The organism is Streptomyces sp. NPDC101490 (assembly GCF_044767145.1).
GTDB lineage: Bacteria > Actinomycetota > Actinomycetes > Streptomycetales > Streptomycetaceae > Streptomyces.
This window is the reverse complement of record NZ_JBIWNI010000020.1, coordinates 1-56,401: the sequence shown is the minus strand read 5'-3', so window position 1 is coordinate 56,401 and position 56,401 is coordinate 1. Positions and strand designations below refer to the sequence as shown.

The window sequence follows — 56,401 nt, the reverse complement described above, 5'->3', positions numbered from 1 at the left end:
CGTCGAGATCGGGCAGACCGAGGTCCAGGATCACGACGTCGAAACGGAAATGGGCGACCTCGCGCAACGCCTCCAGAGCCGTGCCGACGCTCCGCACCGTGTGGGAGGCCTCGGACAGCCGACGGATGAGGGCGGAGCGCACGAACTGGTCGTCCTCGACCACGAGCACACTTGCCATGGGCCGCACCGTACGCCATTCGAGAGGATCATCTGACAATCTCCACCCTCTGGCCCGGCCCCATGGGCGGTGGTGCACTATGGCCCGGTGCGTAGAGGACTCGTTCACGCCCTGGCCTGGGCGCTCGCCACCGGTGCGGCGGTCACCCTGTCCTGGTGGGGGGTGCACACGGTGCTGTCCGGCACGGTGTACGACCGGCCGCGCGCACTGCCCCTGCCCGCAGGCCCCGTCGAGGAACCCCCGGTGTCCGAGGCCCCGCTGTCCTCCTCGACGGAGCGGCCCGGCACCACCCCGCCGTCCACGCCCGCTCCCTCCCGGCGCACCCCGGACGGCGGCCCCACGACCGCGCCCGCCGCCGCCGGGACGGCCCCCGAGCGGACCACCGCACCCGTGGCCCCGCCCACCGCCACCACGGCGGCGGCGGACTCCGGCTCGAACGTGAAGAGCTACACCGTGGACGGCGGCCGGGTCGCCTTCGACCTCGGGGAGAGCTCGGCCGAACTCGTCTCCGCGACCCCCGCGTCCGGCTGGCAGATGCAGGTGTGGAAGGACGCCACCTGGATCCGCGTCACCTTCACCTCCGGCAGCCGTGAACTGTCCGTCTTCTGCCTCTGGCACGACACCGCGCCCCGGGTGCAGATCGAGGAACGGGCCGTCTGAGCCGTCGCCGGGACGCCGCCGTCAGAGAAAGGCGGACGGCGGCGGTACGGGCGAGGGCTTGGCGACCGCGTCGGTGACGGGCACCGCTCCTCCGGCGAAGTCGGCGAGCGCCCGGCCGTGTTCGACCCGGCCGGGGTGCGGGTCGGTGGCGACCCGGCGGGTCAGCTCGGCCACCGGGAGTTCCCGGTCCGAGGCCAGCAGCACCGCGTTGCCGAACCGGCGTCCGCGCAGCACGGTCGGATCGGCGGTGAGCGCGAGTTCGGGGAAGACGGCGGCGGCGGTGGCGATCTGGCCGCGCAGATGGCTCAGGGGCGGCCCGTCGGCCAGGTTGGCCGCGTAGCAGCCGTCCGGCCGCAGCACCCGCCGCACCTCGGTGAGGAACTCGGTGCTGGTCAGATGGGCCGGGGTGCGGGCCCCGCCGAACACATCGGCGACCACGAGGTCGGCCCAGCCGTCCTGGATCTTGCCGAGCCCGGCGCGGGCGTCGGTGGAGCGGACCCGGACGCGGGCCCCGGCGTCGAGCGGGAGCTCCCGCCGGACGAACTGCACGAGACGCGCGTCGAGCTCCACGATCTGCTGGGTGGAGCGGGGCCGGGTCGCGGCGACGTACCGGGCGAGGGTGAAGGCGCCGCCGCCGAGGTGGACGACCTGGAGCGGCCGGTTCGGCGCGGCGACGAGGTCGATGACGTGGCCGAGCCGCCGCTGGTACTCGAAGGTGAGGCGGGACGGGTCGTCGAGGTCCACGTGGGACTGCGGGGCGCCGTCGATCAGCAGCGTCCAGGCACGGGGCCGGTCCCGGTCGGGCACGAGTTCGGCGACTCCGCCGTCGACGGTCTCGACGACGGGGGCGGCGGCGGCCGCCCGGTCGCGCTGCTTGTTGTTCCTGGCCACGGACCCATTATCGACTGCCACCCGGAGCCGGGGCCCGGCGGCCGGACGGAGACGGGGGGCGGACGGAGACGGGGGGGGGACGGAGACGGGGGGCGGCGTCACAGGCGGCGGCCGAGGGCCGACGGACGGCGGACGGAAAGCGAGAGCGGACGACGGACACCCGGCAGACGGAAGCGGTGGTCAGTCAGCGGCGATCAGCCGGCAGCGGCGATCGGCCGACGGCCACGGGGTGGCGGCAGCCGTCAGTGGCAGCCGTCGGCCGCCTCGATGAGCCGGGCCGCCTCGCCGAGGGCCGCGCGGAGCACCTCGGGGTCGGTGACCTGGTCGGCCTCCCCGGGGGGCAGCAGCCAGCCCGCGGGGCGGGGCGCGTCCCCGGCCGGTTCGGGCAGTTCCGGCAGCTCCGGGAGGCGCAGCCCGCGCCCCGAGGTCCTCGTACAGGCGCTGCCGGGCAGGTCCCAGGCGGCGGCGGTGCCGGGCGGGACCAGGAAGCCCAGGGTGGCGCAGGTCCCGTCGTGGACGACGGGGCCGACGGCGGGGGTGGCGCCGCGCCGGAGGATGTCCACGGCCTCCAGCCCCTGCCGGGCCGGGACGGTCACCAGGTCCCAGGGCTCGGCGGCGGACGTCGCCCCGATGACCTCCGGGGCGGGCGCGTGCCACGTGGCCGACTGCGAACCGATCTCCGTCATGGGACCCCTCCTCGCTCCTGAGGAGACACGTGCCGTCTCTCCTCTACCGGTTCAACGCCCGCGCGCGTCAACGGCTACGGCGGTTTCCCGCCGCAAAGGATGGCAGTTCATGGCAGATGGAAGGTGAGATATCCGATTTGTAGCCAAACTCGGCATGAGGGCTCGGTGGCAGCGGGTACGTTCTTGCCGCCGGACCACCCGGCAGCACCAGGAGAGGGCTCGGCCATGACGATGTCACGGGCAGTTCCCAATCTCGCCTTCCGGCGCCTCCGCGGTCGGCACTCACCGGCGGAGTTCGCGGCGGCGGTCCGCCGCGCGGCGCGGGAGATCGGCGAACAGGTCGCCTGCGACGCGCGCTACATCGGGCGTGTCGAGGCGGGCGAGATCCGCTGTCCCAACTACGCGTACGAGCGGGTCTTCCTGCACATGTTCCCGGGTCTCGGCCTCGCCGACCTGGGTTTCTCCGCGCGGGAGACGGTGCGCGGCAGGCGGCAGGCCGACCCCGAGGGGGACGAGCCCGCCGCCGCCATCACGACCCGGAACGATGAGGAGAGCGACGTGCTGCGTCGCGCATTCATGACGAGCGGCTCCGCCACGCTGGCGACCGTGTCGCTGGGACTGGGCGGCCCCGCCGTCGCGATCCCCGCCCCCCGTGGGCCCCACCGCGTCGGCGAGACGGAGGTACGGGCCGTCGAGGACGCCGTACGGGAGATCCGGCTGCTGGACGACCGGTACGGCGCCGACGGGCTCTACAGGGCCGCCGCCCAGCCGCTGCGCGCCGCGTACGCGCTGCTCGACGCGGGGACCGCCGCCCGCCGCTCCACCGAGGACCGGCTGCACGCGGGTACGGGGGAACTCTCGCTGTCCGTCGGCTGGCTGGCGCACGACTCCGGCCGTCACGAGGACGCCCGCTCGCACTACGCCGAGGCCCTCTCCACCGCGCGCGTGGCGGGGAACGCGGCCCTGGAGGCGCACGCCTTCTGCAACACCTCGTTCCTGGCCCGGGACGGCGGCCGGTTCCGGGAGGCGCTGCGCGCGGCACAGGCCGGACTGCGGGCGGCCCGGTCGGTGGACTCGGCCCGGCTGCCCGCGCTGCTCTCGCTGCGGGAGGCGGGTGCCTGGGCGGGGCTCGGTGACCGTTCGGCGTGCGAGCGGGCCCTCGGCCGGGCGCACGGCTTCTTCGACCGGGGCCCCTCGGACGGCGACCCCGAGTGGATGTCGTTCTTCGGGGAGCCGGAGCGGGAGGCGCTGGAGTCCCAGTGCTGGTCGGCGCTCGGCGAATGGGGGCGGGCCGCCCGGCACGCCCACCGGGCCGTGGTCCTGCAGAACCCGCACTTCGCCCGGAACCTGGCGCTCTACCGGGCCCACCTGGCGAAGGACCTGGCGTACGCGGGGCGCCTGGAGGAGGCGGCGACGGAGGCGCGCCGGGTGACGGAGGCCCTCGCCGGGGTCGCGTCCGCCCGCATCCGGATGATGCTCGCGGAGACCCGCCGGGTCCTCACCGCGCGCCGCCGCACCCGGCGCTGAGAGCCGGGCGCCCGAGAGCAGGGCGGGGGCACGGGCGGGGGCCCGCACGCTGGGATCCGCACGCTGACGGACCGGCGCCGGGGCTGACGGGGCCGGTCGGCGCCAGGTCCGCGACGGCGGCCCCCGCCGACCGGGCCCGTGCCGACCGGCCCGGCCCCGCTACCGCTCCAGGTGCCCGGTGTCGTTCCAGCGCTCGATCGCCGGGGCGCCGTACGCCCAGCCGAGGACCGACAGGCTCGTCGGGTCGAGCCGGACGCGGGCCGCGAAGGAGACGTCCTCGCCGAGCCAGCGGGCGCCGATCGACCGCAGGATGTGCCCGTGCGCGAAGACGAGGACGTCCCGGTCGGCGGACCGGGCCCAGTGCACGACCTCGTCCGCGCGGTCCGAGAGCTGCGCCAGGGACTCGCCGTCCGGGACGCCGTCGCGCCAGATGAACCAGCCGGGCCGGATGTCCTGGATCTGCGGCGGGGTGAGCCCCTCGTACGCCCCGTAGTCCCACTCCATCAGGGCGTCCCAGGGCTCGGCGCGGTCGCCGAAGCCCGCGAGCTCACAGGTCTCGCTCGCGCGGACCAGCGGGCTGGTGCGGATCTCCACCCCGGGCAGCCCCTCCCAGGGGTCCCGGTGCAGGCGCTCGCCGAGCAGCTTCGCGCCGCGCCGCCCCTCGTCGAGCAGCGGGATGTCTGTCCTGCCGGTGTGCCGGCCGAGGAGCGACCACTCGGTCTGGCCGTGCCGGGCGAGCAGGATGCGCGGTGCCATGGGAAGGACTCTCCAGGTTTCACGGTGCGGACGTGCCTCTCCCATCATCGCCCAGACGGATTCGGGGTGACGTCCCGGCAACCGCGGGGCGCCGTCCCGCGTCCCCCTCCCGGGGCCGGACACGTCGGGGGGAAGCGTTCGCATGGACAAGCCGCGCTGGTGGGCCGAGTCGGCCCTGATCGGGCTCGTGTACGCGGCCTACTCCGGCGGGCGGCTGCTCGCGCGCGGCGACGAGGCCACGGCCGTCGGCCACGGTCTGGCGATCCTGCGGTTCGAGGAACGCCTCGGGGCCGACGCCGAACACCCGCTGAACCGGCTCTTCACCGACGTGCCCGCGCTCGGGATACCGGCGGACTTCGCGTACGCCTCCCTGCACTACCTGGTGACCCCGGCGATCCTGGTGTGGCTGTTCCGGCGCCGCCCGGCGCACTACCGGGCCGCCCGCACCTGGCTGATGACCGCCACCCTCCTCGGTCTCGTCGGCTTCACCCTGCTGCCCACCTGCCCGCCCCGGCTGCTCGACCCGGTGTACGGCTTCACCGACACCATGGCCCGGTACAGCGCGTACGGCTGGTGGGGCGGCGAGGCCAGCGCGCCGCGCGGCCTCGGCGGTCTGACGAACCAGTTCGCGGCGATGCCGAGCCTGCACGTCGGCTGGGCGCTGTGGTGCGGGGCGATGCTGTGGCGGTACGGGCGCGGCCCCGCCGCTAAGGCCGCCGGGCTGGCGTATCCGCTGGTCACGACGGTGGTGGTACTGGGCACCGCCAACCACTACCTGCTCGACGCGGTCGCCGGGGCGGCCGTCATGGGCCTGGGGCTGCTGCTCACCCCGTACGTGCTGCGGGGAGCCGGGCGGCTGCGCGGGACCGTGGAAGCGCCCCCCGTTGTCAGTGCCGGATGCGAGACTTCCGCGGGTGAGCGCATCCCTGGACAGCGGTCCGCCCGGACCCCCGCAGACACCTCGGCCCGGAACCGCCCCGACCCGAGCCAGGCCAAGAGCCCGGGAGATGCTCGCTGAGCTGCGCGGACCGGCCACCGCCCCCCGTCCGCTGGACGCACGGGCCCTCGCCGCGCTGGCCGCCAACCCCGGCTGCCGGCGGCGGGCCCTGCTCGACGGCGCGGGCGTCGACAAGTCCGCGCTCGCCGCGAAGCTCGGCTCCCCCGCGCCCTTCGGGCAGTCGCAGTTCGCGATCGTGCGGGGCAACTCGTTCGAGGCGAAGGTCAAGGCGGACGGCGGCCGGGAGCTGCTGCGGCTGATCGGGGTCGAGGAGCCCGGCGTGGTGGCGGTGCCCGAGCTGACGGCGGCGGGGCCCGAGGGACGGGTGGCACGCACGGCGCTCGCGCTGCGGGAGGCGACCGGCGCGGACCGCTGGACGCTGCTCGACCATCCGCTGCTCGCCCTGGAGGTGGCGGGCTCGCCGGTCTATCTGGAGCCGGACGCCGTCGTGGTCCGGCCCGGCGGCGGCTGGACGGTCGTGGAGATCAAGTCGTTCCCGATGGTCGACGGCGCGGCCGACGCCTCGAAGGTGGGCGCGGCGGCCCGGCAGGCGGCGGTGTACGTACTGGCCCTGGAGCGGGTCGCGGAGCGGACGCCGGGCGCGCGGGTCTCCCCCTCGGTGCTCCTGGTCTGCCCGAAGGACTTCTCGAACGTGCCGACGGCCTCGCTCGTCGACGTGCGGAAGCAGCGGGCCGTCACCCGGCGGCAGCTGGACCGGCTGACCCGGATCGACGAGATCGCGGAGGCCCTGCCGGAGGGCGTCAGCTTCGACGTGGCGGAGCGCTCGGCGGCGGAGCTGGCCGCCTCCGTGGAGGCGGTCCCCCACCAGTACGCGCCGGAGTGTCTGGCCGCCTGCGAGCTGGCCTTCCACTGCCGGTCGCGGGCCCGGGAGTCGGGCGCGGTGGAGACCCTGGGCCGTGCGGTCCGGGGCGAACTGGGCGGTCTGACGACGGTCGGCGCGGTCCTCGCGGCGGCGCGCGGCGAGGACGGGGCGCCCTGCCCCGGGACGGACGGTCCGCCGGACCCCGCGGTGGTGGCGCTGCGCCGGGCGCGGGCGCTGCGCGAGGAGGCACTGGCCACGGCCCGGGACACCGCCGGGACGGCCGCCGCGCAGACGGAAGGGGTCCTCTGATGTCGCTGATCTCGACGCTGGCCCGGATGGAGGCCGTCGAGGCGGGCCGGGCCCAGCCGCTGGCGACCGTCCGGCACCGGCGGCTGTCCGCGCGCCCGCTGGTGCTCGTACCGCTGACGACGGCCGGTGAGGCGGGTGCCCCGCTGGGCGCCCTGGTCGGCACCGACTCCGAGGAGCCCCGGCTCCTGGTGGTGCCGCAGCCCCGGGACCGGGACCTGCGGTTCGCGTTCCTCGCCGATCTGGCGGAGGTGGTCCTGCCGTACGTCGACTCGTTCACCGGCGCCGTGGAGGCCGTGGAGCGCAACGAGACGGACCCCGCGACCGGCAGGAGGGTGAAGGTCGAGGCGGAGCTGTGCGTGGACGCGCCGCAGCTGATCGTGCCGAGCCGGGCCGGTGTGGAGTACGTACGGCTGCTCGGGCGGTCGACGCGGTTCCGGCGGACGGCCGAGCAGGACCCGGAGACCCCGTTCCCCGCGCCGCCCCGGGTGCCGCTGCTCGGGCGCTGGCTGACGCACTTCGGCGAGCGGGCCCTGGTGCCCGGCTCCTCGCTGCTGCTCGCCGCGACCGACCTGCTCAACCGGCACTGGGCGACCGGCCAGTCCGCCCTGGAGGACCAGCACCTGGGGGCGCTGCTCGCCTGGATCGACCCGTACGACGGGGAGCCGGGTGCGGAGGCGGCGCTGCGGGCCGAGGTGGGCCGGGACTCCCAGGGGCAGTTGCTCTGCCCGCCCGCCGGGCCCGCCACCGATCCGGCGTTCGACAACCGGCTCCTCGCGCCCGCGATCGAACGGTACGACCGGGCCCGGCAGGCGATCGGCGCGGCCGAGGACGGCGGCGCCGCCGACACCGGCCTCGGGGAGCTGCACGCGGCCGAGCGGGAGGTGCGGCGGCTCGTCGTCTCCCGGCTGAAGCCGACCTGGGAGGCGGTCTGGCGGGCGATCGGCCTGCTCGGGGAGCTGCCCGAGGGTGCGAGGGTGCCGGACCGGTGGACCCGGGACCGCTGGTCGTTCACCGCCCACCGGGACCGGGTCGCTGCCGGTGAGCCGCCGCAGCCGCGCCGGGACGACGCCGTCACGGCGGCCCGGAAGCTCGCGGCCCGGGAGCAGGCGCAGGGGCAGCTGGAGGCGCAGGAGGCCCTGGACGATCCGCTGGTGCTGGCCGGGCGGCGGCTCGCGGGCGAGGCGTTCACGGCGGAGGTGACGGAGGTGACGATGGTGTGGACGGAGTCGAAGCGGCCCGCGCCGCGCCCGCTGCTCACGGTCCGCACGGAGGACCGGCCGCACCTGGACGAGCGGCTGCGGGTGTACCGCTCGCTCGACGGGAAGCCGCAGACGGCCGAGTTCGTGCGGTACGAGGAGGACGGGTCGCTGCTGCTGCGGCTGCTCGACCGGATGGGCCGGGGCAAGGACCCCGCCGAGGGCTCGGTGCCGGAGAAGGGCGAGCGGATCGCCTGGACGCTGTTCGAGCACGAGCAGCGGGTCGGGCCGCAGCTCCCGGAGGCGGAGGACACCCCCTGGACGCACGGCGGCCCGCCGGGGACGGACGCCGTGGAACTGCCGGACGCCGTGACCGAGGAGGACGTGCTGTGACCCCCGAGACCCTGGACCCGCCGGTCCTCGATCCGTCGGCCCTCGATCCGTCGGTGGCGGCGGGCCGGGCGACGGACGGCATCCTGGCGGACACCCTGCACGGCTCCGCGCGCGGTGTCGTGGTGGACTCCCCGCCCGGTGCGGGCAAGTCGACCCTGGTGGTGCGGGCCGCGCTCGAACTGGCCGCCGCCGGACGGCCCCTGATGGTGGTCGCGCAGACGAACGCGCAGGTGGACGATCTGGTGCTGCGGCTCGCCGAGAAGGAGCCCGGCCTGGAGGTGGGCCGGCTGCACTCCAGCGACAGCGACCCGTACGACCAGGCGCTGGACGCCCTGGAGAACGTACGGAAGTCGGCGAAGGCGGGGGACCTGGCCGGGCTGCCGGTGGTGCTGTCCACGGCCGCCAAGTGGGGGCACGTGAAGAACGCCGGGCCGTGGTCGCACGCGATCGTGGACGAGGCGTACCAGATGCGTTCGGACGCGCTGCTCGCCGTGGCGGGGCTGTTCGAGCGGGCGCTGTTCGTGGGCGACCCGGGGCAGTTGGACCCGTTCTCGGTGGTGGGCGCGGAGCAGTGGGCGGGTCTGTCGTACGACCCGTCGGCGAGCGCGGTCGCCACCCTGCTGGCGCACAATCCCGAACTGCCGCAGCACCGGCTGCCGGTGTCGTGGCGGCTGCCCGCGTCGGCGGCGCCGCTGGTCTCGGACGCCTTCTACCCGTACACGCCGTTCCGCAGCGGCACCGGGCCGGGGGACCGGAGGCTGTCGTTCGGGGTGGCGTCGGACGGTTCGGGGCCCGACCGGGTCCTGGACGAGGCGGCGGAGTCGGGCTGGGGCCTGCTCGAACTGCCCGCCGGGCACACCCCGCGCACCGATCCCGAGGCGGTCGGCGCGGTCGCGCTCGTGGTGCGGCGGTTCCTGGACCGGGAGGGCTCGGCGGTCTCGGAGCGTTCGGAGACCCCCGTTCCCCTGACCCCGGACCGGATCGCGGTCGGCACCGCGCACCGGGACCAGGCGGCGGCGGTCCGGGCGGCGCTCGCGGACCTCGGCGTGACGGGGGTGACGGTGGACACCGCGAACCGGCTCCAGGGCCGGGAGTACGACGTGACGGTCGTCCTGCACCCGCTGTCGGGCCGTCCGGACGCCACGGCCTTCCATCTGGAGACGGGGCGGCTGTGCGTGCTCGCCTCCCGGCACCGGCACGCCTGTGTGGTGGTCTGCCGCGCGGGCGTGGCCGACCTCCTGGACGCGCATCCGTCGACGGACCCGGTGCGGCTGGGGGCGGCGGTGTCGTTCCCGGACGGCTGGGAGGCGAACCACACGGTCCTCTCGCACCTGGAGGAGCACCGGGTGCGCTGGACGCCGTGAGCGGTGACGGCCGGGGGCGCGCGCGGGGAAGGGTTCGCGCTCTTGCGGGGCGCGGGACAATGGAAGGCGGCCCGGGAGTCCGGGCCGTGTCTGTGCAGAGGAGGAGCAGGACGATGGCGGAATCCGCGGAACGGGACGTGCGGCGGCGGCTCAGGCCCGCCCCGCTGGTGTTCGAGCCTGCCGAGGCAACCGCCGACCCGGAGCACTTCTTCGACCTGGAGTCGTTGGAGGACCCCCGGGAGCTGCTGGCCCGCGCGACGGAGCTCACGCTGGCGTTCCGCGCCGCGGCGGACCGGGCCACGGAGTTCCAGGCGATGGCGGCGGCCCAGTTGGCGGATCCGCGCCGCTTCGACCGGCTGACGGTGGCGGACGTCGCCGACCGTGCGCAGTGGACCGAGGACTACACGCGGAAGATGATCGAGTTCGGCCAGGACCTGATCCGCTCGAACGACCGGCCCCCCGAGGACTGAGAACCGGGTCCCGGGCCCACGGCGGTCGCGGTCGGCGGCCGGAGCACGGCCCGCGGGCGGGCGGTCCGGCGGCGCACCGGGCCGGTGGTGGCTTGCGGCCGACAGGGGTCCGGCGGACAGGGGCCCGGCGGACAGGGCCCGGCCGGTGGTGGTCCGGCCCTGTGGCGGCCCTCGACCGGCGGGGGTGTCCCGGGCGGCCGGGGCAGCGGGGGTCGGGGGTCCGGGACAGCCGACGGTGGCCGGGAGTCGCCCCCGGCGGTGGCCGAGGTCCGGCCGACGATGGTCAGACGGGCGGCTGGAGGTGGTCGGGCGGTCGCGGTCGGCCGGTCGGCCGGAGGTGGCCGGGAATCGCCTCCCGCGCATATGCCGTGGGGGCACGGTACCCCTCCGGTGCCGGCCCTGTCCGGGATTCGAGAACACTGAGCGACCGGCCCGTGACGACGGGTAGATCTGGAGCCATGACGACCTGGCTGCGCGACGAGACCCCGTACGACGTCTTCCGGTTCCTCCGGGAGAGCGACGAGGGACGGCACCAGACGGCCCGGGTGACCGCAGACGGGGCCGCCTGGCTCACCACGGCCACCGGTGACCGCGAGGCCGCGCTGACCCGCTGGGAGTCCCGGCCGGACGCCCCGGCCGCGCTGCCCTGCGGCACGGTCTTCGACGTCGTCGGCGTCGACCAGGTCTTCGGCCGCCGGATGCTGGACCGGATGTGGGCGGAGGGCCCCGGGTCGGGACCGGTCGCCGTGCACCGGGGCCGGATGATGCTCTTCGCCGCGCCGGGCACGGCCCAGCGCCTGCCCGCCCTCCTCGACTGGGAGGAGGGCGTCCCCCGGCCGCTCTGCCACGGAGTCGGAGACGCGGTGACCGTGCCGCCGCTCGTGCCGTCCGGGGCGCCGGGCCCGCGCTGGCTGGTCGCGCCCGACACCCTCAGCCCCTGGCTGCCGGGGCCCGAGGTGATGCTCTGGGCATGTGTGCGGGCCGCCAGGTCCCTCTCCGCCGCCGACGTGCGGGTATCGATTTTTCCTCCCGCCCGGACGGATGCTAATGTCTACGACGTCAGCAGGCGCCGCTAGCTCAGTTGGTTAGAGCAGCTGACTCTTAATCAGCGGGTCCGGGGTTCGAGTCCCTGGCGGCGCACCGACAGAAGAAGCCCCTCGCGGAAGCGGGGGGCTTCTTCGTGCTCCGGGAGCGGCCTTCCCGGAGGGCTTCCGGAAGCCGCCCCGGAGCGCCTCGGGGCGGCTCCGGACCGCACCCGGAGGGTTCCCCGGAGCGGCCCTGAGCCGCCCCCGGCCTCGGAGGCCCGTTCAGCGACCCGTTCAGCGCACGGACGGCGGGGTGACCCGTACCGTCCAGGAACCCGTCGGCGTCCGGTCCACGGCCTCGACGCGCACCCCCGTCCCCGGCACGGTGAGGGTCTCGCCCTCGCCGAGGGGCGCGTCGGCGAGCGGCGGGTAGACGGACCGGTCCCAGCAGGCGCCGGTGCGCGGGTGCGCGTCGACCACCTGGACCGGCCCGTCGCCGGAGGCGGCGCCGCCCTGGACCCGGTAGACGAGGACGCCCTCGGCGCAGGTGCCGGTGTCGTTGCCCGCGCGACTCCGCGCCTCGACGGCGAGGACGCTGTCGGGCCCGGTGCGGACCACGGCGAGCCGGGTGCCGAGGGTGCCGCCCGCCGGGGCCGGGGCGTCGGTCGGCTCCAGGGTGACCGTGCGGGGATCGGTGCCCTGGACACAGGCCACCTGGTCGCGGGAGAGCCAGCCGAGCTTCCACTTGTGCCAGCCGAACAGGTCGGGGGCGAGCCCGAACTGGCTGCCCATGACGTCCCAGTCACCCACATGGGTGTCCCAGTCGCCCCTGCCGTCCTCGGGACGGTGGTAGAGGTCGGGCAGGTCGAAGACGTGCCCGGTCTCGTGGGCGAGGACGTTGCGGTCGGGCGGATGCCGCTCGAAGACGGTCACGACCCGCCTGATCTCGGTGCCGTCCGCCTCCAGCGGGTGCTCCAGGTTGACGACCTTCGTCGCGTCGGAGTCCACACCGGGCGCGTCCGGATCGGCGACCAGGTAGACGACGCCGTAGCGGGAGAAGTCGACGCTCGCGTCGGCGGCGGCGACCGCGTCGCGCAGATAGGCGGCGCGCTGCCCCGCGTCCCAGTCCCGCCGTATGTCGTACGCGGTCGACGGCTTCGGCATCCGGGTCCAGCCGCGCTGGGGGTGCGGGCGCAGGGTGAACCGCCCGTAGGACGCCCGGGTGAAGAAGTCGGTGGTGGCCGGGAAGTGGTCGGCGGCCAGGGCGGCGGGTTCGGTGAGCGGCTCGGCGTCCGGGAAGGACAGGAAGATCATGACCGCGTCGAGGGTGCGGTCGGGGCGCGGGTACGACCTGTTCCAGGTGTCGAGGCCGAGCGAGTGATGGGCGGCCGTACGGGGCAGGACGCAGGGTCCGGCCGACGGGGCTCCGACGGCGGGGCCCGCGACGAGCCCGGTGGCGGCGAGGGCGGCGAGCGAGGTGAAGGCCGCGGCCCCGGAGCGCAGCCGTGCGCGCTCCACTCCCCCGGGTGGCAGCTGAGCCCTCACGTGGACCTCCGGATCGGGAATGCGGGACACCTCACCCACCTTGTGATGGTTTGCGGTTTTTCGCATGTTTCCACTGCCCCGGTCGGGTGAGCGGGCCTCTCCGGGTCGACGCGACACGAGCGCGCTGGAGCTCACGTAAAGTCACATTCGGTCACGACGGAACCGGTCCGTGTCACACCCGCGCAGAATCGGTCGGTCAGGGTCGTACAGCGATCGGTTCCACCCCTCCGGAAGGCCGCCGAGAACGCCCCGGAGCTGGAACGCTCCCCCACCCTGGCCCTATGATCGGCTCACTCGTCCCCGGCCGGCCGCCCCGACCACATGTGACCGGCCCGACCGCACTACGGGAGCCAGCGGTGAGCGGAACCCCCGAAGGACCGGTGCACGCGGAACCGCCGGAGACGCACGCGGCGGACGGCTCCCTCACGGAGCGTCACCCCGAGGAACACGACGGGTCCCTCCCCCCGGAGGCGGACGACCACCCCCGCACCGGCTCCGCCGAGGACCGCCGCGCCGCCGAACTCCGCGACCACGGCGCCGCCTTCCGCGCCGCCCAGCTCGCCATGGCCGTCGTCGACCGGGACGGCGTCGTCGTCACCGCCAACGAATCCTTCGGAACCCTCCTCGGCAGCGACCCCCGGGCGCTGCGCGAACAGGCGGCGGCCGACCTCGTGGACCTCGCCTCCGACGGGCGCACCTGGCACGCGTACCACGAGGTGCTGCGCGGGCGGCGCTCCCGCTTCCGCTGCACCCGCCGCCTCAAGCACGCCGACGGGCGCTCGCTGTGGGCCGAGGTCACCGTCGCCCCGGTGCCGGGGAGCGGACGGGTCCTGCTGTCGATCGCGGACGTCAGCGAGCGGCGCGAGCTCCAGGCGCGGCTGCGCCACCTCCAGATGCACGACCCGGTGACCCGGCTGCCCAACCGGGCGCTGTTCTTCGAGCGGCTCTCGGCGGCGCTGGAGGACCCGGCCGGGGACTCGGCCGAGAGGGACCCCGCCGGGACCGACGGGGCTCCGGGGCCGGTCCGTTCGTCGTACGAGTCGTACGAGTCGTATGGATCGTACGGGTATGGCAGAACAGGGCGGATCGGTCTCTGCTACCTCGACCTCGACGGGTTCAAGGCGGTCAACGACACCCTCGGCCACCGTGTCGGCGACCGGCTGCTCGCCGCCGTCGCCGCCCGGCTGACGGAGTGCGCGGACAGCGACGGCTACACCCGCAGCAGCGGACACCTCGTGGCGCGGCTCGGCGGCGACGAGTTCGCGATCCTGGTCGAGGACTCCACCGGCACGGAGCAACTGGCCGATCTGGCGCGCTCGGTCCTCGACGCGCTCCAGCGCCCCTTCGACCTGGGCGGGCAGCGGCTCTCGGTCTCCGCCTCGATCGGGGTGGTCGAGCGCTCCGGGCACGACACCACGGCGACCGCCCTCATGCAGGCGGCGGACACCACGCTGTACTGGGCGAAGGCCGACGGCAAGGGCCGCTGGAACCTCTTCGACCCGGAGCGCAACGCGCACCGGATGACCCGGCAGGCGCTCTCCTCCACCCTGCGGCCCGCCGTGGAGCGCGGGGAGTTCACCCTGGAGTACCAGCCGCTGGTGGACCTGGCCGGCGGGGCGCTGCGCGGGGTGGAGGCGCTGGTGCGCTGGGACCACCCGCGGTTCGGACGTCTGGCGCCGAATCGGTTCGTCGGCATCGCCGAGGAGGACGGCTCGATCGTGGAGCTGGGCCGGTGGGTACTGGCCACCGCCTGCGGTCAGGCCCGGCAGTGGCAGCGGGACCATCCGCGCGAGCGCCCGATCTTCGTGAGCGTCAACGTGGCGGTCCGGCAGGTGTGGGACTCCGACCTGGTCGGGGACGTGGCGGGCATCCTCGCCGAGACCGGGCTCGCCCCGCACCTGCTCCAGCTGGAGCTGACCGAGTCGGCCGTGATGGGCTCGGCGGGGCGTCCGCTCCAGGCGCTCCAGGCGCTGAGCGACATGGGCGTGCGGATCGCGATCGACGACTTCGGCACCGGCTACTCGAACCTCGCGTATCTGAGCAGGCTGCCGGTCTCGGTGCTGAAGCTGGACGGGTCGTTCGTGCGCGGCTTCCAGGACGAGGAGCACGCCAACCCGGCGGACGAGCTGATCGTGGAGGCGCTGGTGCAACTGGCGCACCGGCTGGGCCTGACGGTGACGGCGGAGTGCGTGGAGACCGCGGGCCAGGCGAGCAGGCTGCGGCGGATCGGCTGCGACACCGGGCAGGGCTGGCTGTACTCGCGGGCGGTGGCCCCGGAACGGATCGCCGAACTGATCGACGCGGAGACGCTGAAGGTCTGAGGGTCTGAGGGTCTGAGGGGCGGAGGGCGGCCGGGGCGGAGGTCGGGGGTCCGGGGCCCGGGGTCCCGATCAGGGCCCGGGGTCCCGATCAGAGTCCAGGTCCGGATCAGGGCCCGGCATCCCGATCGGGCGTCCCGATGGGTGCCGGTCCGGCGGCGGGCATGGAACTGCCCCCGGCCGGAGGGACATTCCGGGCGGGGGCAGCGGTTCATGAGGGGTTCGGCGGTTCAGGCGTCCGCCGGGTCAGGCACTCAGCAGGCGCCGAGGTCCTGCCAGACGCCCCACTCGCCGGTGGTGCCGGGGGCCTCGTTCTGGGTCCACCACTTGGCCTTCCACTTGCGGCCGTTGTGGGAGACCTGGGCGTTGGCGTTGGTGACCGATCCGGCGACGTAGGCCGGGAGCGAGCCGCAGCCCGTGGGCGGGGTCGTCGGAGGCGTGGTCGGCGGAGTCGTCGGCGGGGTGGTGGGCGGGATGTTGGTGCCGCCGAGCGCGGTGTTGATCTGCTTCAGCAGGGTGGCGTTGTCGTCCAGACCGAGGAGCGAGTACATCATCGCGCCGCCGAGGCCGCGCTGCTTGGCGTAGTCCACGCGTGCCTGGATGGACTTCTGGTCGAGACCGGTGAAGAACTCGCCGTTCTTGTAGAAGTACGAGGCCTTGGCCTGGTCGTCCCAGAAGGTCGTCGCCGCGTTGTCGACGATGCCGCCGAGCTCCTTGTAGTGCGCGATGCCGGCCGCCTGGCTGAGCGGGCGGGCGGCGGAGCCACCGGTGGCGGGCTGTCCGAGGCCGTTGGCGGTCCCGGCGGGGACGCCCTTCCAGCCGCGGTAGTAGAACTCGTAGCCCAGGGTCAGCTTGTTGGCGGGGAAGCCGCCCGCGATGCCGTAGGCGGGCTTGCCGTCGATCCAGGAATCGATCGCGGCGTCGACCGAGTACTTCTCGGTGCCCGGGGCGATCGGGTCCGTCGGGTCGTTCGTGCCGGAGTACAGCGGGGACTGGTGGTACGTCGGCCCGTCGCCGTCCCAGGCGCCGTGCATGTCGTACGTCATGATGTTCGCGTAGTCGAGGTACGCGCCGATCTTGTCCGTCTCGATGTACTTGATCTTGTCCTGGCCGGCCGGGAGGGCCGCGGTCAGGAGGTACTTCTTGCCGCCGTTGGCCGTGCCGTACGCGTCGAGCTGCTTGCGGAACTCGGCGAGGAGCAGCGTGAAGTTCTGCTTGTCCTCGGGGGCGTAGTGGTTGCCCAGGTGGCCGCCGTTGGAACCGGGGTACTCCCAGTCGACGTCGATGCCGTCGAAGATCCCGGCCGCGGAGCCGACGCCGCCGAAGCCCGCGTCGACGGGCAGGTTGCCCTTGATGTACTGGTCGATGCAGGAGGTGACGAGCTTCTTGCGGCTCGCGTCCGTCTTGGCCGCGTCGCTGAAGTACTTGGAGTAGGTCCAGCCACCGAGGGAGATGTTGATCTTCAGGTGGGGGTATTTCGCCTTCAGTTCCTTGAACTGGTTGAAGACGCCCACGATCGGCTGGTCCCACTTGTCGGCGACGCCGTCGACGCTGTCCGCCGCGCTGAAGGACTTCTGGTAGTCGGCGTACGAGTCGCCCGCACCGTCACCCGCGTTGGGGTTGTTGTCGTCACCCGCGGCCTTGTTGGCCATGAAACAGGTGAGGTTGGTGGGGTGGATGTTGCCGAACGAGTAGTTGATGACGTCCAGCTGGCCCGCGATGCCCCGGGTGTCGAGGTGCTTGGGGTAGAACGCGTTGCCGTAGACGCTCCACTGGTCGTAGTACGCGATGCGCACACCGCTCGCGGCGGCGGCGGAGGTCGACGTGCCGGCCGCCTGGGCGGAACCGAGGCCGACGGTGGCCGCGAGGGCGCCTGCGGCGAGGGCCGTGCTGAGCAGCGCGGCGATCAATGGCTTACGGGGGTGCACGTGCGGCCTCCGATGTGGGGGGAGTACTGGGTGGTGCCGTACTGGAGTTGGAGAAGTGATAACCGGCCCGTGAACACCGCGTCAATGGTCTGAACCAGATTGAGGACTAGACCAATTCGCGGAAGAAAGGCCTTGTCAGGGGCGCGCAGCACAAAACAGAACCGCCCGCCACCATCGGTGACGAGCGGTTTAAGGTCTGCTTAGGGCGGTCGGGCGGATGGTTGGGGAATGAACCAACCCGCTTGTGGAGCCCGGTTTTTTCTCCCCGAAAGAGGCCGGACTCCGGACCTCCGCCTCTACTCCCCTTCGAGTTCGGGCAGTTCGAAGGCGTCCGCGATCAGCTCGTAGCTCCGCAGCCGGGCGTCCCCGCCGTGCGCGTTCGCCGTGATGATCAGCTCGTCGGCGCCGGTCCGCTTGCGCAGGTCCTCCAGGCCCGTGCGGACCTCGTCCGGGGTGCCGTACACGACGTTCGCCAGCCAGTCGTCCACGAACTCCCGCTCGGCGGAGCTGTATCCGTACGTCTCCGCCTCCTCCGGCGTCGGCACCAGACCCGGCCGTCCGGTGCGCAGCCGCAGCATCGCGAGCGCCCCGGCCAGCACCTGGCGGCGCGCCTGCGGCGCCTCGTCGGCGGCCAGCGCGGAGACGCCGATCATCGCGTACGGGGCGTCGAGGACCGCCGACGGGCGGAACGAGTCCCGGTAGAGGTCGAGCGCCGGGACCGTGTTCCGGGCGGAGAAGTGGTGGGCGAAGGAGAAGGGCAGGCCGAGCAGTCCGGCGAGCCGGGCGCTGAAGCCGGAGGAGCCGAGCAGCCAGACCGGCGGGCGTCCCTTCGGGCCCTGCACCGGGCCGGGCACGGCGTGGATCCGGGCGTACCGGTGCCCGTCGGGGAAGTCGTCGTCGAGGAACCGGGTCAGCTCGGCGAGCTGCTCCGGGAAGTCGTCCGCCCCTTCGTTCAGGGTGGCGGTCCTGCGCAGAGCGGCGGCCGTGGCGCCGTCCGTGCCGGGGGCGCGGCCGAGACCGAGGTCGATCCGGCCGGGCGCGAGCGCCTCCAGGGTGCCGAACTGCTCGGCCACCACGAGCGGGGCGTGGTTGGGGAGCATGACGCCGCCGGAGCCGAGGCGGATGCGCCGGGTGTGGGCGGCGAGGTGGGCGAGGATCACCGCGGGGGAGGAGGAGGCGACCCCGGGCATGGAGTGGTGCTCGGCCACCCAGTGCCGGTGGAAGCCGCGCCGCTCGGCGAGCCTGCTGAGCTCGACGCTGGTGGCGAGTGCCTGGGTCGCGGTCCGGCCGGCCCCGACCGTGACCAGGTCGAGCACGGACAGCGGCACGGGCGCGGAGCCCCGCGCCTCTCCTCGGATGGCGTCGGTCACCTTCGGGATCCTCCTCGGCGTCCGTGCGGAACGCGCACGGACTCGTGGTTCGGCTTGGACTCGACAAGAACAGGAGGGCGGCTCCGTTTATTCCGTCGCTTCTCGGCCACCGGAGGGGCCTCCCCGCCTTCCGCTTCCGCCGGGAAATCTCCCGTTCGCCACCGGCCGAACGTATGCCCGAGGACTCGGGGGCACCGCCCTGACCTGAGGATCTGCGCTCATTTCATGACAGGGGCATATGCCAGGGTGGTGCGGCCCAGCGTACGGCCGGGATGCTCCGCACCCTTCTCGCCAACAGCCGTCCCGTGGAGGGCGCTTGGCGGCTATCGTGGTACGAAAGCTTGCGGTCACAACCTGGTAGGGGGAAACCGTGGCTCTGAAGCCCGAGCCCACCGCGCCGTTCCACTCGGTGCAATACGCGCTGCGCGTCCTCGAGACGATCTCGCGGCACGGCGGCGGAGTGACGGACGTCCAGATCGCCCGTGAGACCGGGCTGCCCGTCGCCCACCTCTCCTCGATGCTCCTCATGCTCCGCCGCGAGGGGTACGTCGAGCAGGTCGCCGACGGCGCGTACGTGATCGGGGACTCGCTCGTCCTCCTGGGCTCCGGCATGACCCGCCGCGAAGCACTGGAGGCCAAGCTCCAGGAGACCCTGACCGAGCTGCGCGACTCCGTCGGAGCGGCCGTCTACATCAGCCGGTACATCGACGGCGAGGTGAAGATCACCCAGTTCGCCGACGGGCCGCGCACCCCCAAGGTCAACGAATGGGTCGACTTCCGCTCGGCGGCGCACGCCAGCGCGGTCGGCAAGTGCCTGCTCACCCAGCTCGACCAGAACGGACGGCGGGACCACCTCTCCCGCCACAAGATCGCCCGGCTGACCTCCCGGACCATCACCAACGAGCGGGTCCTCTTCTCCAAGCTCGACAGCCAGCCCGCCACCGTCCCGGTGCTCGACCTCCAGGAGTACGCGGTGGGCACGGTCTGCGCGGCCGTCCCGCTGACGGCGGGCTCCGCCGTGGGCTGCCTGGCGCTCTCCCTCCCGATCGAGCACGCCCACCGGCTGCGCTCGGCCGCCGACACCCTGAACCGCAGGGCCGCCCCGGTCGTCCTCTCGCTGGCGATCTGACCGCCCGCCCCGGGGTGGTCCCGAGCACTCGCCCCGAGGTGGTCGGGAGCACCCGCCGGGACCAGGTAGTATTTTCTTTGTCAGTAGGCGCCGCTAGCTCAGTTGGTTAGAGCAGCTGACTCTTAATCAGCGGGTCCGGGGTTCGAGTCCCTGGCGGCGCACAGACGGAGAAAGGCCCCTCGCGAGAGCGAGGGGCCTTTCTCGTCGTTGCCCGTACGGGCTGGGGCCGTACGGGCCCTCAGGCCCGCAGATAGGTGAGGACCGCGAGGACCCGGCGGTGGGTGTCATCGGCCGGGGGCAGGTCCAGCTTCGCCAGGATGTTGCCGATGTGCTTGCCGACGGCCGCCTCCGTCACCACCAGGTGGCGGGCGATCGACCCGTTCGACCTGCCCTCGGCGACGAGCCCGAGGACCTCCCGCTCGCGCGGGGTCAGCGCCGCCAGCGGATCGCGGTGCCGCCGCAGCAGCTGCCGTACGACCTCCGGATCGACGACCGTCCCGCCGTCCGCGACCCGGGCCAGGGCGTCCAGGAACTCCTCCACCTGCCCCACCCGGTCCTTCAGCAGATAGCCGACGCCGGTGCCGTCCCCCGCGTCGAGGAGATCGGCGGCGTAGCTGCGCTGCACGTACTGGCTGAGGACGAGGACCGGCAGGGCGGGCCGCTCGGCGCGGAGCGCGACCGCCGCCCGCAGCCCCTCGTCCTGGAAGCCCGGCGGCATCCGCACGTCCGTCACCACGACGTCCGGATCGTGCGCGGCGACCGCCGCCCGCAGCGCGTCCGCGTCCCCGACGGCGGCGACGACCTCGTGCCCGAACCGGGCCAGCAGCCCGATCAGGCCCTCCCGGAGGAGGACGCCGTCCTCGGCGAGGACGACACGGAGCCTGCGGACCGTACGGGACAAGGGATCTCCACTCTCAGAAGGGTCGGCCCGCCCTGCGGGCTCGTGATCGTCAGTGTGCCGTCCAGGACGGCGATCCGGTCCGCGAGACCGGTCAGCCCGCTGCCCCCGGCCGGGTCGGCGCCGCCGCACCCGTCGTCCTCGACGTCGAGCCGCAGCGTCCCCGCCGCCAGCCGGGCGGTGAGCCGCGCCCGGGAGGCACCGCTGTGCCGGGCGAGGTTCGCGAGCGCCTCGCAGCCCGCGAAGTACCCGGCGCTCTCCACCGCCTCCGGCAGCCGGGGCAGATCGACGTCCAGGTCGACGGGGACGGCGGACCGGTCGGCCGCGTCGGCGAGCGCCTCGCCCAGACCGTAGTCGGCGAGGACCTGCGGGCGGATCCCGTGGATCAGTTCCCGCAGCTCCGTCAGGACCAGGCCCGCCTCCGCGTGCGCCTTCGCCAGCTGCTCGGCGAGCGGGCCCGGCGGCGCGTCGAGACGGGCCAGGCCCAGGGTCATCGCGAGGGCGACGAGCCGCTGCTGGGCGCCGTCGTGCAGATCGCGCTCGATCCGGCGCCGCTCCGCCTCAAAGGCGTCGACCAGCCGCGCCCGGGAGGCGATGACCTCCCCGATCCGGTCGTCTCCCGCCGCCCCGCGCGGGGCGAGCAGCGCACGGGCGAGCGCCGCGCGGGCCCCGGCGAACGCCGCCAGCGGACGGGCCAGGGCGACCAGGACCAGGACGCCGAGCAGCGCCGCCGCGAACGCCTCGGGGTAGGAGGTCACCAGGTACGCCTTGACGACCTTGGTCTCGTGGCCGTCCGCCGCCAGCTGGACCGGGGCACTGAGCAGCACCAGCGGCAGGCCCGCCGCGACGGCGACGGCCAGCAGGTCCAGCGGCCACAGGACGGTGGCGAGCAGCAGCGCGTACGCCAGCTCCCGCCAGGTCGCCCGCTCCCCCGCCCGGAGCCGGAGCCAGGCGAGCGGTCCGGGGACGGTGGCGGGACGGTGCGGGTCGGGGGCGGGGTCCGGGTCGACGAGCCGGAGGCGGCGGCGCTCGATCCCGCCGAGGGCGAGCCCGGAGAGCAGCAGCGGCGGCAGCCCCACCAGGACCAGCGAGAACACCCCGAGGAGCAGGAACACCCCGCAGACGACGGCCCCCAGGAGACCCCCGGACAGCAGGTACCCGAGGGCGCGCCAGGGCCGGGGGCCGCGCGGGAACCGGGGCCGGGTGAGCGCCTGCCAGGGCGTACGGGCTTCCATGCGCGCCACGGTAGGCGCGGGGCCGTGCGGAGGGCGATGGGGGTGGGGGGTGCGGAGGGGGTGGGGCTGGGACTACCCACTCGGGGCGCGGACCCTCGGGGCGCGGACCCTCGGGGCGCGGACCCTCGGGGCGCGGGCCCTCGGGGCGCGGGCCCTCGGGGGGATGGCCGGGGCCCTCAGGGTGTCGGGGAGCGGCCGTGGCGGGTGTACTCCCGCTGGAGTTCGGCTGTCGCCTCCGGGGTGAGGGGTTCGTACGGCGCGCCGGGGGACGGGCGCCACCAGACCGGGTCCTGGCAGAGGAAGGCGGCCCGGCGCAGGCCCACCCGGTGGACCTTGTTGGTGGCGGTCAGCGGCAGCTCCGGCATCACCCGCACGAACCTCGGCGGCATCTTGGTGCCCAGGTCCGGCTGGGCCGCGAGGAAGGCCCCGAACGCCTCCGGGTCGAAGACCGCTCCCTCGCGCAGGGCCAGCGCCGCCATCACCTGGTCCCCCGCGACCGGGTCCGGCACCGCGTACACCGCGACCCCCGCCGCCCGGTCCCAGCGGGCCAGGATCCGCTCGATCATCGCCGCCGCCAGGTTCTCGCTGTCGACCCGCAGCCGGTCGTCCGTACGGCCCGCGAAGTAGAGGTGGCCGTCCGCGTCCCGGTAGAAGAGGTCCCCCGTCCAGTACCAGCCGCCGCGCAGCCGGGCCGCCTCCGCCGCCGGGTTGCGCCAGTAGCCCTCGAAGGGCGACCGGCCCCGGTTGACCAGTTCGCCGACCGCCTCGGCCGCGTTGAGGAGCCCGCCGTCGGCCGTGAACCGGGCGGGCGGGCACTCGGCGCCGGTCTCCGCGTCCACCACCGCCAGGTCGTCGCCTGGCGCGGCCCGTCCGACCGCGCCCGCCGGGGTGTCCGGGGTCCGCTGGATCGCGGCGCCGCCCTCGGAGGAGCCGTACCCCTCGACGAGCGGCACCCCGAAGCGCTCCCGGAAACGGGCCGCGTCCACCGCGCCCGCCTCGGTGCCGAAGCCGAGGCGGAGCGGGTGCGCGCGGTCGTCCGGGCCCGGCGGGGTGGCGAGCAGGTACTGCACGGCCCGCCCCACATAGGTGAAGTAGGTGGCGCCGAAGCGGCGGACGTCCGGCAGGAAGCGGGAGGCGGAGAACCGGGCCCGGAGCGCCACGCCCGCCCCGGCGGCGAGCGCGGGCGCCCAGTCCGCGATCACCGCGTTGCCGTGGAACATCGGCATGCAGACGTAGTGGACGTCGTCCCGCCGCACCCCGAAGTGGGCGACGAGCGAGGCTCCCGCGGCGGCGAGACGGCCCTGGCTGCAGAGCGCAGCCTTGGGCGCGCCCGTGGAACCCGAGGTGAAGGAGAGCAGGAAGCGGCTGTCGGGGCGGACCGGACCGAGCCGGGCGTCCCCCGGCCGGGCGGACCCGTAGGGGACGAGGAGTTCCCGGTAGGCGTCGGTGTCGGTGACCAGGACCCGGAGTCCGGGGAGCGGCAGCCCGTCGAGGAGCGGCAGGTGGGCGAGCTGGGTGACCAGGACCCGGCAGTCGGTGTGACGGATGTCTCGGGCGAGTTCGGCGCCGCGCCGGGTCGGGTTGATCCCTGCGACGGCGGCCCCCGCGAGGGCCGCCGCGCTGAGCCAGAGCGGGTACTCCGGTGTGTTGTCGAGCAGCAGGCCGAGGTGCGGCTCGCACCCCGGCCTGGGTGGCATCAGGTCCACGAGCAGGGCGGCCCGCGCGGCGGCGCCCGAGGCGACCTGGTGGTGGGTGAGGGTGTGGTGCTCGTCCCTCAGCCCGATCCGGTGGTCGTCCCACTGGCGCCGTACGAGTTCCGCGACGGTGTCCGCACCCCTCATGCGGCGGACTGTAACTGACGAAGCGTCAGAATTGAACGCCCGTGACCGGACGCCGGGCGTCCGTCAGAACTTGACGTCCGAGCAGGCGTAGAAGGCGTTGCCGGTGTCGGCGATCGTCCACACGGCCAGGATCAGGTGGCGGCCCGTCTTGCCCGCCGGGATCGTCCCGGAGTGCGAGAGGGTCGACGGCGGCTGCTGGTTGTTGTAGGGGACGGTCAGGAACGGCTGGGGGTCGAGGGCGGCCCGGGTCAGCTTCTGGTTCGGGTTCCAGCCGTTCTTGGTGATGTAGTACTTGAAGTCGGTGGTGGCGTGCCGGGCCGTGAACTGCCAGCGGAAGCTGTAGCTCTGGCCGGCCGTGAGCTGGGTCGCGGGCCACGCGCCGTTCCGGGGGTCGTCGAGCTGGGCGAACTGCGAGAGTCCGCCCGAACAGATCTTGCTGTCGGCGGGACCGCCGGACGGGAAGCCCTTCGAGCCCTCGACCGACTGCGGCTCCCACTGGATGTTGCCGCAGTTGGTCACGGTGCCGTTGGCGCAGAGCTTCTGGCGGCTGATCGGCGCGTCGGTGTAGCCGTGACTTCCGGCGCTGCCCGTGGAGAGGAAGGTGACGCCGGCGACGCCGAGCGCCACCACCGCCGCCCCTACTGAGTTTTTGCGCATGCTGTCGCTCCTGGAGAACGTGGGGGAGTTCCGTCGGGCCGTGCTGCACGGGTGCGGGACGCGGCACGGCCGGGGAGCCGTGCCGCGCTACCTCTTTTTGTGGTCTGGACCAACTACCAAGGTATGGACGGAAGTTGAGCCTGTCCATCCCTTCACGCGCCCTCCACGGGACCTGTCCGTCCGGTGTAGAACGCCACCGTCAGGTCCTTGACCAGTGCTTTGCGTTCGTAGTCGTCCAGTTCCACCAGACCACGACTGGTCAGCCGGTGGACCACGTCGTCCACCGCGTCCACCACCGACGTCAGCACGCTGTCCCGGTGCTTCGCGTCGATCGCCGCGATCCGCCGCCGCCGCATCGCCGCCGCCACCTCCGGCGCGTACTCGATCCGCGTCGGCTGCGCCGAGAACACGTCCACCCCGACCGGGGCGCACTCCGCCGACAGCATCCGCGTCAGCGCCTCGCCGACCGCCTCCGCGTCCCGCAGCGTCGGCGCGTCCTCGTGGAACGCGTCCGCCGGAAGCTGTGAGAGCACCCGGGCCATCGCCGCCTCCACCTGCTCGCGCAGGTACTCCTCGTGCCCGTCGATCCCGAGCGCCGCCCGGACCGTGTCCCGCACCCGCCACACCACGAGCACGGTCACGTCCAGCGCCGTGCCCTTCGCGTCCACCGCCGGCAGCGGCTCGCTCCGCCAGTGCCGGAGCCGTACGTCCACCCGGCGGCGCAGCAGCAGCGGGCTCACCCACACCAGTCCGGTACGGCGGACCGTGCCCCGGTAGTCGCCGAACAGGGTCAGGACCCACGCGTAGCCGACCCGGCCCCTGCCCAGCCCGCCGAACGCGAACAGGGTGAGGACGACGCCGAGCGCCAGGAGCGCCCACTGTCCGAGCGGGACGCCGTGGTACGGGCGCACCGGCAGCCGCAGCATCCGCGCGGCCTCCTCCGGGACCGCCCCGGCCCACCACACGATCGCCGCGCACCCGGTGAGGGCGAGCGCGCCGCCCAGCACCCCGGCCCAGCCCGGCAGCACCGGCCCCGGCCGCTCCACGAGCGCCGGATCGGCGGTGGGCGCGGGGCGGGCGGGCGCCGCCGGGGCGGTGTCCCGCGCCCGGTCCCGTTCCGCCAGGGCCCGCGCCTGGGCGCGCCGTTCACCGACCCGGTCGCCGGGCCGCGCCCCGGGCGACGGCTCGACCTTCGACGGCGCCGGGATCGCGGGCCCCCGGCCCTTCCGTACGGGCGCGGCCATGGCGACGGTGTCGGGGCCGCCGTCGTCGTCCCCCGGCACCGGGAGCGCCTGGCCCTCCGGCTCGTCGCGGAAGAGCAGGTGCACCGGGATGGACCCGGTGGTCTCGGTCCCGATCACGTTCTTCCGCCGTGCCACCCGCACGACGGCGGCGACGGGCACGGCGAGGGCCCCCACCCGGACCCCGGCGATCCGCCCGAAGTCGAGGCCACCGCCGCCCGCTCCGGTGCGGGGTACGGGACCGGCGGCCCCGCCCCCTCCGACGACCGGCGCCGGACCGGACCGGCCCACCGGGCGGGCGTGCCGATCGGGAAGCGGGGCGGAACCACCAGACCGGCCGGTGCCCGGACCCGGGGCGGGAAGGGCGCCGGGGGTCAGGGCCTCCCCGCCGGAAGAGGAGGCGGCGCCCGGAGCGCGCCCTCCCCCACGGACCGGAAGCGCACCCGGGGAAGCGGACCTACCGCCCGAAGCGGGAAGAGCGCCCGGGGCGGCGGGCCCTCCGTCGTCACCGGAGACGGCGCCCGTGGCCGTCAGCCCTCCCCCGCGAGCGGGAGGGCCTCCCGTGGTGGCGGACCCCCCGGCCGGGGCCGGGAAGGTGTCCGATGCCGTGGACCCCGGCCCATGGGCCGGAGGGGTTCCCGTGGTGGCCGACGGGGCCGGTGTCGTACGGGAGGAAGGTCCGGGCCCCGGGGCCCCTTCCCTTTCGGCGCCGCCGGACGGCGGGCCCGAGCGGGCGCCCGGGCGGTCCGGGTGTACGTCCGGCCGCGCGGCGGCCTCGGGGGCCGACGTGGTGACAGCCGGTACGGGCATCGGCGCGTTCCCCGTGGCGGGACCGACAGGAGCGGGGGCCTCCGCGACGACTCCCAGCCCTTGAGCCACCCCCGGCCCGGGGACCGCTTCCGGACCAGAGGTCCCCCTCGCTCCCGGGGTCGCCTCCGGCTCAGAAGTCACCCCCGATCCGGAAGCCGCCTCCGACCCGGAGGTCACCCTCGGCCCAGAAGTCGCCTCCGGCCCGGAAGCCGCCCCGGACCCATGAGCCACCCCCGGCCCGGAAGCCGCTCCAGACCCATGAGCCAACCCCGACCCGAGGACCTCCCCAGGCCCGGAGACCGGACCCGGCCCGGAAGCCCCTCCCACAACAGGAGCCACCCCCGGCCCGGAAACCCCACTCGGCCCCGGAGCCGCCCCGGACCCAGGGATCACCTCCCGCTCAGGGACCGCCTGCCGCTCGGGGGTCGCCCTCGGCCCAGGAGCCAGCTCCGGCTCAGGAGTCGCCCTCGGTCCAGGAGCCAGCTCGGGCTCAAGCATCGCCCGGGGCCCAGGAGTCGTCCCCTGGCCGGAGGCCGTCCCCGGCGCCGGGGAGCCCGGGTCCGCCGCGAGCGAGGCGGGGGACACGTCCTCGGCGGTGGTCGGCGGCGGCACCGGGCTCGGGGCGGTCGACGGCGGCACCGGGCTCGGGCCGGTCGGCGGCGGCGTTCCCGTCGTCCGGGGGCCGTGGGGCGCGGTCGTCCTCGGGAGCGTGCCGTCCGTCAGGCGTCTCGCCGTGCGGGCCGCGTCACGCGAGGCCGCCGCGCCGGAGTCCGCGGGGTTCGGGTTCGGTGCCGTCATTCGGGTCCACCTCATGCTCTCGGGGTCATCGGAACAAGCGCCGCCAGGTCTCCGGGCCCGGGTAGCCGTCGGCCGCTGCGCCGCGCCAGCCCTGTGCCCGCTGGAACGCCTCGACGTTGCGGCGGTCCGCCTCCGTCCAGCGCGGACCGGGTCCCGACAGGTAGTGCTTGCCGAAGCCCCGCTTCACCAGTTGTTCGCCCAGCTTCTCCACATATGCGCTGGATCGGCCCGGACGGAAGACGCCACGCCCGGGAAAGTCCGTCACAGACGCGCTCGGGCCGCTCGAACCACTCGAACCGCCGATGTCCTTGCCGCCGCCGGTGACGAGGAGCCGCCAGGTCTGGGGGCCGGGCAGACCGTCCGCCTCCGCGCCCTGCCACCCCTGGGCCCGCTGGAACGCCTGGGTCGCGCGCCGGTCCGCCTCGCCCCACTTCGGGCCGGGGCCCTGGCTGTAGTACTTCTTGGCGCCCCGGTCGACGAGGAGCCCGCCGAGCTGGGTGACGTACGCGTTGTCGGCGCCGGGACCGAACATGGCCGACCCGGGATACGGCGTCGGCGCCGACGTCGAACCACCGCCGGTGCCGGTGCCACTGATCACGCCCTTGTAGCGGTAGCCCACGTACCGGCTGGAGTTCTCCCAGTACGCCATCGGCGTAGCCTGCTTGCGGGTGCGCGGCCTGGTCTGCTCGTACGCGATGTACGAGGTGTGGGTGTAGTCGGTCCAGCCGCCGAAGATCGTCACGTGGGAGCCGCGCGTCGGGTCGGCCGGGTTATGGAAGAGGAGGATGTCGCCGGGCTGGAGATCGGCGCGGTCGACCCGGTCCGCGAAGCGGTCGAGGCTGCCGGTCCATTCGTTGCTGCGCAGGTTCCAGGCCATCGAGATGTAGCCGGAACAGTCCTGGCGGTAGCCGTCCGACCAGTACGTGTCCATGGAGTACGGGACCCGGGCCGCCACCCACAGCTTGGCGCGGTTGATGATGTCGGCGCGGGTGGTCCGCCGGAGGCTGCCGGTGGAGATCTGGGCGGAGGTGGGGGTGGCCAGCGGGGAGGGCCCGGGGCCGGGAGCGCCGTGCAGGGGTTCGCGCCCGCCCTGCGGGGTGTCGGGTCGGGGGGCCGCCGCCACCGCCCGTACCGTCTCGCCCGCCGTGTCCGGCGCCGTCTCCGCCGTATCCAGCGCCACCTCCTCCGTGTCCGGCGCCGTCTGCGCCCCTTCGGCGAGGCCGGACCGCGCCTCCGGGGCCACCGCCCCTGACGCCCCCGCCCCTGACCCCACCGCCTCGGATGCCGCCGCTCCGGATGTCACCGTCCCGGGGCCCGTCGCCCCGGGCCCCGCGTCCGCCGGGGTGAACGGGCCGGGCGGCGGCGACAGGGCCGCCGTCGCTCCCGCCCCGCCGCCGCCGAGCACCACGCCCGCCGCCGTCACCAGGACCAGGGCGCGCCGGGCGCCGTGGGCGGCGGGGTGGCCGCCGGACCGGACGGGCAGGCCAAGCGCGAGGTCACGCCGCTGCCGGGCGCACCCCGGGCAGCCGCAGTCGGCCGCGGGTTCGAACTCCTCGAAGACCGGCACGCTCATGCGATTCCCCTCCACACTCGTCAAGATCTTTTGACCCTTGTTTCGGGCGCCAGTGTCTCAACTGTCTGGACAAATCGCATTTTGACGGATCGAAGGCCTGATACGACCATCCGACAGGCCGGGAGCGACCGGTATTGGTCGGAAGCACACCCGCAGGTCAGGTAGAGTTCTCTCTGTCAGCAGGCGCCGCTAGCTCAGTTGGTTAGAGCAGCTGACTCTTAATCAGCGGGTCCGGGGTTCGAGTCCCTGGCGGCGCACGCACAGTCAAGACCCCCTCACCATCGGTGAGGGGGTCTTGATGTTTCTCCGGGCCCTTCTCCGGCCGGACTACCGCGCGCCGCCCGCGAGTTCCCGGGCGTAGGCGTCGAACCACTCCCCCGCCTTCGGGCCGCCCCGGCACTCACCGTCCGACTCCCCCGGGCGCTTGATCCACAGGTGCGCCGACACCAGCGGGTCCCCGGTGTCCCGGGTGGGCGCGGTGCCGAGGGCCCGGCCCGGCGGGTTGCACCAGCTGTCGACGGGGTCCCCCTCGGCCCAGGGCCCGTTCCCGTTGCGGCTCGTGTCGATCACGAAGGGCTTGCCGCCGACCAGGGCGGAGAGCTGCCTGCCGTACGCGGTGCTCTCCTCGGTCGTCCGGAAGTTCGAGACGTTCACCGCGAAGCCGTCGGCGTCCTCGATCCCGGCCTCCCTCAGCGGGCCCGCGAGCTGCTCCGGCCTGCCCCAGCCCGCGTTGCCCGCGTCCAGGTGCACGGTCACGGACGGCTGCCGTTTCAGCCGCTGGACCGCCTCTCTCAGCAGTTCGTACCGCTCGACGTGGTGGCGCCGCTCGGTACAGCCGTCCACGACGTGCATCACCGCGTCCGGCTCCAGGACGACGGTGGCCCGCCGGGCGCCGATGCCCCGGGCGACCGCGTCGACCCAGTCCCGGTAGGCGGCGGCGTCCGGCGCGCCGCCCGCCGAGTGCTGGCCGCAGTCGCGGTTCGGGATGTCGTACAGGACGAGGAGGGCCTCGCTCCCGGCCCGGTCGGCGGCCTCGGTCACCGCGCGGGCCTCCTCCTCGGGCCGGTCGGGGCCGATCCACTCGGCCTGCGGCCGGGAGGAGATCCTCCGCAGCAGTTCGGCCTCGGCGGTGCGGCCCGCCGCGAGGTGCTCGGCGACCGCGCGGGCGGCCCTGCCGTCGGGGTTCACCCAGTAGGGGACGGGGACCGGGGCGGTGCTCGGGCCCCGGGCTCCGGGCGCGGCCCGGGCCGCCTCGCCCCCCGGGCGCGGGGCCGGGGACGTACAGCCGGAGAGGGCGGGGAGCAGGAGCAGGAACACGGCGGCCGGGAGGACGAAACCGGCGCGGCACGCGGACGGACGTGCGGACAATTCGGGGCCCCTCGGACACGTGCGGAACGGTCGGGGTCATCGTGGCACGCCGTTCCCCTGGGCCGGGCGAGGCAGGGCCCCTACAGTGGCCGCAACCGACCTCCCGGGCGGCACCGGGCCCTTCCCGCGCCCGTGAGCCCCCGGTCGAGGACCGGCCCGGCCGGCGGTGGCCCGGACGCGCCCCGTCGGCCGGAGCCAGGTCCGGCGCGACCGCCGCCCCGGCGGAGCGGCGTCCCCCGCCCGGCCCCCGTGGACGGCTCAGGAGCCCTCGGGGGTCTCCGTCGCCGTCAGGTAGGCGGAGACCACCACGTTCGCCGTGTACGTGCCCGCCGCGCGGTCGAAGGTGCCGCCGCAGGTGATCAGGCGGAGTTCCGCGCGGCGCGGGTCGCGGGGGCCGTAGACCTTGCTCGGGTCGAAGTCGTCCCGGGGGTGGACCTGCACGTCGTCGATGGTGAATTCGGCGACCGAACCGTCCGACCGGGTGATCCGGACCTTCTCCCCGGGGCGGGCCGCGCTCAGGCCGTAGAAGACGGCCGGGCGGGCGTCCGTGTCGACATGGCCGACGAGGAGGGCCGCCCCGGCGGCGCCCGGCCGGGTGCCGGGGCCGAACCAGCCCACCGTGTGCGGCATCTCGAACGGCGGCGGGTCGATCGCGCCGGAGGCGTCGAGTCCCCGGCCCACGACGGGCGCGGCGATGCCGAGCGAGGGGACCTCCACCCGCCGGGGCTCGGCGGCGGCGATCGGGTCGTGGGCCGGTGGCAGCTCCACGCGCAGCGGGCGGCCCACCGCCGCCATGTCGCCGGTCGTCGGCCCCGAGGCGCCTCCGAAGCCCTCGGCGGCCTCGTGGCCCCAGAGCCAGAGCCCGAGCAGCAGCACCGCCCAGGTGACACCGGTGACCAGCCGCCCGGTGCCCGCCGGGCGGGAGCCGGACGGCACCGTCACTCCCCGCCGGTACCGGCGGGCCCGCCCGCCCGGCGGCGGGAGCTGCGGAAGGCGACCGCGACGGCGGCGACGGCGGCCATGCCGAGGCCGAGCAGGGTGTACGGGGTGCCGAGGCCGCTCTCGGTGGCGGTCTGGGCGACACCGGGGGCCGCCGGGGCGGCGTACGCGGCGGTGCCGCCGCCGCCCGCGTGGACCGGGGCGAACGGGCTCGGGTGGTGGCTCGGCTCGGGGGTCGGCCGGTGGTGCCGGACCTCCACGGCGCCGACGTCCGGATGGTCGTGGCCGTCGCAGGTCACGCCGACCTTGTACGTACCCTCTTCGAGTCCGGACCTGACGGTGGTGTCGCCGTACAGCGGGGATCTGCCGCCGTCCCGCCCGGTGAGTTCCGTGTCGGCGACGAACGCCGGGGACTTCGCGGCGCCGGTGGTGCCCTCGCAGCCCTCGACGCGGACATCGACGTCGGCGCCGGGTGAGGCGCCGGAAGGGGTGACGGTGGCCTTGACGCCGTCGTGGGCGTACGCGCCGCCGGCCATGGGTGCAAGGACGAGCACCAAGGCCGCCCCTGCGGCACGGAGTGCAATGGGACCTGAACGCATCGTGACCTCCTGGTACTGGCAGGGTCACCCGGATCGGGCCGTTCCGCATCCGCAGGGGCCGGGCGGCGGGCCGCTACACGCGGTCGACGATGTCCGCGATCGAGTCCACGACCTTCGAGGGGCGGAACGGGAAGCGGTCGATCTCGGCCCTGCCGGTCAGCCCGGTCAGCACCAGGAAGGTCTGCATGCCCGCTTCGAGACCGGCCAGGATGTCGGTGTCCATCCGGTCGCCGATCATGGCGCTGGACTCGGAGTGGGCGCCGATCGCGTTGAGCCCGGTGCGCATCATCAGCGGGTTGGGCTTGCCCGCGAAGTAGGGCTCCTTGCCGGTGGCCTTGGTGATGAGCGCGGCGACGGAGCCGGTGGCCGGGAGGGGGCCCTCCAGGGACGGGCCGGTCTCGTCGGGGTTGGTGCAGATGAACCGGGCCCCGGCGTTGATCAGCCGGACGGCCTTGGTCATCGCCTCGAAGGAGTACGTACGGGTCTCGCCGAGGACCACGTAGTCCGGGTCGTGGTCGGTGAGGACGTAGCCGATGTCGTGCAGCGCGGTGGTGAGACCGGCCTCGCCGATGACGTACGCGGTGCCGCCGGGGCGCTGGTCGTCGAGGAACTTGGCGGTGGCGAGCGCCGAGGTCCAGATGTTCTCGACGGGGACCTCCAGGCCCATCCGGGCGAGCCGGGCGTGCAGGTCGCGGGCGGTGTACATCGAGTTGTTGGTGAGGACCAGGAACGGCTTCCCGGTCTCCCGCAGCTTCTTGATGAACGCGTCGGCGCCGGGGATCGGCACGCCCTCGTGGATGAGGACGCCGTCCATGTCGGTGAGCCAGGATTCGATCGGCTTGCGCTCTGCCATGGGTGCGGGACTCCTGCCGTACGGACACGCGTGTGCTGGGGACGTCGCGACAGCACTGTGGCGACGCCCCCCAGCCTAGGGGGTGTCCCGCCGAACGGGCCGGGCTCGTGGGGCCGGGCCCGATCGGCGGGACGCCCCCTGGTCAGGAGGCCGCGATCGTGACTCCGTCGATGGTCCAGTACCAGTTGTTCGACCCGGTGTAGCGGAAGCGGAAGCTCGCGCTGGAGGCACTGGCGGGGACGGCGACGGTGAGGGACTGCGGCTGGGAGAGGACGTCGGCGGTGTAGCTCCTGACCGGGGTCGGGGTGCCGCCGTTGAAGCTCACCAGGACCTGGGCGGTCTGGGCGCCCTCCTGGCGGTAGAGGGTGGTGAAGCCGAGGGTCACCCGGGACGCCCCGGAGACGTCGTGCGCCGGGGTGACCAGGGTGGAGTCGTACGTCCCGGAGAACGCCTTGTCGGCCCACTCGTCGGAGTCGGCGACGGCGAAGACGCCCCGGGCCCGTACGTTCAGCTCGCGGGACTGGTCGCGCTGGGAGCGGGACCAGAACTCGTCGGTGGCGAAGGACCAGCCGCGCCACTCGGTGACCCCGCCGGTGCCCATGGCGCCGTTGATGACGGACCAGCCGGCGGGCGGGGTGCGGGTGAAGCCGAGGACCCCGGCGGGGATGCCGGTCTCGTCGACGCGGCCGGTCAGCGCGGGGTACAGGGTGTCGAACGGGTCGGTGGAGCGCTCCTGGACCGGCTTGCCGTCCAGCCCCCACGCCGGGTCGGGGACGATGCCGAGCTGGTGGAAGACCGTGGCGGCGACGTCGACGAGCCGGGTGTCGGCCGGGCGGGCACCGACGGCGATGCCGGGGCCCCGGGCGAGGACGAAGGTGCGGCGCTCCTCGACGCTGGAGCCGCCGTGGCCGCCCCCGTCGGTGTGGCCGTGGTCGGTGGCGACGAGGACGGTCCAGCGCTCGGAGGCGTACGTGGGCCGGGCCTCGATCGCGGCGAGGAGACGGCCCAGATGGGCGTCCTGGACGTCGATGGCGTCGAGGTACTTGGGGTGGGCGGCGCCGTAGGAGTGGCCGATCTCGTCGGTCTCGCCGAAGTAGACGAAGAGGACGTCGGGGTTCTGGTCGCGCAGGACGCCCTCGGTGAGGTCGGTGATGACCTTGTCGTTGACCGCGTAGTCGTTGACGTAGACCAGCTTGGCGTCGGCGCCGGGGGTCACGGTGCCGTGGGTGTCGAGCTCGGGCCAGTCGACGGCGGCGAAGAGGGAGAGCTCCGGGCGGATCTGGTGGAGGCGGGCGAGGAAGCCGGGGTAGCGGCCGTAGTTCTTGCCGGTGAAGGTGTTGTCCCTGACGCCGTGCTTGTCGGGCCAGACGCCGGTGGAGATCGTGGACCAGCCGGGGCCGGAGGAGGTCGCGGCCATCGGCTGGGCGTACAGCAGGGAGCGGCCGTAGGTGCCGTCCGCCATCAGGGACTTGAGGTGCGGGGCCCCGGCGGCGTCGATCCGGTCGTACCGCAGGCCGTCCATGCCGACGACGAGGACCTTGTCCTTGCTGGTGCCGTCGGGGAGCACGGGCCCGGCGGCCGCGCGGGCGGCGGGGGCGGTGGTGATCCCGGTGGCGGCGACGGCGGCGGCACCGGCGGCGGCGAGCACGGTGCGGCGGGAGATGCCGGGCAGCGGCATGTCGGAGTCCTCCGTGGAAGTCCGTGGAGCGGGGCGGGTACGGGCCGACACCCCTGATAGCGCAAGGGAGTTGGCCCGTACCCGTTATCTTTTCGCGATACGCGGGAGGTGGTCAGGGGTGGTGCGGTGAACTCTTGGTGCCGGGCGGTGGTACGCCGGTCGTGGTACGCCGGTCGTGGCGCGTCGGCTTCCGGCGGTGGGGTTCCTCGGCCTCCGGTGGCCGGGGGCGTCGGCCCCGGTGGGCGGGAGGGTCGGCCCCGGCGGCCGGGTGTCAGCTTCCGGTGGCGGACTTCCAGGCGTCCACGTACGACGTGAGGTTGCGGTCGATGTCGGCCCAGTCCGGTTCGAAAACCTCGACGCCCGCCATGATCTTGGCGAGCGCGACGGCGTTGGCGTCGGTGGGCTTGACGTCCTCGCGGGCCGGGAAGCCGCCGCCGACCGCGCTGACCTGCCGCTGGGCGTCCTCGCTCAGCAGGAAGTCGAGGAGCTTCCTGCCGTTCTCGCCGTGCGGGGCCCCCTCGACCAGGCCCGCCGCGTACGGCAGCGCGAAGGTGGTCGGCCTGCCGTCGCCCCTGGCCGGGAACCAGATGCCGAGGTTCGGCAGGGACGCGGACTGGGCGAAGTTCATCTGCACATCGCCGTTGGCCACGAGGAGTTCGCCCTTGTCGACCTTGGGGGCGAGCTTGGAGGTGGAGGAGGACGGGCCGACGTTGTTGGCCTGGAGCTTCTTCAGGTACGCCATGGCCGCGTCCTTGCCCCCGAAGTCGTGCATGGCCTTGATGAGGACGGCGGTGCCGTCGCCCGCGACCCCGGGGGTGGAGTACTGGAGCCGGTCGCGGTACTTGGCGTCCAGCAGTTCCTCCCAGCTCTTCGGGGCGGCCGGCAGCTCCTTCTTGTTGTGGACGAAGCCGAAGTAGTTGTTGACCACGGAGGTCCAGGTGCCGTCGGACGCCTTGTCGGCCCCGGAGACCCGGTCCGCGCCCCGGGGCACGTACTTCTGGAGCAGGCCCTTGGAACCGGCCTGCTGGATGAACGGGGGCAGGGTGACGAGGACGTCGGCCTGGGTGTTGCTCTTCTCGCGGAGGGCGCGCTGCACCATCTCGCCGGAGCCGCCCTCGACGTACTTCACCTTGATGCCGGTCTTCTTCTCGAAGTCGGCGAAGACCTTGTCGTACCAGCCGTCGCCCGCCTCGCCCTTGAGGCCGTCGGCGCTGTAGACGGTGACGGCCTTCTCGTCGGAGGCGGCGGAGGAACCACCGCAGGCGGTGAGCCCGGCGGCGAGGACGAGGGAACCGGTGAGGGCGGCGATCGGCTTGGCGTACGTACGCATGACGTTCGTCTTCTCCTGGGGGAAGGAAGCTGAGGAAGGGGCCTGGAAGGTCTGGACGAAGCTCTGGAGGAGAGGGGAAAAGGCCTCAGCGGAACGAGGCCCTGGTGCGGATGCGGGAGACGGCGAGCAGGACCAGCAGGGTCGCGGCCATGAGGACCACGGCCAGCGCCGAGCCGGTGAACAGCGAACCCCGGTCGGTGGAGGTGAAGACGAGCACCGGCAGCGGGACCCAGTCCGGCGGGTAGAGCATCATCGTGGCGCTCAGCTCCCCCATGGACAGGGCGAAGCAGAGCCCGGCCGCCGCGGTCAGGGACGGCAGGAGCAGCGGGAGCCTGACCCGGAGCAGGACGTACGAGGGGCGGGCGCCGAGACTGGCCGCCGCCTGCTCGTACATCGGGTCGAGCCGCCGGATCGCGGCCGACACCGACTGGTGGGCGAAGGCGGTGACGAGCACCGTGTGGGCGAGGAGCACGATCCAGCGGGTGCCGTTGAGGAGCACCGGCGGCTGGGAGAAGGCGACGAGGACGGCGAGGCCGACGACCACCGAGGGCACCGCCACCGGCAGCATGAACAGGGCGTCGAGGACCTTGCGGCCCTTCCTGCCGAGGGCGGCTCCGGCGAGCGCGGCCCAGGTGCCGACGGTCAGCGCGACCAGGCTGGCGGTGACGGCGGTGACCAGGCTGGTGGTGAGCGCCCGGAGGGATTCGCCCCGGACGGCCGCCGTGTAGTGGGCGGTGGTGGGTCCCGAGGGGAGGGCGCCGGACCAGTGGGTGGCGAAGGAGGCGGTGAGGATGACGAGGAGGGGCAGGGCGAAGAGCGGGACGAAGAGGACCGCGAAGACGGCCCAGACCGCCCGGCGTCCTGTGCGGCTATGCACCAGCACGGCGGCTCACCCCCCGGTACAGGCCGTAGAGGCCGGCGGAGAGGGCGATGTTGACGACGGCGACGACACAGGCGGCGGCGTAGTCGGACTCCAGGATCGCCTTGCCGTAGACGAGCGTCGGGAGGGTCGTGACGCCCTTGGCCCCGGTGAACAGGACGATGCCGAACTCGTTGAGGCAGAGGACGAGGACGAGGCTGCCGCCCGCCGCGAGCGCGGGCAGTGCCTCGGGCAGGATCACCTGCCGGGCGATCCTGGCGGGGCGGGCGCCCAGCGAGGACGCCACCTCCAGCTGTGCGGTCTCCAGCTGGGAGAAGGCGGCGAGCAGGGGCCGCATCACGAACGGGGTGAAGTACGTGATCTCGGCGAGGAGGACGCCCCACGGGGTGGTGAGGAAGGCGAAGGGCCCGGTGGGCTCGCCGGTGACGTCCGTCCAGAGGCCGTTGGCCATGCCGGCCCTGCCGTAGAGGAAGAGCAGGGCGAGGGTGATCAGGAACGAGGGGAAGGAGAGGAAGACGTCGATGGACTTGGCCACCGCCTTCCCGCCGGGGAACGGTACGAACGCGATCACGACCGCGAGGACGAAGCCGAGGACGAGACAGCCCGCGGTGGAGGCGACGGCCAGCCAGACCGTGGTGACCAGCGCCTCGCGGAAGGACGCCGAGGCGAGGACGTCGGCGTACGCCCCCGGGGCCAGCGACTCCTGGACGACCAGGGCCAGCGGGTAGAGGAAGGCGACGGCGAGCACGGCGACGGGCGGCAGGGCCCAGACCCAGCCGGGAACCGCCCGCCGGGAGGCGGGGGGCTCGGGGGCGGGGGCCCCGGGCGCGGGGGCGGGGGCGGTCGTGGTCGTGGTCGCGGGTACGGAGGCGGGCGTGGTCGCGGGCGCGGGTACGGAGGCGGGCGCGGGGGCGGGCGCGGGTGCGGGGGCGGGCGCGCTCGGCGGGACCCGCTTCCCGGTCAGGCCCGTGCGGCTACCCATCGGACACCCCCGCGCCAAGGAGCACCGCGTCCTCGGGCGCGAAGTGCAGCGTGACCTCGGTGCCCGGCGGCGGGGTCTCCCGTAGTTCGCGGACGTCCGCCTTGACCCGGTGCCCGGCCACCTCCACGTACAGGCGGTGGGTGGAGCCGCGCCACTGGACCTCGGCGACCCGGCCGCGCAGCGCGTTGGGTCCGTCCCCGAGGCCGACGAGGTGCGGGCGGACACAGAGGGTGGCGCCCGCGCCGGGCGCGATGCCGTCGGTGGCGACCTTCAGGACGGTCTCCCCGAGGGCGGCTCCTCCGGGGGTGACGGTGACCGGCAGCAGGTTGGCGTTGCCGACGAACGAGGCCGTGAACGCGGTGCGGGGCCTGCGGTACAGCTCCTGCGGGGTGCCGTAGTCCTGGAGGCGGGCCTTGTCCATGACGGCGATCCGGTCGGCGAGGGTGAGCGCCTCGATCTGGTCGTGGGTGACGTACAGGATCGACACCTCGGGCAGTTCGCGGTGGAGCCCGGCCAGTTCGGCGAGCATCCCGGAGCGCAGCTGCGCGTCGAGCGCGGAGAGCGGCTCGTCGAGGAGGAGGACCCGGGGGCGGATGGCGAGCGCCCGCGCGATGGCGACGCGCTGCTGCTGGCCGCCGGAGAGTTCGCGGGGGTACCGGTGGGCGTAGGCCGCCATGCCGGTCATCTCCAGGGCCTCGGCGACCCGGCCGGGGATCTCGGCCCTGGGGGTCTTCCGCGCCTTGAGGCCGAAGGCGACGTTGGCCTCGACCCGCAGGTGCGGGAAGAGCGCGTACTGCTGGACGACCATGCCGATGCCCCGCCGGTGCGGCGGGAGGGCGGTGACGTCGCGGTCGCCGATGAGCACCCGTCCCGAGGCCGGCCGGACGAATCCGGCGACGGCCCGCAGCGCGGTGGTCTTGCCGGAGCCGGAGGGCCCGAGGAGGGCCATCACCTCGCCGGGTTCGACGGTCAGGTCGAGGCGGTCGAGGACGGTGGTGCCGCCGTACGCGACGGACACCGCGTCGAAGCGGATGCCGCTGGTCATGCCTCGGACCCCTGGATGAGCGAGGGGAGTCCGGCGACGGAGGCGAGGACGTGGTGGGCGCCGTGCGCGGTGAGCGCGGCCCGGTCGTGGGCGCCGGTGAGGACGCCCGCGACGAGCCCGGTACCGGCGCGGACGCCGCTGAGCATGTCGTACGAGGTGTCTCCGGCGACCGCGATGCCCCGGACGTCGTCGACGGCGCCGGTCCGGAGGAGGGCGGCGAGGACCAGGTCGGGGTACGGGCGGCCCCGGCCGCCCGCGTCGGCCGGGCAGAGGGTGAGGCCGACGAGGTCCCGCCAGCCGAGGGCGTCGAGGATGGCGTCCTGGGTGACCCGGGCGAAGCCGGTGGTGAGGACGACGGTCCGGCCCTGCTCCTTGAGGGCGGCAACGGTCTCGGCGGCGCCGGGGAGCGGGGCGATCCTGCCGTCGGCGACGAGCTCCCCGTAGGCCTCCTCGAAGGCCAGGTTGGCCTGCCGGGCGCGGTCCTCGTCGCCGCCGAGGAGGTGGCGGAAGACGGAGATCTTGGACTCGCCCATGGTGGCGCGGACATGGCCGATCATCGTCGAGGGGTCCTCGCCGAGGCGTTCGGCGGCGACGGTGAAGGCCTGTTCGACGAGGCCGTCGTCGGCGACGGTGGTGCCCGCCATGTCGAGGACAACGAGGTTCTTCCTCGGACCCGGACCCGGACCCGGAGCGGCGGTAGTACTAGCAGTCGGTGTCGTGGTCGTGTTCAACGTGTTCACCAGCCCAGTTCGTTCGCGGTCGTCTCGGCGATGGCGGGCGAGCAGGTCATGCCCCGGCCGCCGGGTCCGGTCACCAGCCACACGCCGTCGCGGACCCGCTGGCGGTGCACGACCCGGGTGGTGTCGGCGCACTGCGCGTACACCCCGGCCCAGCGGCGCCGGATCTTCGGCAGCGGGCGGCCGAGGAAGGACTCGACGACACGGGTGAGGTGCTCGTAGGGGTCTTCGAGGGTGTCGAAGGCGAAGGGGTGCTCGTACTCGTGGGTGTCGCCGATGGTCAGTCCGCCGTCGAGGCGCTGCACCATGAGGAGCTGCATCCCGTGGGCGGCGGCGGTGGGGTCCTGCCGTTGGCCCGCCCGGAGCGCGTCGAGGGCGTCGGAGGCGTAGGCCGGGTAGTAGCGGAAGGAGTCGGCGTCGGCGACGGAGGTGGTCAGCGGTTCGCCGAGGGGGTCGGTCTGCATCATCTGGAGGCGCACGCGGCGGACGGGGACCTCGCCCGCGACCTCGCGGACGAGTCCGGAGAGCGAGGCTCCGGTGCACAGGACGACGGCGTCGCCCCGGTGGATCTCGCCCCGGTCGTCGCGGACGGCGTTCTCGCCGACGACGTCACGGACCTCGCGGTGCGGCAGGAAGGTGTACTTCCCGGTGGCGAGGAGGGCCTCGCGGAGGGCGAGTTGCGCGGTGCGGGGTTCGACGGCGGCGTCCCGGCCGCACCACAGGGCGGCCTCGAAGGTGCCGCGCAGGGCGGGGTTGACCGCGCGGGCCTCGGCCGCGGTGAGCAGCCGGTAGTCCCGGGCGGCGGCGTCGGTCCGGGCGACGGCCGCCTCGGCGACGGCGAGTTCCAGCGTGTTCCGTACGGGGGTGAGGGAGCCGATGGCCCGGAAGCCGAGTCCGGGGACGCGGGCGCCGATGTCCTCCCAGAGTTCCCGGGCGCGCAGGGCGGTGTCGAGTTCCTCGCCGCCCGCCCGTCCGCTGACCCAGATCTGGCCGAAGTTGCGGAGGGAGGCTCCGCGCGCCTCGGCCTCGCGCTCGATGTGTACGACCTCGTGGCCGCGTTCCACTGCTTGCCGGGCGTGCATGGTTCCCACCACGCCCGCCCCTACGACGATCACCTTCATGCCGTCGACGGTCGCGGCGGCGGGTGTCCCGGGCGGGGCCGGTGGACGACGGGGCGGTGAACGGCCCGACAAGCTTGGACCAGACCCGTTACCTTCTCGTGATGCGAGGGGTGGCTGGAACAGGCTCTTCCGGGTCAGCCCTGGCGCCCCAGATGGGCGGTGAAGCTGAAGCGGTCGCCCCGGTAGAGGGTGCGGACCCGCTCCAGGGGGCGGCCCGAGGTGTCCCGGGAGAGCCGGTGCAGCAGCAGCATCGGGAGCGCGGGCGGGGTCCCGATGAGCAGGGCCTCGCGGGGGGTGGCGAGCACGGTCTCGATGCGCTCGTCGGCGTCGCCGAACGTGATGCCGAGCCGGTCCTGGAGATGGGCGTAGAAGGAGGAATCCGGGTCGAACTCGGTGTTCAGGCGGGGCACCCGGGCCTCGGAGACGTAGGTGCTCTCCAGGCCGACCCGCTCGTCGTCGGCGAGCAGCAGCCGTTCCATGTGCCATACGGGGTCGCCCGGTTCGGCGCCGACCTCGGGGGCCAGCGCGTCCGGACAGGGGAAGCGGTCGAGCGAGATCAGGGCGCGGCCCGGGCGGAGCCCCTGGCGGCGGACGCCCTCCGTGTAGCTGGCGAGCGAGAGGGGCTGTTCGAGCTTGGGGCCCGCCACGACCGTGCCCCGGCCCTGGCGGCGCACCCGCCCCTCCAGGAGGAGTTCGCGCAGCGCCTGCCGCAGGGTCTCCCGGGACACCTCGTACCGGACGGCGAGTTCCCGCTCGGTGGGCAGCACCCCTCCTTCCCCCAACTCGTCTACCACCAGGGCGAGTTTGGCCTTCACCGCGTAGTACTTGGGCACACGGCCGTGCTCGGGGACGCCGGAACGGACGGGACCGCCGGGGGTGCTCTGGTAGTTCACCGGGGGATGGTCGCAGACGGGGATGAACGGGAAGGTGTACGCGGAGTGACCCGGGGGTGCCGGACCCGGCGTGCGGCGAGGACGAGGGCGGCGCCGAGCAGGACGAGCATGCCCGCGTACGGGGCGGCGCGCCGGGCCGTTTCCTCCGACTCCCTTCCTGTTTGGGCGAGTTCGGGACGGGTGGGGAGGCCGGACGGCTCCGGCTCGGCGGGCTCGGGCACGGCGGTGGCGGCGGGCGGGCGGGGCGTGGAAGCGGGCGGCCGGGGGCCGCCGGATGTGTCAGGTGCGGGGGGCGGGGCGGGCCCGTCGCCCGGGGCGGGGGTGCCGACGGAAGGGTCGGCGGAGGCGTCGGCGGGAGCATCGGTGGAGGCATCGGCGGGAGGGGTGCCGGAGACGTCGGCGGAAGGGGTGGCGGGGGCGTCCGCCGCCGTGGGGGCGTCGGGCTCGGCCGCCCCGTCGGGTCCGGCCGGGCCGACGGCCAGCCGGTAGTCACCGGACTCGCCGACCCAGTCGCCGTCGGCGCCCCGGCGCTGCACCACCGCCGCGCTGACGACGACCTCCTCGGGGGCGGTCCCGGCGCGGAACGCGAGCCGTACGGGGACGGTGAGGGTGCCTCCGGCGGGGACCGCGAAGCCGCCGAAGCCAGTGAACACGCCCACGTTCTCCGCCTCGTCGGTCGCCTCGAAGGCGACCGGGCGCCAGCGGGCGGCCCCCTCGTCGTAGAACTCGAAGCGGATCTGTCCGGGCCGCAGGACCCGGTCGCGGTCGGCGAGGACGAGCACGGGGTGGATGCCGGAGCAGGGGGCGGTGGTGGTGTTGGTCAGATCCAGCCACCACTCCTGGAAGGCCGCGCCCGCCGGATAGTCGGCGGGCCCGCCCCGGATACGGGCGCCCAGCGGGAACGCCGACCCGGACGGGGTGCCGCAGACGGGGGTGGGGGGATCGGGCGCGGGCACGGCGGGGCCGCCACGGAGGGCGGGCGGGGTGGGCGCGGGAGCGGCGGGGCGCCCACGGAGGGCGACGGAGGCGGCGGGGCCGCCGTGGAGGGCGGGGGGTGCGGCGAGGACAGCGGGGGCCGGGGCGGCCGGGGCCGGGGCCGCCAGGGCAAGGGGGGCCGTGGCGGCGGCCACGAGGGCGGCGACGGCCGTGAGCGGGCGGGCGCTGCGCGGTCGCAGGGGGGCTGATGCCATGGGGCCGGGCCTTTGCTGCTCGCGGGCGTACGGGTCGGCCGCGACCCTGCCACGGGGGCGGGGGCGGAAGGGGTGACGGCACCCGCGCGGTCCCTCGGACGAGCGGGATGTGCGGTCCGATCAGCGGATGGTACGAAGGTCGGCTGATACGCGCGCCCTCTGGTGCGAGGCGGGGGAAAGGGGCGCGGAGGGGCGCGGAAGTCGGAGGGAACTTCAAGGGCCGGAGCTGACCACTCTCGGCACGACCGAAGCAGTGTTCCCCACTACGTCATGTGACCCATTGACCTCATAGGGCTATCGCGGGTTGCATCCCTGGGGGCTTCGGCGGAACCGCCGGAGGAACCACGTCCAGGAGGACAGGAATGAAGAGAAACCCGATCCGGAGCACGTCCAGACGCGCGAAAGTCGTTCTGAGCACGGCGTTAGTGGTCTGCGCGGTCGCGACCGCGACACCCACGGCCGCGACGGCCGCCGCAGCGGGACCGACGACCGCGACGGACGGCCTCAGCGCCGGTGCGGATGCCGGTGTCGGTGTCGGTGTCGGTGTCGGTGTCGGTGCGGATGCCGGTGCCGGTTTCGGTGCGGATGCCGGTGTCGATCTCGGTGCCGGTGTCGAGAGGATCAGCGTCGCGACCGACGAGGGCTACGGCGCCGCCTCGATCACACCCGACGGCCGCAGCGTCGTCTTCACCTCGCTGAAGAACGGCCCGCCGCAGGGCGGCAACGAGGTGTACGTCCGCGACCGGCGGACCGGCCTGACCAGGACCGTGCCCCTGATCGAGGGCTGGACCCCGGCGATCAGCGGCGACGGGAGGCAGGTCGTCGCCACCGCTCCGCCGCAGGGGATGACCGCCCAGCGGATGCAGCAGCACTCGCTGGACCTGGGCACGCTGCCCATCAGCTGCCACCGCTGCAACGAGCCGTCGTTGAGCTCGGACGGCCGCTACCTCGCCTACGGAGGTCTGGCCCAGCCGGGACAGCGACGGCAGGTGGTGGTCGCCGACCGCGAGGGCGGCTCCGTCTCCGTCTCCTTGGCCAACAACTCGGCTCCGGCCCGGCCGTCCCTCAGCGGCGACGGCCGCTACCTCGCCTACCAGAACCTGGAGAAGGCGGACGTGTACCTGTGGGACCGGACCACCGGCACCACGTCCGCCCCGGTCGACGGCCCCTCCCGGAGCGCGTCGCTCGTCCAGCTCAGCGACGACGGCCGCAAGGTCGTCTACCTCTCGGGCTCCGACACCTACGTCCACGACGTCGGCTCGGGCACCGCCCAACTGGTGCCGAACGTGACGGGCGTGGCCATCGACCCCACCGGCCGCTATCTGCTGTACGCCCCGAACGGCACGGGCGGACCGTCGCTCGTCCTGCGTGACCTCCGGACGGGCACCGACGAGACCGTCTCCGACCAGCCCGCCACGGCGGAGACCGACTCGGTCAGCGCCGACGGGCGGGACGTGGTCTTCCAGTCGGCGGCCGACGGCATCGTCCCCGGGGACACCAACGGCACCTCCGACGTCTTCGTCCGCCGCTTCTTCTGACCGGTCCCGCGCCGACCGCCCCGGCCGTCACCCGTGACCTGTCACCCGCCACCCGTCACGCCGCATTCGGACCCGTGGCCCGCGGCCCGTCACCCGTGACCCCTCACCCCTCGCTCGACACCCCGCCCACGCGGCTGCCGAAGAGGGAGGCCAGGGGCAGCCAGGCGGCTCCCTCGGCCACCGTGTCCCGTCCGGTCGTCACCTCGACCGGGGTCGGCAGGCCCAGCCCGGCCAGGACCTCACGTACCCCCTCCGCGAACACCTCCGGCGCGGCCAGCGCCACCCGGCCGCCCAGCAGGACCCGGTCGATGTCGAGGAGCCGTACGAGGTTCGCGGCGCCGGTGCCGAGGAGCCGCGCGGCCCCGGCAAGGTCGCCGCCCGCGACCGCCGCCAGACACAGGACCTCCAGGCAGCCGCGCCCGCCACAGGCGCACGGGGGCCCGTCGAGCAGCACGGTCTGGTGGCCGAGTTCGCCCGCGCCCGTCCTGTCCCCGCGCAGCGGCGCCCCGCCGAGGACGAGTCCCGCGCCCAGCCCCGTACCGAGGTGGACGTAGGCGAAGGAGCCGGGGGCGGCGGGGCGCAGGGCGAGGCCCAGGGCGGCGGCGTTGGTGTCCTTGTCGAGGGCGACGGACAGCCCGGTGCGGCGGGCCAGTTCGGCGCGGACCGGGTGGCCCGCCCACTGCGGGAAGCCGGTGACGCGCCCCGGCACGCCCGCGCGGTGGTCCAGGGGCCCCGGCATGGCCGCGCCCAGACCGAGGACGGGCCCGGGGGCGTCGGCCAGGAGCCGCAGGACCTCGTCCGTCACCGCGTCGAGGACGGGTCCCGGGCCCGCGCCCAGGTCCAGGGCGCTCCGGCGCACGGCCACGGGCGTGCCCGCGAGGTCGGCCAGGAGGACGGTCAGCTCGTCGCGGTCGAGGTGGGCGCCGACGGCGTGCCCGGCGGAGGGGACGAGCCGCAGGACCGTCCGGGGCTTGCCGCCGGTCGAGGCGCGGCGGCCCGCCTCGGCGGCCAGGCCCCCGGCGCGCAGCCGGGCGGTGATCTTGCTGACCGCCTGGGGGGTGAGGCCGGTGCGCCCGGCGAGTTCGAGGCGGCTGATGCCGGTCTCGCCCGCCGTGCGCAGCAGGTCGAGGACGAGCGCCGCGTTGTGGCTGCGCAGCGCCGGTACGTTCACTCCGCCGAGGTCCGTCTTCACCGGTCCATTGTCGCCGCCGCTTGCACTTAGGCAACACCGTTGCTTAAGTGAGGCTATGACTGGCACGGACCCCACCGGCAGCGCCGCCCCCCGTACCCCCCTGCGCGTCGGGCTCGTCGGCTACGGCCTCGCGGGCTCGGTCTTCCACGCCCCGCTGATCGCCGCCTCCGGGGACCTCACGCTCGCCGCCGTCACCACCCGTGACCCGGAGCGGGCCGCCGGGGCGCGGGCCGCGCACCCGGGCGTCCGGGTCGCCGCCTCCCCCGAGGAGCTGTGGGCGGACGGTCCGGAGGGGCTCGATCTGGTCGTCGTCGCCTCCCCGAACAAGACGCATGTCGCCGTCGCCACCGCCGCCCTGGAGGCCGGGCTGCCCGTCGTCGTGGACAAGCCGCTCGCCGGGACGGCCACGGAGGCCCGCGCCCTGGCCGCCCTCGCCGAGGAGCGGGGCCTGCTGCTCTCCGTCTTCCAGAACCGCCGCTGGGACAACGACTTCCGCACCCTGCGCGGGCTGCTCGCCGAGGGCGCGCTCGGCGAGGTCCAGCGCTTCGAGTCGCGCTTCGAGCGCTGGCGGCCGCGCCCCAAGGGCGGCTGGCGCGAGTCGGGCGCGCCGGAGGAGATCGGCGGTCTGCTGTACGACCTGGGGAGCCATGTCGTGGATCAGGCGCTGGTGCTGTTCGGTCCGGTGGTGACGGTGTACGCGGAGTCGGACGTGCGCAGGCCGGGCGCGGAGGCCGACGACGACACCTTCCTGGCGCTGACCCATGCGGGCGGGGTCCGTTCCCATCTGTACGTGAGTGCCACCGCCGCCCAGCTCGGTCCCCGTTTCCGGGTGCTCGGGCGGGACGCGGGTTTCGTGAAGTACGGACTCGATCCGCAGGAGGCGGCGCTGCGCGAGGGGCTGCGGCCGGTGCCGGGGGCCGCCTGGGGCGAGGAGCCGGAGGAGCTGTGGGGCAGGCTCGGCGCGGGCGAGTCGCCGCTGACCGGCGGCGGGGTCCCGGTCGCCTCGCTGCCGGGCGACTATCCGGCGTACTACGCGGCCGTCGCCGCCGCCCTGCGCGGCACCGGGGAGAACCCGGTGACCGCGCACGAGGCGGCGGCGGCCCTGGACGTCCTGGCGGCGGCCCGCCGTTCGGCCCGCGAGGGCGTCACGGTGACGCTGTGACGCGATAGCGCTGTGTGTCCTGTGCCATCGAACCTGACCGCCGGGTTCAGTGGGGGACGCTGACCGGGGCCTTGAGATCCCGGAAGCCGCCACGAAAGAAACACGGTCCGCTCAGCGACCGCTGCGGCACAATCCCAGGATGATCGGCAACCGGATCACCCATCGCACGGCGGACGGCGTCCGCATACCCGGAACCTGGCGGCACGCCTTCATCCGCAACGGCGGCCACTACTTCCTCACCGACCTCTTCATCTACGCCGATGGACTCATCGACTGCTGGGGCCTGGTCACCGTCGAGGAGTTCGAGGAGAAGCTGCGCACCGGCTGGGTGGCCACCAGCTTCCCGGAAGGCGGCGAGGCCTCCGCCCACGAGCTGGCGGACTGGAAGTTCAGCGAGGCGGAGAGCCGGCTCACGCCCGAGCTGCTGGTCGCCGAAGTCCGCGACAGCATCGACCAGCTGAACGGGCGGCCCGACTCGACCGGCCGGTGCCTGGCTGCCGTCGATGTCTTCCTCGCCGACCGGACGGAGGTCAACCGGGCTGCGGCCCGTGCTGCGTTCCTGGCCGTCCCGGAATCTCAGCGCCGCTACGCGCTGGGCGACATGGACAGCAAGGACTGGCCGCTGCGGGTCCTGGTGGCAGGGCCCGGGGGCCGGACCTACCTACCGTTCGACGGAACGGTCACGCAGGAGGACCACGACAGCGCCCTCGCGTACTTCGAGGAGCGGGCCCGTTGGAGGTCCGAGAGGGCCACCAGTATCCCCGCGGACGGACCGGCGACACCGCACGCCCCGGCCGTCCAGCTCTACCACTCGTTCCCGACCCGGCCGGTGGACGATCCCGGCAACCTCGGCCTGCGGCACGACTACCCCGCCCCCATCACGGTCGCGGACACCGACTACCCCTCCGTCGCCCACGCCTACTGGGCCCTGTCGGTCGCCGACCCGGAGATCCAGCACGCGATCGCGGCGTCGGAGACCGCCACTGCGGCACGCGTGCTCGCGACCGAGACCCCTCGCCGCGAAGGCTGGGAACACGCCCGAACCGCAGTCATGACAAGCCTGCTGCGCGCCAAGTACGACCAGCACCCCGAACTGGCCGAGGTCCTGCTGGCGACGGACGACGCCACCGTGATCTACGACGACATGGACTCGACCTTCTGGGGCGACAACGCCGGCCGGGGCCGCAACTGGTCGGGGCGCATCCTCGAACTCGTCCGCTCCGAGCTGCAGGCACGACGAGCAGGGATTCTCACGGTGCACGACCTCACCGGGGCGGTCGAACTCCGGTGACACCCAGGGCGGTCGCCCCGACCGTGGACGCGGCGATGACGGCTAGGCGTCGCAGATCACGTCGTCGCTCATGCGTGTTTCGTTCCATATCCGGCAATATGCAAAAAAGATGAGGAAAAAGGCGACGCCCCACGCGGGGGCGCCGCCGATTTCGCCGGGGATCACCGTTCGGCCGGGCCCCGGACCCGGCCCCCGTCAGGCTCCCTTGAGTTCCTGCCGCTGCCGTCCGAGTCCGTCGATCTCCAGCTCGACGACGTCACCGGCGCGCAGGTACGGCTTGGGGTCGGGCTGCCCCATGGCGACCCCGGCTGGCGTACCGGTGTTGATGACGTCGCCCGGGTAGAGGGTCATGAACCGGCTGACGTACCGCACGACCTCGGCGACCGGGAAGATCTGGTCCGAGGTGTGCCCGTCCTGCCTCAGCTCGCCGTTGACCCAGAGGCGCAGGCCGAGGGCCTGCGGGTCGGGCACCTCGTCGGCGGTGACGAGCCAGGGGCCGAGCGGGTTGAAGGTCTCGCAGTTCTTGCCCTTGTCCCAGGTGCCGCCGCGCTCGATCTGGAACTCGCGCTCGGACACGTCGTGGGCGACGGCGTACCCGGCGACGTGCGCGAGGGCCTCCTCGTCGGTCTCCAGGTAGCGGGCGGTGCGGCCGATGACGATCGCCAGCTCGACCTCCCAGTCCGTCTTCACCGAGCCGCGCGGCACGAGCACGGTGTCGTCGGGGCCGACGACGGTGTCGGAGGCCTTGAGGAAGACGACGGGCTCCGCCGGGACCGCGGCGCCCACCTCGGCCGCGTGGCCGTGGTAGTTCAGCCCGATGCACACGACCTTGCCGATCCGGCCCACGGGCGGGCCGACGCGCAGTCCGGTGGCGTCGAGCGGGGGCAGGACCCCGGCCCCGGCGGCGGCGCGGACCCGGTCGAGCGCGAAGGCGTCGCCGAGCAGACCGCCGTCGATGTCGTCGACCAGGGCGGACAGGTCGCGCAGGGTCCCGCCCTGGTCGAGCAGGGCGGGCCGCTCGGCCCCCGGCGGGCCGACACGCAGCAGCTTCATGGACTTCTCCCTGTGGTCGAGGTGGGCCCGGGAAGGGCCCCGAGGTGCCCCGGCCGATGGAGTGCGGCCATCGGAGGATTGGTCGATCCTCCAAGAGAACGGGTCATGCGGCAAGACCCCGTTCAGCCCGTGGACCCTTACGCGCGAGTAGCGGCGGCGACGCCCTTCTTCGGCCGCTCCGCCCGGGCCTCCTTCTCCCCCTGGTCCCGGAAGAGCAGGGACCGCTCGACGGCGGTCCAGGTGGTGCTGGTGACGACGTAGAGGGCGGCGGCGAGCGGGACGACGGCGACCGTGACCAGGGTGCCGAAGGAGAGCAGCGGCATGATCTTGGTGAGGGTCCCCATGCCCGGGGCCTGCTCGCCCAGGTCGAGGGGCTGGGCGGCGAGCTGCCGCCTGGTGCGCCGGTACGTGAAGGTGGCGACGGCGGCGACCAGCGCGAACAGGGCCAGGTAGACCCGCCCGGCGGGGCCGAGGAGACCGCCGTCCGCGAGGGCGTCGGCCCAGTGGTTCCCGAGCGGTGCGCCGAAGAGCTCGTGCCCGGTCATCCGGCCGCCGGAGAACAGGTGGTACATGAGGAAGAAGGCGGGTGCCTGGAGCAGGCTCGGGAGGATTCCCGCGAAGGGCGAGACCTTCTCGCGCGCGTGGAGCGCGGTGACCTCCTTCCGCAGGCGCTCGGGGTTCTTGGCGTGCTTCTTGCGGAGCGCGGCGAGCTGGGGCGCGATCCGGGTGCGGGCCTTCTGCCCCCGGGCGGAGGCCCGGGACAGCGGGTGGATCGCGAGCCGGACCAGCGCGGTGAAGAGGATGATCGCGGCGGCCGTCGCGGTACCGGCGAACAGCGGCTGGAGCAGGTCGGCGAGCCACTCGACCAGGGAAGCGAAGACGGACAAGGGGGAGCCCTCCGTGGGGTCTCGTCGTGCCGGGGAGAAAAGGGGTTCTCGGCATGACGGATCCGCGCGGGGCCCGGTCGGAGGTGGTGCGGTGTGGTGCGGGGGCTCCCTACGCGGCCGTCGGGAGGAGACGGCCGGGAGCGCGGGGTCTGCGGCGCCCGGCCGCGTCGGGGTCGCGCTGGGGCAGGAAGGCGGTGCGCAGCTCGCGGTCGCGGATGGCGGTGCGGACGACGGTCGTCGGCACGGCGGGGGCTGTACGCGCTCCGAAGAGGGAGCAGACGACGGTGGTCGCGGCGAGGGCGACGGCGGCGGAGACGCTCGCGCCGTCGGAGAGCAGGAGGTCGGCGAGGGCGAGGAGGAAGAACAGCGGCGCCAGGACGCGCGGGAAGAGGTCCCTGACGGTCATGGCCTTCCCCCTCTCCCGGCTGCGGATCGTGCGGTGTCCCGCGATGAGGACGCACGGGGAGGAACGGAAGTTCCCTCCGGGCGGACGGGCACCACGGGTTCACTCGTTCGATATTCGCACACGGCTCGCTTGACGGGCACGGACGGCCGGGCGCCGACGGGCGAGGCGGCCCGGCTCCGAGGGCGCGGGCGGCCCGGCTCCGAAGGGCGGGAGGCCCGCCGCCCGCATCCCCCTGCGCGTCCGGGCTCGCGGCCGTCCGGCCTCAGGCGTCCGCGTGTAGCGGGGTCAGGAGGCGGCGGGGGTGGAGGAGCGCGCGGCTGACGGGGTCGGCGGGGTCCCGGTCCAGCCCGGTGCCGGGCCGCATCTCGACGTCGGCGGGCGCCACCGGGACACGGCAGACGGGGCACTCGCCGTACGGACCGAGTTCCGTGCCGCAGTCCGCGTGGTGGAAGTGGCGCACCGGTACGGCCCCGGGCGCCTCGGCCCTGCCCCAGGCGCCCAGTGAGCGCAGGACGGGCCAGAGGGCGAGACCGCGCGGGGTGAGCAGGTACTCGTCGCGCGGGGGCGACTGCTGGTAGCGGCGCCGTTCGAGGACCCCGGCCTCGACGAGGGCCCCGAGGCGGGCGGCGAGCACGGCGCGGGGGACGCCGAGGTGGGCGAGGAAGTCGCTGTAGCGGCGCACGCCGTAGAAGGCGTCGCGGACGACGAGGAGGGTCCAGCGCTCGCCGACGACTTCGAGGGCGCGGGCGATGGAGCACTGCTGGTGGGCGTAGTCCTTGCCGAGAGCCATACGACCCATCGTACCCAATGCAGGTTCATTGAGTGAACCTTGCTGGTACGGTGAGTCCACCTACCAAGTTCGTTCACCGAACCCACGGGTGGAGGTTCCCGCCGTGCCCCGTCTCGCGTCCCTCGCTCCCGCCGCCGCCCCGCCCCGCGCCGCCCGCCCCCGGGGGGTCCTCGCCGTCACCGCCGCGGCCACCGCCGTCGCCCTGATGAACTACACCGCGCCGATGCTCACGCTCCCCGACATGGCCGCCGCCTTCGGGACGCCGGCCTCGGCCCAGGCCTGGCTGCTGAACGGCACCCCGCTGGGCCTCGCCGTCCTCCTCCTGGTCGCGGGCAGCCTCGCCGACGCGCACGGGCGCCGCCGGATCTTCCTGCTCGGCACCCTCGCCCTCGGCCTCACCACCGCGCTCGGCGCCCTCGCGGGCGGCACGGTCGCCTTCACGGCGGCCCGGATCGCCCAGGGCGCGGCGAGCGCGGCGGTCCTCGCGGGCAGCCTGGGGCTCCTCGCCGAGTCCTACCCGGCGGGCCGGGACCGGATCAGGGCGACCGGGATCTGGGGGGCGTCGGTCAGCGGCGGCATCGCCCTCGGCCCGCTGCTCGCGGGCGCGCTGAGCCTGCTGGACTGGCGGCTCGCGTACGGGGTGCTCGGCGCGGCGGCCCTGGCGACGGCGGCGGTCGGCGCGAGGACGCTGGGCACGGGCCGGGACACCGGGAACGCGCCGGGCCGGGGAGGCGGGGACGCGCCGGGCCGGGGAGGCGCCCCGGCCGGTGGGCCCGGACCCGTCTCAGGAAGCACTCCGGCCCCAGGAAACACCCCCGCCCCAGTGATCCCCCCGGCCACCGCAACCGGAGCGACAGCGGTGAACGCCCCGGCCCCCCGGACCACCCGCCCCTCCCCCGCATCCGCGACCGCCCCCCGCCCCCGTCCCGATCTCGCGGGTGCGGCGGCGTTCGGGCTCGCGCTCGCGGCGCTGCTGACCGCGCTCACCCTCGGGCGGGACGGCTGGCTGCGGCCCCAGGTGGGCCTTCTGCTGCTGGCATCGGCCGCCCTGACCGCGTTGTTCGTGGCGGTCGAGCGCCGGAGCCGGGCGCCCATGGTGGACCTGGCGCTGCTTCGGCGGCCCGCGTTCCTCGCCTCGACGCTGGGGGCGCTGTTCACGGGCCTGGCGGTGATCGGCCTGTTCAGCGTGGTGCCCGCGCTGCTCCAGGGCGGGGCCGGGATGTCACCGCTCGGGGCCGCGTGGCTGTTCGTGCTGTGGTCGGGGACGGCGTTCGTGGTGGCGCTGCAGGCGCGGCGGCTCGCGGGCCGGCTCTCGGCCCCGTACCAACTGGCGCTGGGCTTCGTCCTGTCGGCGGCGGGAGTGCTCGCGCTGCTCGGCGCCCTGGACGGCGCGGCCGGGTCCTGGCCCCGGCTGCTGCCGGGCCTGCTCGTGGCGGGCGCGGGCAGCGGCCTCCTGAACGCGGCCCTGCCCCGGCTCGCGGTCGACTCGGTGCCGCCGGAGCGGGCGGCGATGGGCTCGGGCGCCAACAACACCGCCCGCTACGTCGGTTCCTCGGCGGGCGTGGCCCTGACACTGGCCCTGGCGACGACGGGCACCGGCCCCGACACCGCCGTCCTGGTCGCGGCGGCGCTCGCGCTGACCGGCGCGGCGGTCACCCTCGGCCTGTCCCGACGGCCGCGTCGGTGAACTCCTCCCGCGCGAGGACCTCCCCGTCGGGCCGGTCGTCGGCCCGGCCGGGAGGCCCGTACAGACTGACGAGGACGCTCACGGCCAGGTTGACGGCCAGGGCGACGAGCCCGGCGTTGGTCCCCCACACCGGATCGTGCCCGGAGAAGACGAGGGCGCAGACGATCACGACGCCGACGGCGAGCCCGCTCACCCCGCCCACCAGAGTCATCCGCCGCCACACCAGACCCAGCAGCACCAGCGGCAGGAGCTGGGCCATTCCCTCGTACGAGATGAGGGAGAGCCGGACGAGGGTGTTCGGCGCGGTGTAGGTCATGAGGAGGGCGAGTGCCCCGGCGACGACCACGACCAGCTGGGAGAGGCCCTTCTCACGGGCCTGCGGTCCGGGCGCGAGGCTGAGCACGCTCCGGCCCCACATGGTGCCGATGACCAGCATGAAGACGGCCATCGGCACGATCGAGGAGAGGGCGGCGGCGACCCCGACGAGCCCGACGGCCCAGGCCGGCAGGGAGTCCGTGACCAGCTTGAACAGCGCGAGGTTCGACTCGGCGCCGACCAGACCGGGGACGACGAAGAGGGCGGCCGTGCCCAGCAGCATCGGGACGAAGAGCAGGACGTTGTACGCGGGCAGCCAGACGGCGTTGCGGCGCAGGGTGTCGGCGTCACGGGCGCCGAGGTACCCGGCGACGGTCGTCGGGAAGATGACGACGGTGAGGGAGTTCAGCACCGTCGTGGAGGCGAACCAGCCGACGCCGTACCCGCTCTCCGCTCCCCCGTGTCCCGGCAGCTTCAGCCACTCGGCCTTCTCGTCGACGAGCCGCCCGAAGAAGTCCCCGAACCCGCCGAAGTAGTGCAGCGGCACGTAGACGAAGAGGAAGGCCAGCGTCAGGACGACGAGCGCATCCTTGAGCACGGAGACCCAGGCGCTCCCGCGTAGCCCGCTGACCACCACGAAGCCGGTGGTGACGGCGAAGGCGAGGAAGTAGGCGAGGTCGAGACCGATCGTGCCGTACGAGATCGTGGCGACGACCACCCCCATGCCGGTGATCTGGAGCTGGATGTACGGCAGGAGGAAGACGGTCGCGAGGACGGCGACGGCGGCGCCGAGCCAGGGGCGGCGGTAGCGGTGGGCGACGGTGTCGCTGAGCGCGACGAGACCGTGCTTGCGGGCGTACCCCCAGAGCATCGGCCCGACGACGTACCCCACGGCGTAACCGCAGGACATGTACGCGACGACGTACAGGACCGGGGCGCCGTAGTCGTAGCCCCATCCGGCGGCGCCGAGGTAGCTGAAGCTGGTGTAGCCCTCGCCCGCCATCAGCACCCAGATGAAGACCGGCCCGAGGGAACGCCCGCCGACCGACCAGGCGTCGAGCCCGCCGCCCTGCTGACGGCGGACGGCGAGCAGTCCGAGGACGACGGTCAGCACCATGAAGACCGCGAAGACGGACACGGAGACGGCGGCCGGACTCATCCCCGGTCACCCCGCTCCGTCCGCGCGGCCCGCTCCGTCCGCTCGGCCCGCGCGGCCCGTTCCGCGCGCAGGTCTCCGCGTCGGGCGAGACCGACGGCGACGGGAGTGACCAGAGTGGCGCCGAGGAGCCAGAGGACGAGGAGAGGGACCCGGTTCACGAAGGGCAGCGCGGCGACGAACAGGACGTACGGGAGGAGGAGCCACAGCAGCTGGGGCCTGCGTCTGATCACCCGGTCGAGACTAGCTTCGCCCAGACGACGAGCCGGTAGGCGCTGCTGAACTCGGGGGTGCAGGTCGTGAGGGTGAGATAGGCGCCGGGGGCCGTGTACCCGTAGGACGGCTGGACGAGGGAGCGGGGCACGGCCCGGATGACCCCCACGTCCCGGGGCGCGGTGCGCGGCAGGATCCGGTCGACGCGGTAGGTGTACGTGGCGTCCCGGGTCCGTACCGCGATCTCGTCCCCCTTCACCAGCCGGTTGACGTACCGGAAGGGCTCGCCGTGGGTGTTGCGGTGCCCGGCGAGCGCGAAGTTCCCGGTCCGGCCCGGGGCGGCGGTGCCGGGATAGTGCCCGACGAACCCCCGGTCGAGGACGGACCGCTTGGACACCCCGTGCGCGACGGGCACGGCGAGACCGAGCCGGGGGATGCGGAGCACGGCGAAGGCACCCGCGCTCCCGGGTCGGGCGGTGTCCGGCGACCCGGCGGGGGCGGGCTCGGGGGCGGTACCCGCTCCGGTGGGCCGCCCCGGCTCCGGCCGGGGGACGGACGGCGACGGGCCGCCGGGGACCGCGCCCGGCACCGGAGCCGGGGCCTCCCACTGCCGCTCAAGGACCCGCACCTGGTCACGGGCCTCGGCGAGGGCCTCCTGGTTGGTCCACCAGAGCTGGTGGACGACGAGGAGGAGGACGAGGACACCGCAGGTGACGACGGTCTCGGCGGCGACCCACAGCACGCGCGCACCGGTGCGGCGCCGCCCCCGTCCCTGGACGACCACCGGCACCCGCTGTCCCCTCCGTGCCCGCACCCGGGGCACGATAGGCGCCGGCGCGCCAACTCTCCAGGCCCGCACAGCAGTACGGTGGAGACCATGCGCCCCGACACGCCTGCCGCCCACACCACCGAAGCCGAGCGACTGCTGCGCACCGCGACGCAGTACCCCGGGGACAGGGAGCCGCTGTTCCTGCGGGCGGCCGCCCACCTGGAGCTGGCGGGCGACCGCCCCCGCGCCACCGTGCTCTACGACGACCTGCTGTCCACGTCACCCGCGAACCCCGTGCTGATCAGGGCGCTGAAGGCGGCGAACCTGTGGGAGTACGGCCATGAGGCCGAGGCCCGCGCGATCATCGACGGCGTGCGGTGGGCGAAGCCCACGGACGCGGCGGCGTGGGAGATCGTGGCGGAGACGCTGGAGGCCCACGACGAGCTGGAGGCGGCGGAGTCGACCCTCACGGAGGCGGCGACGCTGCTGGTCACCCCGGACGAGCTCCCGCACCCCACCCGCTCGCTCCTGACGACCCGGCACCGGGTCCGCAGGATGCTGGCGCTCCCGCACGACGCCTGGGACGAGCTGGCGGACCGGCTGCACCCGGCGGAGGTGCCGCTGGACGAGCTGCACGACCCGAAGCGGCTGTGGGCCCTCGGCTCCTCCGACCCGGTGGAGCTCCAGGCGGAGATCACCCGGCTCCGCTCGGAACTGGGCACCTACCGGACGGCCCTCTCCCGCCCCTTCCCGGTGGCGGTCCTCCACTGGCCGGAAGCGGAACTGGACGAGCTGCTGACGGCCTACCCGGAGCTGGAGGCCGAGTACCCCACGTACACGGCCCATCTGACCGACCTGGAGGCCTCCCTCCGCGAACTCGCCCAGGCGGGCACCCCGAACCTGGGCATCGTCCGCGCCACGGTCCCCTCCTACGAAGCCTTCGCGGCCTCGGAATCCACCCACCCCGCGAACCCGGCCCTCCTCCCCCAGTACGCCACCACCCTCGCCGCCCGAGGCCGAGCCACGACATGGCCCCCGGCCTGGGGCGAGGGGTGCTGGTGCGGGGGCGAGGGGGTTTATGGGGGGTGCCACGGGGGAGAGTGATCAGCGGACTTGCGACACAATGCAGGTGTGTCCCCTGCCGTGCCGTCCTCTTCGTCCGTTTCGGCCCGTATGAGCCGTCAAGGATCCCGTGACACTTCTCAGGAGTTGGCGGTCCGCCGACTCCTGCATGCATCGGGCCTGCGATACCGCGTAAGCGTCCCGGTCCCAGGCATACCCCGCCGCACAATCGACATCGCATGGAAAACCGCCAGGATCGCGGTCTTCCTTGACGGCTGTTTCTGGCACGGCTGCCCGCAACACGCCACCCAGCCCAAGGCAAACGCGGAGTGGTGGCGAGCCAAGCTCGACAAGAACATGGCTCGTGACCGTGAGACGACGGAGCACCTGGAGGCCCAGGGATGGAGGGTCTTGCGGTTCTGGGAACACGAGGCTCCCGACTCCGTGGCTCGCGCCGTAGCACTCACGAAAGCGGAGACGCAAGCCACAAGGCCAGGCTGATTGACGGGGGCAAACGATGCTGCCCCCGTCAATCATTCCAGAGCACGCGCACTGAGACCGCGTTTGAGATCTGCCATGGGACGATCGGTCGGTGACTCGACTCGTGGACCGTGACCGCTCCCTTGAGGAGCTTGAGTGTGACCGCT

At 74.2% G+C, this 56,401-nt stretch carries 50 protein-coding genes and 3 tRNA genes (1 of these 53 cut by a window edge); 19 read left to right on the top strand and 34 right to left on the bottom strand.

Features of this window, described 5'->3' with window-relative positions:
* Nucleotides 1–178 carry the beginning of a response regulator transcription factor gene (locus ACIRQY_RS28000; protein ID WP_351782554.1) on the bottom strand. 524 nt of this gene lie to the left of the window's left edge, so the window shows 178 of its 702 coding nt (coding positions 1–178); the start codon lies at nucleotides 176–178; the stop codon falls past the left edge of the window.
* A gap of 87 nt (nucleotides 179–265) precedes the next feature.
* Here ACIRQY_RS28000 and ACIRQY_RS27995 point away from each other — a divergent pair, with 87 nt between their 5' ends.
* On the top strand, nucleotides 266–838 hold the full coding sequence (locus ACIRQY_RS27995) for a hypothetical protein (RefSeq protein ID WP_403930462.1): 573 nt from the start codon (nucleotides 266–268) through the stop codon (nucleotides 836–838).
* Between the two features lie 21 nt (nucleotides 839–859).
* On the opposite strand, the gene ACIRQY_RS27990 is transcribed toward ACIRQY_RS27995, so the two are convergent.
* Nucleotides 860–1,729, bottom strand: coding sequence for a spermidine synthase (locus ACIRQY_RS27990; RefSeq protein ID WP_403930460.1), 870 nt, complete (start codon nucleotides 1,727–1,729; stop codon nucleotides 860–862).
* 242 nt (nucleotides 1,730–1,971) lie between these two features.
* A complete protein-coding gene (locus ACIRQY_RS27985) occupies nucleotides 1,972–2,415 on the bottom strand; it encodes a hypothetical protein (protein WP_351782563.1) in 444 nt (147 codons plus the stop codon).
* 225 nt (nucleotides 2,416–2,640) lie between these two features.
* Between ACIRQY_RS27985 and ACIRQY_RS27980 the strand changes: the two genes are divergently transcribed.
* On the top strand, nucleotides 2,641–3,942 hold the full coding sequence (locus tag ACIRQY_RS27980) for a tetratricopeptide repeat protein (RefSeq protein WP_403930458.1): 1,302 nt from the start codon (nucleotides 2,641–2,643) through the stop codon (nucleotides 3,940–3,942).
* A 159-nt stretch (nucleotides 3,943–4,101) separates the two neighbouring features.
* Here ACIRQY_RS27980 and ACIRQY_RS27975 read toward each other — a convergent pair whose 3' ends face one another.
* Nucleotides 4,102–4,698: a histidine phosphatase family protein gene (locus tag ACIRQY_RS27975; protein WP_403930456.1), complete on the bottom strand. Its 597-nt coding sequence runs from the start codon at nucleotides 4,696–4,698 to the stop codon at nucleotides 4,102–4,104.
* A 142-nt stretch (nucleotides 4,699–4,840) separates the two neighbouring features.
* Here ACIRQY_RS27975 and ACIRQY_RS27970 point away from each other — a divergent pair, with 142 nt between their 5' ends.
* The 7 genes from ACIRQY_RS27970 to ACIRQY_RS27940 all read left to right on the top strand — a co-directional run bounded on the left by ACIRQY_RS27970 (nucleotide 4,841) and on the right by ACIRQY_RS27940 (nucleotide 11,390).
* Nucleotides 4,841–5,716, top strand: a complete 876-nt coding sequence (locus ACIRQY_RS27970; RefSeq protein WP_403930455.1) for a phosphatase PAP2 family protein — start codon at nucleotides 4,841–4,843, stop codon at nucleotides 5,714–5,716.
* Nucleotides 5,613–6,827, top strand: coding sequence for a hypothetical protein (locus tag ACIRQY_RS27965; protein WP_403930453.1), 1,215 nt, complete (start codon nucleotides 5,613–5,615; stop codon nucleotides 6,825–6,827). Before ACIRQY_RS27970 ends, ACIRQY_RS27965 begins: the two co-directional genes overlap by 104 nt.
* A complete protein-coding gene (locus tag ACIRQY_RS27960; RefSeq protein ID WP_403930452.1) occupies nucleotides 6,827–8,416 on the top strand; it encodes a hypothetical protein in 1,590 nt (529 codons plus the stop codon). The genes ACIRQY_RS27965 and ACIRQY_RS27960 overlap by 1 nt, the downstream gene beginning before the upstream one ends.
* The gene (locus ACIRQY_RS27955; RefSeq protein ID WP_403930450.1) at nucleotides 8,413–9,780 is read left to right on the top strand and encodes an AAA family ATPase; all 1,368 of its coding nucleotides are present in this window, start codon (nucleotides 8,413–8,415) and stop codon (nucleotides 9,778–9,780) included. The genes ACIRQY_RS27960 and ACIRQY_RS27955 overlap by 4 nt, the downstream gene beginning before the upstream one ends.
* Nucleotides 9,781–9,893: 113 nt before the next feature.
* Nucleotides 9,894–10,250 carry a hypothetical protein gene (locus ACIRQY_RS27950; protein WP_351782581.1) on the top strand — a complete coding sequence of 119 codons (357 nt, stop codon included), beginning with the start codon at nucleotides 9,894–9,896 and terminating at the stop codon, nucleotides 10,248–10,250.
* Between the two features lie 458 nt (nucleotides 10,251–10,708).
* On the top strand, nucleotides 10,709–11,326 hold the full coding sequence (locus ACIRQY_RS27945) for a bifunctional DNA primase/polymerase (protein ID WP_403930448.1): 618 nt from the start codon (nucleotides 10,709–10,711) through the stop codon (nucleotides 11,324–11,326).
* Nucleotides 11,317–11,390 (top strand) — tRNA-Lys (locus ACIRQY_RS27940). The genes ACIRQY_RS27945 and ACIRQY_RS27940 overlap by 10 nt, the downstream gene beginning before the upstream one ends.
* A gap of 179 nt (nucleotides 11,391–11,569) precedes the next feature.
* On the opposite strand, the gene ACIRQY_RS27935 is transcribed toward ACIRQY_RS27940, so the two are convergent.
* Entirely contained in the window at nucleotides 11,570–12,850 is a 1,281-nt protein-coding gene (locus ACIRQY_RS27935; protein ID WP_403930446.1) for a M6 family metalloprotease domain-containing protein, read from the bottom strand.
* A 326-nt stretch (nucleotides 12,851–13,176) separates the two neighbouring features.
* On the opposite strand from ACIRQY_RS27935, the gene ACIRQY_RS27930 reads away from it, so the two are divergent.
* Entirely contained in the window at nucleotides 13,177–15,141 is a 1,965-nt protein-coding gene (locus ACIRQY_RS27930) for a putative bifunctional diguanylate cyclase/phosphodiesterase (protein ID WP_403930444.1), read from the top strand.
* A 251-nt stretch (nucleotides 15,142–15,392) separates the two neighbouring features.
* Here the strand turns inward: ACIRQY_RS27930 and ACIRQY_RS27925 are convergent, their stop codons facing one another.
* Entirely contained in the window at nucleotides 15,393–17,066 is a 1,674-nt protein-coding gene (locus tag ACIRQY_RS27925) for a glycosyl hydrolase family 18 protein (protein ID WP_351782590.1), read from the bottom strand.
* A gap of 296 nt (nucleotides 17,067–17,362) precedes the next feature.
* Nucleotides 17,363–18,436, bottom strand: a complete 1,074-nt coding sequence (locus ACIRQY_RS27920) for an LLM class flavin-dependent oxidoreductase (protein ID WP_403930443.1) — start codon at nucleotides 18,434–18,436, stop codon at nucleotides 17,363–17,365.
* Nucleotides 18,437–18,806: 370 nt separating this feature from the next.
* On the opposite strand from ACIRQY_RS27920, the gene ACIRQY_RS27915 reads away from it, so the two are divergent.
* On the top strand, nucleotides 18,807–19,565 hold the full coding sequence (locus tag ACIRQY_RS27915; RefSeq protein ID WP_351782596.1) for an IclR family transcriptional regulator C-terminal domain-containing protein: 759 nt from the start codon (nucleotides 18,807–18,809) through the stop codon (nucleotides 19,563–19,565).
* 87 nt (nucleotides 19,566–19,652) lie between these two features.
* Nucleotides 19,653–19,726 (top strand) — tRNA-Lys (locus tag ACIRQY_RS27910).
* Nucleotides 19,727–19,803: 77 nt separating this feature from the next.
* Here the strand turns inward: ACIRQY_RS27910 and ACIRQY_RS27905 are convergent.
* The 6 genes from ACIRQY_RS27905 to ACIRQY_RS27880 form a co-directional block, all read right to left on the bottom strand.
* On the bottom strand, nucleotides 19,804–20,466 hold the full coding sequence (locus tag ACIRQY_RS27905; RefSeq protein ID WP_351782599.1) for a response regulator transcription factor: 663 nt from the start codon (nucleotides 20,464–20,466) through the stop codon (nucleotides 19,804–19,806).
* Complete coding sequence (locus ACIRQY_RS27900) at nucleotides 20,397–21,698, bottom strand: sensor domain-containing protein (protein ID WP_403930440.1); 1,302 nt, start codon at nucleotides 21,696–21,698, stop codon at nucleotides 20,397–20,399. The genes ACIRQY_RS27905 and ACIRQY_RS27900 overlap by 70 nt, the downstream gene beginning before the upstream one ends.
* A gap of 176 nt (nucleotides 21,699–21,874) precedes the next feature.
* Complete coding sequence (locus tag ACIRQY_RS27895; protein WP_403930438.1) at nucleotides 21,875–23,539, bottom strand: AMP-binding protein; 1,665 nt, start codon at nucleotides 23,537–23,539, stop codon at nucleotides 21,875–21,877.
* Nucleotides 23,540–23,602: 63 nt separating this feature from the next.
* Nucleotides 23,603–24,196 (bottom strand): lytic polysaccharide monooxygenase, encoded by a 594-nt coding sequence (locus ACIRQY_RS27890; protein WP_351782608.1) that lies wholly within the window; start codon nucleotides 24,194–24,196, stop codon nucleotides 23,603–23,605.
* Nucleotides 24,197–24,348: 152 nt separating this feature from the next.
* Complete coding sequence (locus ACIRQY_RS27885) at nucleotides 24,349–26,247, bottom strand: SPFH domain-containing protein (RefSeq protein WP_403930436.1); 1,899 nt, start codon at nucleotides 26,245–26,247, stop codon at nucleotides 24,349–24,351.
* A gap of 823 nt (nucleotides 26,248–27,070) precedes the next feature.
* Entirely contained in the window at nucleotides 27,071–28,618 is a 1,548-nt protein-coding gene (locus ACIRQY_RS27880; protein WP_403930434.1) for a peptidoglycan-binding protein, read from the bottom strand.
* 183 nt (nucleotides 28,619–28,801) lie between these two features.
* Between ACIRQY_RS27880 and ACIRQY_RS27875 the strand changes: the two genes are divergently transcribed.
* A tRNA-Lys gene (locus ACIRQY_RS27875) sits at nucleotides 28,802–28,875 on the top strand.
* A gap of 70 nt (nucleotides 28,876–28,945) precedes the next feature.
* Here ACIRQY_RS27875 and ACIRQY_RS27870 read toward each other — a convergent pair.
* From ACIRQY_RS27870 to ACIRQY_RS27810, 13 genes are all read right to left on the bottom strand, one after another.
* Nucleotides 28,946–29,986 (bottom strand): glycoside hydrolase family 6 protein, encoded by a 1,041-nt coding sequence (locus ACIRQY_RS27870; RefSeq protein WP_403930433.1) that lies wholly within the window; start codon nucleotides 29,984–29,986, stop codon nucleotides 28,946–28,948.
* Nucleotides 29,987–30,244: 258 nt separating this feature from the next.
* Complete coding sequence (locus ACIRQY_RS27865; protein WP_403930555.1) at nucleotides 30,245–30,922, bottom strand: class F sortase; 678 nt, start codon at nucleotides 30,920–30,922, stop codon at nucleotides 30,245–30,247.
* A gap of 2 nt (nucleotides 30,923–30,924) precedes the next feature.
* A complete protein-coding gene (locus ACIRQY_RS27860; RefSeq protein WP_403930553.1) occupies nucleotides 30,925–31,479 on the bottom strand; it encodes a hypothetical protein in 555 nt (184 codons plus the stop codon).
* 118 nt (nucleotides 31,480–31,597) lie between these two features.
* Complete coding sequence (locus tag ACIRQY_RS27855; protein WP_351782623.1) at nucleotides 31,598–32,377, bottom strand: HAD-IIA family hydrolase; 780 nt, start codon at nucleotides 32,375–32,377, stop codon at nucleotides 31,598–31,600.
* A gap of 142 nt (nucleotides 32,378–32,519) precedes the next feature.
* The gene (locus ACIRQY_RS27850; RefSeq protein ID WP_403930431.1) at nucleotides 32,520–34,055 is read right to left on the bottom strand and encodes an alkaline phosphatase family protein; all 1,536 of its coding nucleotides are present in this window, start codon (nucleotides 34,053–34,055) and stop codon (nucleotides 32,520–32,522) included.
* Nucleotides 34,056–34,326: 271 nt separating this feature from the next.
* Nucleotides 34,327–35,385 (bottom strand): 2-aminoethylphosphonate ABC transporter substrate-binding protein, encoded by a 1,059-nt coding sequence (locus ACIRQY_RS27845; RefSeq protein WP_403930429.1) that lies wholly within the window; start codon nucleotides 35,383–35,385, stop codon nucleotides 34,327–34,329.
* An 85-nt stretch (nucleotides 35,386–35,470) separates the two neighbouring features.
* Nucleotides 35,471–36,268 (bottom strand): ABC transporter permease, encoded by a 798-nt coding sequence (locus ACIRQY_RS27840; RefSeq protein WP_403930427.1) that lies wholly within the window; start codon nucleotides 36,266–36,268, stop codon nucleotides 35,471–35,473.
* Entirely contained in the window at nucleotides 36,255–37,247 is a 993-nt protein-coding gene (locus ACIRQY_RS27835; protein ID WP_403930426.1) for a 2-aminoethylphosphonate ABC transporter permease subunit, read from the bottom strand. Before ACIRQY_RS27835 ends, ACIRQY_RS27840 begins: the two co-directional genes overlap by 14 nt.
* A complete protein-coding gene (locus tag ACIRQY_RS27830; RefSeq protein WP_403930424.1) occupies nucleotides 37,240–38,292 on the bottom strand; it encodes an ABC transporter ATP-binding protein in 1,053 nt (350 codons plus the stop codon). The genes ACIRQY_RS27835 and ACIRQY_RS27830 overlap by 8 nt, the downstream gene beginning before the upstream one ends.
* Nucleotides 38,289–39,023, bottom strand: a complete 735-nt coding sequence (locus ACIRQY_RS27825; protein WP_403930552.1) for a phosphonatase-like hydrolase — start codon at nucleotides 39,021–39,023, stop codon at nucleotides 38,289–38,291. Before ACIRQY_RS27825 ends, ACIRQY_RS27830 begins: the two co-directional genes overlap by 4 nt.
* 5 nt (nucleotides 39,024–39,028) lie before the next feature.
* The gene (locus ACIRQY_RS27820; RefSeq protein WP_351782643.1) at nucleotides 39,029–40,150 is read right to left on the bottom strand and encodes a TIGR03364 family FAD-dependent oxidoreductase; all 1,122 of its coding nucleotides are present in this window, start codon (nucleotides 40,148–40,150) and stop codon (nucleotides 39,029–39,031) included.
* 134 nt (nucleotides 40,151–40,284) lie between these two features.
* Nucleotides 40,285–41,043, bottom strand: coding sequence for a GntR family transcriptional regulator (locus ACIRQY_RS27815; RefSeq protein WP_403930423.1), 759 nt, complete (start codon nucleotides 41,041–41,043; stop codon nucleotides 40,285–40,287).
* Entirely contained in the window at nucleotides 41,040–42,233 is a 1,194-nt protein-coding gene (locus tag ACIRQY_RS27810; RefSeq protein WP_403930421.1) for a hypothetical protein, read from the bottom strand. Before ACIRQY_RS27810 ends, ACIRQY_RS27815 begins: the two co-directional genes overlap by 4 nt.
* A gap of 425 nt (nucleotides 42,234–42,658) precedes the next feature.
* On the opposite strand from ACIRQY_RS27810, the gene ACIRQY_RS27805 reads away from it, so the two are divergent.
* Entirely contained in the window at nucleotides 42,659–43,771 is a 1,113-nt protein-coding gene (locus tag ACIRQY_RS27805) for a TolB family protein (RefSeq protein ID WP_403930419.1), read from the top strand.
* Between the two features lie 103 nt (nucleotides 43,772–43,874).
* On the opposite strand, the gene ACIRQY_RS27800 is transcribed toward ACIRQY_RS27805, so the two are convergent.
* Nucleotides 43,875–44,963 carry an ROK family protein gene (locus tag ACIRQY_RS27800; RefSeq protein ID WP_403930417.1) on the bottom strand — a complete coding sequence of 363 codons (1,089 nt, stop codon included), beginning with the start codon at nucleotides 44,961–44,963 and terminating at the stop codon, nucleotides 43,875–43,877.
* A gap of 55 nt (nucleotides 44,964–45,018) precedes the next feature.
* Here ACIRQY_RS27800 and ACIRQY_RS27795 point away from each other — a divergent pair, with 55 nt between their 5' ends.
* Together ACIRQY_RS27795 and ACIRQY_RS27790 are read left to right on the top strand one after the other, a co-directional pair.
* The gene (locus tag ACIRQY_RS27795) at nucleotides 45,019–46,125 is read left to right on the top strand and encodes a Gfo/Idh/MocA family oxidoreductase (protein ID WP_403930416.1); all 1,107 of its coding nucleotides are present in this window, start codon (nucleotides 45,019–45,021) and stop codon (nucleotides 46,123–46,125) included.
* A 139-nt stretch (nucleotides 46,126–46,264) separates the two neighbouring features.
* Nucleotides 46,265–47,416, top strand: a complete 1,152-nt coding sequence (locus ACIRQY_RS27790) for an NADAR family protein (RefSeq protein ID WP_403930414.1) — start codon at nucleotides 46,265–46,267, stop codon at nucleotides 47,414–47,416.
* 195 nt (nucleotides 47,417–47,611) lie between these two features.
* On the opposite strand, the gene ACIRQY_RS27785 is transcribed toward ACIRQY_RS27790, so the two are convergent.
* The 4 genes from ACIRQY_RS27785 to ACIRQY_RS27770 form a co-directional block, all read right to left on the bottom strand.
* Nucleotides 47,612–48,469, bottom strand: coding sequence for a fumarylacetoacetate hydrolase family protein (locus ACIRQY_RS27785; RefSeq protein WP_351782663.1), 858 nt, complete (start codon nucleotides 48,467–48,469; stop codon nucleotides 47,612–47,614).
* Between the two features lie 137 nt (nucleotides 48,470–48,606).
* Nucleotides 48,607–49,356: a YidC/Oxa1 family membrane protein insertase gene (locus ACIRQY_RS27780; RefSeq protein ID WP_403930412.1), complete on the bottom strand. Its 750-nt coding sequence runs from the start codon at nucleotides 49,354–49,356 to the stop codon at nucleotides 48,607–48,609.
* A gap of 109 nt (nucleotides 49,357–49,465) precedes the next feature.
* Nucleotides 49,466–49,762, bottom strand: coding sequence for a DUF6412 domain-containing protein (locus ACIRQY_RS27775; RefSeq protein WP_351782669.1), 297 nt, complete (start codon nucleotides 49,760–49,762; stop codon nucleotides 49,466–49,468).
* A 262-nt stretch (nucleotides 49,763–50,024) separates the two neighbouring features.
* Nucleotides 50,025–50,552: a winged helix-turn-helix transcriptional regulator gene (locus tag ACIRQY_RS27770; RefSeq protein ID WP_403930409.1), complete on the bottom strand. Its 528-nt coding sequence runs from the start codon at nucleotides 50,550–50,552 to the stop codon at nucleotides 50,025–50,027.
* 205 nt (nucleotides 50,553–50,757) lie between these two features.
* Between ACIRQY_RS27770 and ACIRQY_RS27765 the strand changes: the two genes are divergently transcribed.
* Nucleotides 50,758–52,239: an MFS transporter gene (locus ACIRQY_RS27765; protein ID WP_403930550.1), complete on the top strand. Its 1,482-nt coding sequence runs from the start codon at nucleotides 50,758–50,760 to the stop codon at nucleotides 52,237–52,239.
* Here ACIRQY_RS27765 and ACIRQY_RS27760 read toward each other — a convergent pair.
* From ACIRQY_RS27760 to ACIRQY_RS27750, 3 genes are read right to left on the bottom strand one after another with little or no spacing between them, the layout of a single operon-like run.
* Nucleotides 52,205–53,713 (bottom strand): sodium:solute symporter, encoded by a 1,509-nt coding sequence (locus ACIRQY_RS27760; RefSeq protein ID WP_403930407.1) that lies wholly within the window; start codon nucleotides 53,711–53,713, stop codon nucleotides 52,205–52,207. The genes ACIRQY_RS27765 and ACIRQY_RS27760 overlap by 35 nt on opposite strands.
* The gene (locus ACIRQY_RS27755) at nucleotides 53,710–53,943 is read right to left on the bottom strand and encodes a hypothetical protein (protein WP_403930405.1); all 234 of its coding nucleotides are present in this window, start codon (nucleotides 53,941–53,943) and stop codon (nucleotides 53,710–53,712) included. Before ACIRQY_RS27755 ends, ACIRQY_RS27760 begins: the two co-directional genes overlap by 4 nt.
* A complete protein-coding gene (locus tag ACIRQY_RS27750) occupies nucleotides 53,940–54,737 on the bottom strand; it encodes a class E sortase (RefSeq protein ID WP_403930403.1) in 798 nt (265 codons plus the stop codon). The genes ACIRQY_RS27755 and ACIRQY_RS27750 overlap by 4 nt, the downstream gene beginning before the upstream one ends.
* Nucleotides 54,738–54,800: 63 nt before the next feature.
* Between ACIRQY_RS27750 and ACIRQY_RS27745 the strand changes: the two genes are divergently transcribed.
* Nucleotides 54,801–55,796, top strand: coding sequence for a hypothetical protein (locus ACIRQY_RS27745; RefSeq protein ID WP_403930402.1), 996 nt, complete (start codon nucleotides 54,801–54,803; stop codon nucleotides 55,794–55,796).
* A 69-nt stretch (nucleotides 55,797–55,865) separates the two neighbouring features.
* A complete protein-coding gene (locus ACIRQY_RS27740; RefSeq protein ID WP_403930548.1) occupies nucleotides 55,866–56,255 on the top strand; it encodes a very short patch repair endonuclease in 390 nt (129 codons plus the stop codon).
* The last annotated feature ends 146 nt before the right edge of the window (nucleotides 56,256–56,401 follow it).

Bases quoted from the DNA above. Each gene is read 5' to 3' on its own strand.
- ACIRQY_RS27985 (WP_351782563.1), bottom strand. From the start codon at position 2,415: ATGACGGAGATCGGTTCGCAGTCGGCCACGTGGCACGCGCCCGCCCCG.
- ACIRQY_RS27980 (WP_403930458.1), top strand. From the start codon at position 2,641: ATGACGATGTCACGGGCAGTTCCCAATCTCGCCTTCCGGCGCCTCCGC.
- ACIRQY_RS27975 (WP_403930456.1), bottom strand. From the start codon at position 4,698: ATGGCACCGCGCATCCTGCTCGCCCGGCACGGCCAGACCGAGTGGTCG.
- ACIRQY_RS27970 (WP_403930455.1), top strand. From the start codon at position 4,841: ATGGACAAGCCGCGCTGGTGGGCCGAGTCGGCCCTGATCGGGCTCGTG.
- ACIRQY_RS27960 (WP_403930452.1), top strand. From the start codon at position 6,827: ATGTCGCTGATCTCGACGCTGGCCCGGATGGAGGCCGTCGAGGCGGGC.
- ACIRQY_RS27950 (WP_351782581.1), top strand. From the start codon at position 9,894: ATGGCGGAATCCGCGGAACGGGACGTGCGGCGGCGGCTCAGGCCCGCC.
- ACIRQY_RS27945 (WP_403930448.1), top strand. From the start codon at position 10,709: ATGACGACCTGGCTGCGCGACGAGACCCCGTACGACGTCTTCCGGTTC.
- ACIRQY_RS27900 (WP_403930440.1), bottom strand. From the start codon at position 21,698: ATGGAAGCCCGTACGCCCTGGCAGGCGCTCACCCGGCCCCGGTTCCCG.
- ACIRQY_RS27895 (WP_403930438.1), bottom strand. From the start codon at position 23,539: ATGAGGGGTGCGGACACCGTCGCGGAACTCGTACGGCGCCAGTGGGAC.
- ACIRQY_RS27890 (WP_351782608.1), bottom strand. From the start codon at position 24,196: ATGCGCAAAAACTCAGTAGGGGCGGCGGTGGTGGCGCTCGGCGTCGCC.
- ACIRQY_RS27885 (WP_403930436.1), bottom strand. From the start codon at position 26,247: ATGCCCGTACCGGCTGTCACCACGTCGGCCCCCGAGGCCGCCGCGCGG.
- ACIRQY_RS27880 (WP_403930434.1), bottom strand. From the start codon at position 28,618: ATGAGCGTGCCGGTCTTCGAGGAGTTCGAACCCGCGGCCGACTGCGGC.
- ACIRQY_RS27855 (WP_351782623.1), bottom strand. From the start codon at position 32,377: ATGGCAGAGCGCAAGCCGATCGAATCCTGGCTCACCGACATGGACGGC.
- ACIRQY_RS27850 (WP_403930431.1), bottom strand. From the start codon at position 34,055: ATGCCGCTGCCCGGCATCTCCCGCCGCACCGTGCTCGCCGCCGCCGGT.
- ACIRQY_RS27845 (WP_403930429.1), bottom strand. From the start codon at position 35,385: ATGCGTACGTACGCCAAGCCGATCGCCGCCCTCACCGGTTCCCTCGTC.
- ACIRQY_RS27835 (WP_403930426.1), bottom strand. From the start codon at position 37,247: ATGGGTAGCCGCACGGGCCTGACCGGGAAGCGGGTCCCGCCGAGCGCG.
- ACIRQY_RS27830 (WP_403930424.1), bottom strand. From the start codon at position 38,292: ATGACCAGCGGCATCCGCTTCGACGCGGTGTCCGTCGCGTACGGCGGC.
- ACIRQY_RS27820 (WP_351782643.1), bottom strand. From the start codon at position 40,150: ATGAAGGTGATCGTCGTAGGGGCGGGCGTGGTGGGAACCATGCACGCC.
- ACIRQY_RS27810 (WP_403930421.1), bottom strand. From the start codon at position 42,233: ATGGCATCAGCCCCCCTGCGACCGCGCAGCGCCCGCCCGCTCACGGCC.
- ACIRQY_RS27795 (WP_403930416.1), top strand. From the start codon at position 45,019: ATGACTGGCACGGACCCCACCGGCAGCGCCGCCCCCCGTACCCCCCTG.
- ACIRQY_RS27790 (WP_403930414.1), top strand. From the start codon at position 46,265: ATGATCGGCAACCGGATCACCCATCGCACGGCGGACGGCGTCCGCATA.
- ACIRQY_RS27785 (WP_351782663.1), bottom strand. From the start codon at position 48,469: ATGAAGCTGCTGCGTGTCGGCCCGCCGGGGGCCGAGCGGCCCGCCCTG.
- ACIRQY_RS27775 (WP_351782669.1), bottom strand. From the start codon at position 49,762: ATGACCGTCAGGGACCTCTTCCCGCGCGTCCTGGCGCCGCTGTTCTTC.
- ACIRQY_RS27770 (WP_403930409.1), bottom strand. From the start codon at position 50,552: ATGGCTCTCGGCAAGGACTACGCCCACCAGCAGTGCTCCATCGCCCGC.
- ACIRQY_RS27765 (WP_403930550.1), top strand. From the start codon at position 50,758: ATGAACTACACCGCGCCGATGCTCACGCTCCCCGACATGGCCGCCGCC.
- ACIRQY_RS27760 (WP_403930407.1), bottom strand. From the start codon at position 53,713: ATGAGTCCGGCCGCCGTCTCCGTGTCCGTCTTCGCGGTCTTCATGGTG.
- ACIRQY_RS27745 (WP_403930402.1), top strand. From the start codon at position 54,801: ATGCGCCCCGACACGCCTGCCGCCCACACCACCGAAGCCGAGCGACTG.
- ACIRQY_RS27740 (WP_403930548.1), top strand. From the start codon at position 55,866: ATGAGCCGTCAAGGATCCCGTGACACTTCTCAGGAGTTGGCGGTCCGC.